This window comes from Amycolatopsis eburnea, from assembly GCF_003937945.1.
GTDB classification, from domain to species: Bacteria; Actinomycetota; Actinomycetes; order Mycobacteriales; family Pseudonocardiaceae; genus Amycolatopsis; species Amycolatopsis eburnea.
The window spans coordinates 114574-170385 of the sequence record NZ_RSEC01000035.1; the positions used below are offsets into that span (position 1 = coordinate 114574).

The 55812-nt window shown below is 72.2% G+C and carries 54 protein-coding genes (2 of these 54 cut by a window edge); 29 read left to right on the forward strand and 25 right to left on the reverse strand.

The window, feature by feature from the left end:
• On the forward strand, window positions 1–100 hold the end of the coding sequence (locus EIY87_RS12135; protein WP_225439838.1) for a S1 family peptidase. Its footprint begins 749 nt before the window's first position; 100 of the gene's 849 nt are visible here — the last part of the coding sequence; its start codon lies beyond the left edge, outside the window; the stop codon is at window positions 98–100.
• A gap of 37 nt (window positions 101–137) precedes the next feature.
• Here EIY87_RS12135 and EIY87_RS12140 read toward each other — a convergent pair whose 3' ends face one another.
• Both EIY87_RS12140 and EIY87_RS12145 read right to left on the reverse strand, forming a co-directional pair.
• Window positions 138–3779 (reverse strand): CARDB domain-containing protein, encoded by a 3642-nt coding sequence (locus tag EIY87_RS12140; protein WP_125307870.1) that lies wholly within the window; start codon window positions 3777–3779, stop codon window positions 138–140.
• Window positions 3780–3952: 173 nt separating this feature from the next.
• Window positions 3953–4582 (reverse strand): TetR/AcrR family transcriptional regulator, encoded by a 630-nt coding sequence (locus EIY87_RS12145; protein ID WP_125307807.1) that lies wholly within the window; start codon window positions 4580–4582, stop codon window positions 3953–3955.
• Window positions 4583–4675: 93 nt separating this feature from the next.
• Between EIY87_RS12145 and EIY87_RS12150 the strand changes: the two genes are divergently transcribed.
• The 3 genes from EIY87_RS12150 to EIY87_RS48905 all read left to right on the forward strand — a co-directional run bounded on the left by EIY87_RS12150 (window position 4676) and on the right by EIY87_RS48905 (window position 5946).
• Window positions 4676–5278 carry an SRPBCC family protein gene (locus tag EIY87_RS12150; protein WP_125307808.1) on the forward strand — a complete coding sequence of 201 codons (603 nt, stop codon included), beginning with the start codon at window positions 4676–4678 and terminating at the stop codon, window positions 5276–5278.
• A 17-nt stretch (window positions 5279–5295) separates the two neighbouring features.
• The gene (locus EIY87_RS12155) at window positions 5296–5631 is read left to right on the forward strand and encodes a hypothetical protein (RefSeq protein ID WP_125307809.1); all 336 of its coding nucleotides are present in this window, start codon (window positions 5296–5298) and stop codon (window positions 5629–5631) included.
• A gap of 189 nt (window positions 5632–5820) precedes the next feature.
• Window positions 5821–5946: a hypothetical protein gene (locus tag EIY87_RS48905; protein ID WP_255481994.1), complete on the forward strand. Its 126-nt coding sequence runs from the start codon at window positions 5821–5823 to the stop codon at window positions 5944–5946.
• Window positions 5947–5985: 39 nt separating this feature from the next.
• Here the strand turns inward: EIY87_RS48905 and EIY87_RS48040 are convergent, their stop codons facing one another.
• Complete coding sequence (locus tag EIY87_RS48040) at window positions 5986–6126, reverse strand: hypothetical protein (protein WP_191984064.1); 141 nt, start codon at window positions 6124–6126, stop codon at window positions 5986–5988.
• Window positions 6127–6167: 41 nt separating this feature from the next.
• Window positions 6168–7001: a phytanoyl-CoA dioxygenase family protein gene (locus EIY87_RS12160; RefSeq protein ID WP_125307810.1), complete on the reverse strand. Its 834-nt coding sequence runs from the start codon at window positions 6999–7001 to the stop codon at window positions 6168–6170.
• Between the two features lie 80 nt (window positions 7002–7081).
• Here EIY87_RS12160 and EIY87_RS12165 point away from each other — a divergent pair, with 80 nt between their 5' ends.
• Window positions 7082–8068, forward strand: coding sequence for a LacI family DNA-binding transcriptional regulator (locus EIY87_RS12165; protein WP_125307811.1), 987 nt, complete (start codon window positions 7082–7084; stop codon window positions 8066–8068).
• A 141-nt stretch (window positions 8069–8209) separates the two neighbouring features.
• Here the strand turns inward: EIY87_RS12165 and EIY87_RS12170 are convergent, their stop codons facing one another.
• The 6 genes from EIY87_RS12170 to EIY87_RS12195 all read right to left on the reverse strand — a co-directional run bounded on the left by EIY87_RS12170 (window position 8210) and on the right by EIY87_RS12195 (window position 14734).
• On the reverse strand, window positions 8210–9487 hold the full coding sequence (locus EIY87_RS12170) for a GGDEF domain-containing protein (protein WP_225439840.1): 1278 nt from the start codon (window positions 9485–9487) through the stop codon (window positions 8210–8212).
• 526 nt (window positions 9488–10013) lie between these two features.
• Complete coding sequence (locus tag EIY87_RS12175; RefSeq protein WP_125307812.1) at window positions 10014–11231, reverse strand: MFS transporter; 1218 nt, start codon at window positions 11229–11231, stop codon at window positions 10014–10016.
• A gap of 66 nt (window positions 11232–11297) precedes the next feature.
• Window positions 11298–12254, reverse strand: coding sequence for a catechol 2,3-dioxygenase (locus EIY87_RS12180; RefSeq protein WP_125307813.1), 957 nt, complete (start codon window positions 12252–12254; stop codon window positions 11298–11300).
• 10 nt (window positions 12255–12264) lie between these two features.
• The gene (locus tag EIY87_RS12185; RefSeq protein WP_125307814.1) at window positions 12265–13308 is read right to left on the reverse strand and encodes a 4-oxalomesaconate tautomerase; all 1044 of its coding nucleotides are present in this window, start codon (window positions 13306–13308) and stop codon (window positions 12265–12267) included.
• Window positions 13305–14009 (reverse strand): 4-carboxy-4-hydroxy-2-oxoadipate aldolase/oxaloacetate decarboxylase, encoded by a 705-nt coding sequence (locus tag EIY87_RS12190; protein WP_125307815.1) that lies wholly within the window; start codon window positions 14007–14009, stop codon window positions 13305–13307. Before EIY87_RS12190 ends, EIY87_RS12185 begins: the two co-directional genes overlap by 4 nt.
• A 53-nt stretch (window positions 14010–14062) precedes the next feature.
• Window positions 14063–14734, reverse strand: coding sequence for a GntR family transcriptional regulator (locus tag EIY87_RS12195; protein WP_125307816.1), 672 nt, complete (start codon window positions 14732–14734; stop codon window positions 14063–14065).
• Window positions 14735–14812: 78 nt separating this feature from the next.
• Here EIY87_RS12195 and EIY87_RS12200 point away from each other — a divergent pair, with 78 nt between their 5' ends.
• Window positions 14813–15592, forward strand: coding sequence for an NAD(P)-dependent oxidoreductase (locus EIY87_RS12200; protein ID WP_125307817.1), 780 nt, complete (start codon window positions 14813–14815; stop codon window positions 15590–15592).
• A gap of 84 nt (window positions 15593–15676) precedes the next feature.
• Window positions 15677–16966 carry an MFS transporter gene (locus tag EIY87_RS12205; RefSeq protein WP_125307818.1) on the forward strand — a complete coding sequence of 430 codons (1290 nt, stop codon included), beginning with the start codon at window positions 15677–15679 and terminating at the stop codon, window positions 16964–16966.
• A 3-nt stretch (window positions 16967–16969) separates the two neighbouring features.
• Here EIY87_RS12205 and EIY87_RS12210 read toward each other — a convergent pair whose 3' ends face one another.
• Window positions 16970–18178 carry a zinc-dependent alcohol dehydrogenase gene (locus tag EIY87_RS12210; protein WP_125307819.1) on the reverse strand — a complete coding sequence of 403 codons (1209 nt, stop codon included), beginning with the start codon at window positions 18176–18178 and terminating at the stop codon, window positions 16970–16972.
• 120 nt (window positions 18179–18298) lie between these two features.
• Between EIY87_RS12210 and EIY87_RS12215 the strand changes: the two genes are divergently transcribed.
• Window positions 18299–18658, forward strand: coding sequence for a hypothetical protein (locus tag EIY87_RS12215; RefSeq protein ID WP_125307820.1), 360 nt, complete (start codon window positions 18299–18301; stop codon window positions 18656–18658).
• A 144-nt stretch (window positions 18659–18802) separates the two neighbouring features.
• Here the strand turns inward: EIY87_RS12215 and EIY87_RS12220 are convergent, their stop codons facing one another.
• The 5 genes from EIY87_RS12220 to EIY87_RS12240 form a co-directional block, all read right to left on the reverse strand.
• On the reverse strand, window positions 18803–20155 hold the full coding sequence (locus EIY87_RS12220) for an MFS transporter (protein ID WP_125307821.1): 1353 nt from the start codon (window positions 20153–20155) through the stop codon (window positions 18803–18805).
• A gap of 20 nt (window positions 20156–20175) precedes the next feature.
• Window positions 20176–21090 carry an amidohydrolase family protein gene (locus tag EIY87_RS12225; RefSeq protein WP_125307822.1) on the reverse strand — a complete coding sequence of 305 codons (915 nt, stop codon included), beginning with the start codon at window positions 21088–21090 and terminating at the stop codon, window positions 20176–20178.
• Window positions 21087–22112: an amidohydrolase family protein gene (locus EIY87_RS12230; protein ID WP_125307823.1), complete on the reverse strand. Its 1026-nt coding sequence runs from the start codon at window positions 22110–22112 to the stop codon at window positions 21087–21089. The genes EIY87_RS12225 and EIY87_RS12230 overlap by 4 nt, the downstream gene beginning before the upstream one ends.
• A 120-nt stretch (window positions 22113–22232) precedes the next feature.
• Window positions 22233–23003 carry an FAS1-like dehydratase domain-containing protein gene (locus EIY87_RS12235; RefSeq protein ID WP_318531884.1) on the reverse strand — a complete coding sequence of 257 codons (771 nt, stop codon included), beginning with the start codon at window positions 23001–23003 and terminating at the stop codon, window positions 22233–22235.
• Entirely contained in the window at window positions 23000–24166 is a 1167-nt protein-coding gene (locus EIY87_RS12240) for an acyl-CoA dehydrogenase family protein (protein ID WP_125307824.1), read from the reverse strand. The genes EIY87_RS12235 and EIY87_RS12240 overlap by 4 nt, the downstream gene beginning before the upstream one ends.
• A 74-nt stretch (window positions 24167–24240) precedes the next feature.
• Between EIY87_RS12240 and EIY87_RS12245 the strand changes: the two genes are divergently transcribed.
• The 9 genes from EIY87_RS12245 (at window position 24241) to EIY87_RS12290 (ending at window position 34871) form a co-directional block, all read left to right on the forward strand.
• Window positions 24241–24972 carry an arsenate reductase/protein-tyrosine-phosphatase family protein gene (locus EIY87_RS12245; protein ID WP_125307825.1) on the forward strand — a complete coding sequence of 244 codons (732 nt, stop codon included), beginning with the start codon at window positions 24241–24243 and terminating at the stop codon, window positions 24970–24972.
• Window positions 24969–25346 (forward strand): VOC family protein, encoded by a 378-nt coding sequence (locus EIY87_RS12250; RefSeq protein ID WP_125307826.1) that lies wholly within the window; start codon window positions 24969–24971, stop codon window positions 25344–25346. The genes EIY87_RS12245 and EIY87_RS12250 overlap by 4 nt, the downstream gene beginning before the upstream one ends.
• A gap of 248 nt (window positions 25347–25594) precedes the next feature.
• Window positions 25595–26770, forward strand: coding sequence for a carbohydrate-binding protein (locus EIY87_RS12260; RefSeq protein WP_125307828.1), 1176 nt, complete (start codon window positions 25595–25597; stop codon window positions 26768–26770).
• 34 nt (window positions 26771–26804) lie between these two features.
• Entirely contained in the window at window positions 26805–28079 is a 1275-nt protein-coding gene (locus tag EIY87_RS12265; protein WP_125307829.1) for an extracellular solute-binding protein, read from the forward strand.
• Between the two features lie 69 nt (window positions 28080–28148).
• The gene (locus tag EIY87_RS12270; protein WP_225439841.1) at window positions 28149–29090 is read left to right on the forward strand and encodes a carbohydrate ABC transporter permease; all 942 of its coding nucleotides are present in this window, start codon (window positions 28149–28151) and stop codon (window positions 29088–29090) included.
• On the forward strand, window positions 29087–29905 hold the full coding sequence (locus EIY87_RS12275; protein WP_125307830.1) for a carbohydrate ABC transporter permease: 819 nt from the start codon (window positions 29087–29089) through the stop codon (window positions 29903–29905). Before EIY87_RS12270 ends, EIY87_RS12275 begins: the two co-directional genes overlap by 4 nt.
• The gene (locus EIY87_RS12280) at window positions 29905–31398 is read left to right on the forward strand and encodes a beta-N-acetylhexosaminidase (protein ID WP_125307831.1); all 1494 of its coding nucleotides are present in this window, start codon (window positions 29905–29907) and stop codon (window positions 31396–31398) included. The genes EIY87_RS12275 and EIY87_RS12280 overlap by 1 nt, the downstream gene beginning before the upstream one ends.
• Window positions 31395–32192, forward strand: coding sequence for a GntR family transcriptional regulator (locus EIY87_RS12285; protein WP_125307832.1), 798 nt, complete (start codon window positions 31395–31397; stop codon window positions 32190–32192). The genes EIY87_RS12280 and EIY87_RS12285 overlap by 4 nt, the downstream gene beginning before the upstream one ends.
• Window positions 32193–32477: 285 nt before the next feature.
• A complete protein-coding gene (locus tag EIY87_RS12290) occupies window positions 32478–34871 on the forward strand; it encodes a DUF7617 domain-containing protein (RefSeq protein ID WP_125307833.1) in 2394 nt (797 codons plus the stop codon).
• Here the strand turns inward: EIY87_RS12290 and EIY87_RS12295 are convergent.
• From EIY87_RS12295 to EIY87_RS12310, 4 genes are read right to left on the reverse strand one after another with little or no spacing between them, the layout of a single operon-like run.
• Entirely contained in the window at window positions 34851–35639 is a 789-nt protein-coding gene (locus tag EIY87_RS12295) for an MHYT domain-containing protein (RefSeq protein WP_225439842.1), read from the reverse strand. The genes EIY87_RS12290 and EIY87_RS12295 overlap by 21 nt on opposite strands.
• A 13-nt stretch (window positions 35640–35652) precedes the next feature.
• Window positions 35653–36033 (reverse strand): DUF742 domain-containing protein, encoded by a 381-nt coding sequence (locus EIY87_RS12300; protein WP_125307834.1) that lies wholly within the window; start codon window positions 36031–36033, stop codon window positions 35653–35655.
• Entirely contained in the window at window positions 36030–36494 is a 465-nt protein-coding gene (locus EIY87_RS12305) for a roadblock/LC7 domain-containing protein (RefSeq protein ID WP_125307835.1), read from the reverse strand. Before EIY87_RS12305 ends, EIY87_RS12300 begins: the two co-directional genes overlap by 4 nt.
• Complete coding sequence (locus tag EIY87_RS12310; protein ID WP_225439843.1) at window positions 36491–39442, reverse strand: ATP-binding protein; 2952 nt, start codon at window positions 39440–39442, stop codon at window positions 36491–36493. Before EIY87_RS12310 ends, EIY87_RS12305 begins: the two co-directional genes overlap by 4 nt.
• A 427-nt stretch (window positions 39443–39869) precedes the next feature.
• Here EIY87_RS12310 and EIY87_RS12315 point away from each other — a divergent pair, with 427 nt between their 5' ends.
• Complete coding sequence (locus EIY87_RS12315; protein ID WP_125307836.1) at window positions 39870–41117, forward strand: low temperature requirement protein A; 1248 nt, start codon at window positions 39870–39872, stop codon at window positions 41115–41117.
• Between the two features lie 82 nt (window positions 41118–41199).
• On the opposite strand, the gene EIY87_RS12320 is transcribed toward EIY87_RS12315, so the two are convergent.
• On the reverse strand, window positions 41200–41625 hold the full coding sequence (locus EIY87_RS12320; protein ID WP_125307837.1) for an STAS domain-containing protein: 426 nt from the start codon (window positions 41623–41625) through the stop codon (window positions 41200–41202).
• Between the two features lie 371 nt (window positions 41626–41996).
• Between EIY87_RS12320 and EIY87_RS12325 the strand changes: the two genes are divergently transcribed.
• The 6 genes from EIY87_RS12325 to EIY87_RS12350 all read left to right on the forward strand — a co-directional run bounded on the left by EIY87_RS12325 (window position 41997) and on the right by EIY87_RS12350 (window position 48254).
• A complete protein-coding gene (locus EIY87_RS12325) occupies window positions 41997–43568 on the forward strand; it encodes an acyl-CoA synthetase (protein ID WP_125307838.1) in 1572 nt (523 codons plus the stop codon).
• The gene (locus EIY87_RS12330; protein ID WP_125307839.1) at window positions 43565–44341 is read left to right on the forward strand and encodes a crotonase/enoyl-CoA hydratase family protein; all 777 of its coding nucleotides are present in this window, start codon (window positions 43565–43567) and stop codon (window positions 44339–44341) included. Before EIY87_RS12325 ends, EIY87_RS12330 begins: the two co-directional genes overlap by 4 nt.
• Complete coding sequence (locus tag EIY87_RS12335; RefSeq protein ID WP_125307840.1) at window positions 44338–46218, forward strand: acetoacetate--CoA ligase; 1881 nt, start codon at window positions 44338–44340, stop codon at window positions 46216–46218. Before EIY87_RS12330 ends, EIY87_RS12335 begins: the two co-directional genes overlap by 4 nt.
• Window positions 46215–47108 carry a 3-hydroxyacyl-CoA dehydrogenase NAD-binding domain-containing protein gene (locus EIY87_RS12340; RefSeq protein ID WP_125307841.1) on the forward strand — a complete coding sequence of 298 codons (894 nt, stop codon included), beginning with the start codon at window positions 46215–46217 and terminating at the stop codon, window positions 47106–47108. Before EIY87_RS12335 ends, EIY87_RS12340 begins: the two co-directional genes overlap by 4 nt.
• An 11-nt stretch (window positions 47109–47119) precedes the next feature.
• Window positions 47120–47986, forward strand: a complete 867-nt coding sequence (gene couO, locus EIY87_RS12345; RefSeq protein ID WP_125307842.1) for a 4-hydroxyphenyl-beta-ketoacyl-CoA hydrolase — start codon at window positions 47120–47122, stop codon at window positions 47984–47986.
• A gap of 61 nt (window positions 47987–48047) precedes the next feature.
• Window positions 48048–48254: a DUF2188 domain-containing protein gene (locus tag EIY87_RS12350; RefSeq protein WP_125307843.1), complete on the forward strand. Its 207-nt coding sequence runs from the start codon at window positions 48048–48050 to the stop codon at window positions 48252–48254.
• A gap of 16 nt (window positions 48255–48270) precedes the next feature.
• Here EIY87_RS12350 and EIY87_RS12355 read toward each other — a convergent pair whose 3' ends face one another.
• Entirely contained in the window at window positions 48271–48996 is a 726-nt protein-coding gene (locus EIY87_RS12355; RefSeq protein ID WP_125307844.1) for an ATP-binding protein, read from the reverse strand.
• A 135-nt stretch (window positions 48997–49131) separates the two neighbouring features.
• On the opposite strand from EIY87_RS12355, the gene EIY87_RS12360 reads away from it, so the two are divergent.
• From EIY87_RS12360 to EIY87_RS12370, 3 genes are read left to right on the forward strand one after another with little or no spacing between them, the layout of a single operon-like run.
• Window positions 49132–49776: an HAD family hydrolase gene (locus EIY87_RS12360; RefSeq protein ID WP_225439845.1), complete on the forward strand. Its 645-nt coding sequence runs from the start codon at window positions 49132–49134 to the stop codon at window positions 49774–49776.
• Window positions 49777–49780: 4 nt separating this feature from the next.
• A complete protein-coding gene (locus EIY87_RS12365) occupies window positions 49781–50167 on the forward strand; it encodes a hypothetical protein (RefSeq protein WP_125307846.1) in 387 nt (128 codons plus the stop codon).
• A 16-nt stretch (window positions 50168–50183) separates the two neighbouring features.
• Window positions 50184–52241, forward strand: coding sequence for a TIR domain-containing protein (locus EIY87_RS12370; protein WP_125307847.1), 2058 nt, complete (start codon window positions 50184–50186; stop codon window positions 52239–52241).
• On the opposite strand, the gene EIY87_RS12375 is transcribed toward EIY87_RS12370, so the two are convergent.
• Both EIY87_RS12375 and EIY87_RS12380 read right to left on the reverse strand, forming a co-directional pair.
• Window positions 52238–52849: a class I SAM-dependent methyltransferase gene (locus EIY87_RS12375; RefSeq protein WP_125307848.1), complete on the reverse strand. Its 612-nt coding sequence runs from the start codon at window positions 52847–52849 to the stop codon at window positions 52238–52240. The two genes, EIY87_RS12370 and EIY87_RS12375, sit on opposite strands and share 4 nt — an antisense overlap.
• A gap of 23 nt (window positions 52850–52872) precedes the next feature.
• On the reverse strand, window positions 52873–53346 hold the full coding sequence (locus tag EIY87_RS12380; RefSeq protein WP_125307849.1) for a carboxymuconolactone decarboxylase family protein: 474 nt from the start codon (window positions 53344–53346) through the stop codon (window positions 52873–52875).
• 134 nt (window positions 53347–53480) lie between these two features.
• Between EIY87_RS12380 and EIY87_RS12385 the strand changes: the two genes are divergently transcribed.
• Window positions 53481–54359 carry an RNA polymerase sigma-70 factor gene (locus EIY87_RS12385; RefSeq protein WP_125307850.1) on the forward strand — a complete coding sequence of 293 codons (879 nt, stop codon included), beginning with the start codon at window positions 53481–53483 and terminating at the stop codon, window positions 54357–54359.
• On the opposite strand, the gene EIY87_RS12390 is transcribed toward EIY87_RS12385, so the two are convergent.
• Window positions 54356–55696: an MFS transporter gene (locus EIY87_RS12390; protein ID WP_125307851.1), complete on the reverse strand. Its 1341-nt coding sequence runs from the start codon at window positions 55694–55696 to the stop codon at window positions 54356–54358. The genes EIY87_RS12385 and EIY87_RS12390 overlap by 4 nt on opposite strands.
• 100 nt (window positions 55697–55796) lie before the next feature.
• Here EIY87_RS12390 and EIY87_RS12395 point away from each other — a divergent pair, with 100 nt between their 5' ends.
• A protein-coding gene (locus tag EIY87_RS12395) for a MarR family winged helix-turn-helix transcriptional regulator (RefSeq protein ID WP_125307852.1) crosses the window boundary here: on the forward strand, window positions 55797–55812 show its beginning. 464 nt of this gene lie beyond the right edge of the window; the window shows 16 of its 480 coding nt (coding positions 1–16); its start codon is at window positions 55797–55799; its stop codon lies off the right edge, out of view.

Sequence of the window (55812 nt, forward strand, 5' to 3'; positions counted from 1 at the left end):
GGCCATCGTCAACACCGGCCCGCCGTGCCCGCAGCCCGGCGCGGAGACGATCGCCCGGGTGGACGTGGTCGCGGACTGGATCCGCGAGCGGACGGGCTGAGCGGCGGCGCCCGGGACACGGGCGCCGCCGCCCAGGCTCAGGGTGCGCCGGTGATGGTGAACTGCGAACCCGGCTCGACGACGACGTTGCCCGCCGACGAGTTCGTGATCGTCACGTCCGACAGCGCCGCGCTGCCGCGGGCGCCGCTCATCGCGAGGATGCCGGCCCCGTTGTTGGACTTGTCGATCTTGACGTTCGTGACCGCCACGTTCATGGTCCCGCCGCCGGTCTTGAACTGGATGCCGTCGTAGGTGGAGTCGTGGATCTCCGTGTCCCGCAGCGTCACCCCGGTGATGTCCTTGCCCTGCGCGAAGAACGTGATCGCGCCGAACTTCTGCTGCTCGCCCCAGAACACGCCGCCGCAGCGGTGCAGGGCGTTGTTCGCGATCAGCGTCTGCCCGGAGAACGGCAGCGGGTCGTGGTCGGTCGCCAGCATGATCCCCGGGTAGTTCATCGTGTCGGACACCAGGTTGTTCTCGATCTTGTTGCCGTAGCCGCCGTAGATCGCGATGCCGTTCGCGCGCCACGGGAGCTGGATGGTGTTGTTCGTGAAGGCGTTGTCGTGCGCGATGTCCACCGACGGGTCCTTCACGTACTGGTTGGCCCACACGGCGAGCGAGTCGTCTCCAGTGGTGCGGAACGACGAGTCGAACACCCGCGAGTTGCGCGTGCCGTTGGTGAAGTTGATGCCGTCGGCGTAGGTGTCGCGGATCCGCATGCCGCTGAACTGGAGGCCGTCGGCCGGCCCCCACAGCTCGGGCTTGTTGCTGTAGTCGCGGCCGACCCACACGCCGACGTTCGCGTGCTCGATCCAGACGTTGGAGATCTTGGTGCCGGTGCCGAAGCGGCCGTTGAGGCCGACGCCGCCCTCGGCGTTGCCGTCACCGCCGCGGATCCGGCCGGAGCCGAAGATGGCGATGTCGGAGATCTGCGTGTTCTTGTCGATGTCGAACCCGAAGTTGCCTTCGTGCGGGTGGTTGATGGTGCCCGCGTCCTGCGGCTGGATCAGCGAGTACAGCTGCGAGCGCCACATGCCGGCGCCGCGGATGGTCACGTTGGAGATGCCGACCTGGTTGTACTGGCCGCCGCCGTTGGGCACGGTCGGGTCGTCGGTCAGGATCTTCGCCTCCTGCCGCCACTGGCCTTCGGGGATCCAGACGCACGCGATGACGCCGTTCTGGTCGTCGGTGACCGCGCGCTGGATCGCCGGGGCGTCGTCGACGCCGTCGTCCGGCACGGCGCCGTATGCGGTGATGGACGTGCATTCGGCGGGCTTCGGCAGCGCCGGCGCGACCTGTTCGAGGTCGACCAGGTCGATGACGTAGTAGGCAGCGCTGTCGCCGTTGTCCCGCTGCAGCTTGAACTTCGTGCCCGCCGGGTACGACTGGCTCAGCAGCGCGTGCGACTCGTCGAACAGCCGGCGCGCGTTGGCCTGCGGCGTGTTCGTCAGGCCTTCGGGGTCGTCGGTGGTGCCGTAGAGCCAGCTGTGCTTGGACGACAGCGTCAGCTTCTGCGCGAAGGTGCCGTTGACGTACAGGCTGAGCGTGAAGTCCTGGCCTCCGCCGCCGGGCGCATCGGGCACGGAGTTGCGGACGACAATCGAGTTCGCCTGGTTCACCGACGTGATTTCGACGTACTGGCCCTGGTTGGCCAGCCGCACCGACCGGCGGCCGGAGGACTCGGTCGCGAAGTTGGTGTGCCCGAACGTGCGCAGCGGGTCGGTTTCGAGCAGCTGACCCTGGTACTGCGCGGCTTCCGCCTCGTATTCGGTGTACGGCAGGGCGGCGCCGCGGCCGACCACGATCGTGCGCGAGAGCCCGTTGTTGGACTCGTTGGTCTCCGCGACGGCGTTCGCCGCGTCCGCGGTCGCCGTCAGGGTGGCGCCGCCGCCGGTCGCGGTCCACGTGCCGGTGATGGCGACGTCCACTGTGGACCCGGCCGCGACGGCGGGCGTGCTGCCGCTCAGGGTGGTGGCCCCGGCGGTCAGGCGGGTCACCGAGGCGCCCGCGCCGCTGGTGCCGCGGTTGTGCACGGCCACGGTGAACGACACCGCCGCGCCGGCCGCCGGGTTCGGCGGGTTCGACGTGATGCCGGTGACCTCGAGGTCCGGCCCGGGTGCCTGGGCGACGACCAGTGGTGCGGGCGCGGTGAAGGTGTTGTTGGTGTCGTTCTGCTCCACCACGGTGTTGGCCGGATCGACGGTCGCGGTGACCGGGTAGCTGCCCTGCGGCCGGGTGCCCGCGGCGACGGTCACCGTCGTGGACGCGCCCGCGTCGAGCGCGCCGACGGCCGCGTTGCCGACGACCGTGCCGCCGAGGGCGACGTTGACCGTCGTGGCGGGCGCGGCCGCGGTGCCCGCGTTCTTCACCGTCGCCGAGACGGTGACCTGGCTGGTCTCGTCCGGGTTCGCCGGCGTCCAGGTGGTGCCGGTGACCACCAGGTCGGGGTTCGGCGCCGGCGTGCCGAGCACCTGGAACTCCGCGACCTGCGCGCCCGGGGCGCCGGAGTTGGCGAAGAACTGCAGCCGCACGTCGGCGGCCCGCCCGGTGACCGGGATGGTGACGGTGTTCTGGCCGGCGGCCGGGTCGAAGCGGTAGTCGGCGCGGGCCTTGAGCGTGCTGAACGCCGTGGCGCCCTGGTCGCGGCCGAGGACCTCGAAGTTCTGCGTTCGCGCGCCCCAGACCGCGTCCGGGTTGAGCTTCACGACGACGGCGTCGAGGTCGGCGCCGGCACCGAGCTTCACGGTCAGCGAGTTCGGGTAGCCCGCCGCGGATTCCCAGTACGTGCCGGTGTTGCCGTCGTTGGCGTTGGCCGCGACGAACGAGAAGACGCTCGAGGTCGCCTCGATCGGCTTGCCCGCGGCGAGGTTCTGCCCGGCCTGGGTGCCCTGCCGCACGACGTGGGCGCTGTCGGCGGACTCGTGCCCCGCGGCGTCCGTGGCCCGCACGAAGTACTCGACGCGCGTGCCCGCGGGCCGCGTCTCGGTGAACGTGGTGCCGGTGACGGTGGTGACCGGCGTGCCGTCGCGGTAGACGGTGTAGCCGGTGACGCCGACGTCGTCGGTCGAGGCCGACCAGGTCAGCCGGATCTGGCCGCCGCCGGGCTCGGTCAGGGCGAGGTTCGCGGGCGCGGTGGGCGCCTGGGTGTCGCCGGAGTCGGGGCCGTACAGCTCGAACTCCGAGAGCTGCGCGGCCGGCCACTGCGTGTTGGCGGTGATCTGCAGGCGCACGTACCGGGTCGTCGCGGTCACCGGGATGGTGACGGTGTTGGCGCTGGGTGCGAACGCGTACCCGCCGGAGGCGACGAGGTCGGTGAACGCGGTGCCGTCGGTGCTGCCGCGCACGGCGAGCGTCTGGGTGCGGGATTCCCAGGTGGCGGGCAGTTTCAGCACGATCCGCGAGAGCGGCTTGGCCGAGCCGAGGTCGGCCTGGAGCCACTGCGGGAACGCGTTGTTGGCGGATTCCCAGTAGCTGGCCTGGTTCCCGTCGACGGCGTTGGCGACCGGGTAGCCGGGCAGCGCGCTGCTCGCCGACACCGTGCGGGTCAGCGGCACGTCGGCGACGGCGGCGGCCGCGGCTTCGGTCCGGGGTGGCGGGCCGCCGGCGGCGGAGGCGAGGGAGAGCCCGGTGACGGACAGCCCCACGGCGAGGAATCCGGCCAGGAGCCGGGGCAAGCGCATGCGTGTCATGGCGTCTTCTCTTCGTCGAGAGCGGCAGGGGAGGGAGCGCGAGCCTCACGAGCATGCAACAACGAGGAGACAACATGCAAGAACTTGACATGATTCAGAAATTTGACGACTAGCCGTCCGGGCGTGCGGAATCGCCGCCCGATCTGTCCGGAACGCGAGGTGGGTCAGGAGAACGAAAGCGCGGTCAGCTCTTCGGCGATCAGCAGGTCGGGGTCGAACTTCATGCCCGCGAAGTGGCCGGCCAGCTCGAGGGACAGCACGCCGTGCAGCCGGGTCCAGAAGGCCAGCGCCCGGTGCAGCGCCCCGGCCGAAACGGTGCTGTCGCCCGCCCACTCGCGATGGGTCTCGAGGTGTTCGTCGAACGGCGACGGGACCTCCGCGTCCGGCATTTCCGCGCAGGCTTCGATCAGCACCGCCATCACCTCGTGCGAGAGCGCGGTCGTGTCGGCGGGCGCGTGGTAGCCGGGGACGGGCGTGCCGTAGATGAGGAAGTACCGCTGCGGATCGCTGCGCGCCCAGTTCCGGATGACGTGCGCCAGCATGGCGAAACCCTGGCCGCGGACGGACCGGACGGCGTCGGCGATGCTGCGGTAGGCGTCGCGGATGAGCGCGGTGAGCAGCTCGTCCCGGCTCGCGAAGTACCGGTACAGCGCCGGGCCGCTCATGCCCAGCTGCTTGGCGATGGCGTTGAGCGACAACGCCGGCACGCCGGCCGCGGCGATCTGCTCCCAGGCGTGCCGCTTGATCTCTTCACGCACTTGAGCGCGGTAGCGCTCCCGCGGGCTCTCCGTCACGGTTAGAGGCTATCACTTTTCCTATTGACACTCACTCCGCACTGGTTATAGCTTCTAACCATCACGACAAGGGCTAACAACCAGGAGAACCTCATGACTCGCTTGCGCACCGCCCTGCTCGCCCTCCCCCTGGCCGCCGGGCTGCTGGGCGTCGCGGCTCCGGCCGCTTCGGCTGCTTCCGCGTCCGTCACCTGCCGCGGCGAGGGGATCGATCCGGCCGCCCGGCTGCACTACCGGACCGAGACGCTGATCAAGGCGCCGCCGGGCGCGGTCTGGAAACTGCAGACCGACGTCGGAGGCTGGCCGTCGTGGCAGAGCGCCGTCAGCAGCGCGAAACGCCTCGATCCCGGCCCACTGCGGCCGGGCTCGCGGTTCCGGTGGACCACGCCGGTCCCGGCCACCCCCGCGACGCCGGCGACCACGCTGGTCATCACCTCGACCGTCCACCAGTCCCAGCCGGGCCGCTGCGTCCGCTGGAGCGGCCCGGCCATCGGCGCGGGCCTGCGCATCGACCGGGGCGTGCACGTCTGGACGTTCACCCCCGCCCGCGGTGGCGTCCTGGTCCGCACCGAGGAGAGCTGGACGGGCGACCAGATCGAAGCCGACCCGGCCACCGCCATGAAGTACCTGGCCCCCGGGCTCGACGCCTGGCTGGCCGACCTCAAGAAGACCGCCGAAGCCCCCTGCCACCGCTGAGCCACGAGGAGAACACGATGACCACCACCACAGCCCCCGCCCGCCGCACCTCGACCGCCGTCCTGATCGCGGCCTGGGCCGTGCCGGTCATGGTGCTCGGGCAGTTCGCCTTCCTGACCGTGCTCCCGATCGCCGTCGTCCTGGCCGGCGCCCTGCGCGCGGGGAATTCCTTGCGCTGGTGGGCTTCCGGGCTCGCCGCGGGTTACGCCGCGCTGATCGGGGCGTGGCTGCTGGGGCCGGGCGACGCGCCGAGCTTGTCGAAGTTCCTGAGTCCCGTCGCCACCGGGATCTTCGCCGCGGCCGGGGCCGCGGTGGCGATCGCCGCCGTCGTCAGCCGCCGGCGTGGCCGCTGACGAACGCCGTGAGGAAACACGGTGTCGGCGATCACCGCCAGGCCGATCCCGCCGCCGAGCAGGGACACCCCGAGCACCACGGACTCCCCTTCGACGGCTGGCGACATGTCGACTGTGGCGCGGGTCACGGAATGCTCGGCGATCTTCGGCGCTACACCCGAAGAGAACCGTTCGACCCGAGGGAGCGCCATGTCCACCACCACCCCGGAAGAAGCCACCGCGCCGGCCGTGCCCGCGCTGGACGACTTCGACTTCGAGCTCACCGACGGCGCCGCCTGCCGGATCGACGACCCGGACTGCGAAGCCTGCCAGTGAGCCCGCGGCGCCGGCCGGTCCACGCCGGCCGGCGCCCTCTCAGAGGTGCATGGCCAGCCACAACGCCAGCCAGGCGAGGCACGCCAGCGCGCCGCCGACGCCGAACGCCAGCAGCACGCGCCGCAACCCCGCGATGACGCCGGCCCGCCCCGTCACTTCGGTGATTCCCGCATCAGCCATGGCCACGTGATGCCCCCGTGCGGGCGCGGCAAACATCGGCGCTAGCCCGCGTCACCCATCACCAGGCCCTCGATCGTGTGCTTCTGGGTGATCGGCCGCAGCACGTCGACGACGGGGCAGTGCAGGTGCGCGCGCACGGAGTCCGGCAGTGCCGCCCAGAATTCGCGGGTCACGGCGGTGTCGTGGCGCGCGTCGTTGCCCGCGCCCGGCGCGTCGAGGCCGAGCACGAGCACCGGCCGGGACTTGGCCGAGTGGTTCGCCGTGCCGCGGTGGATCGTCAGCGCCGAGCGGATCGAGATGTCCCCCATCCGCGGGAACTTCCGCGCGGCGAGCTCCCGGTAGCGCGGGTACGCCGACCGCGGCGGGAACATGCCGTGGTCGAAGCCGGTGCCGTCGTCCCAGTGCGTGCCGGGCGCGATTTCGAACGGGCCCATGTCCGGCTCGGTGTCGACCGCGGTCACGTTGACCGCCAGCGACGTCAGCCTGCGCTCGCGCGCCGTTTCCTCCGGCATCGGGAAGTCGCGGTGCCACGGCTGGTCGACCGCGCCGGCCAGCGGGACGTCGAAGCCGACCTCGACGATCCGGTAGTCCGGCCCCAGCACCGCCTCGGCGACGGCCGTGATCCACGGGTGGCTCGCCAATTCGGCGAACCCGCGCAGCTGCTCCGGGTGGATCTCGACGTAGTAGCGGTTCGGCCCGCGGCCGACGGCGCCGTCCGGCCGGGCGCGCGCCTCGGCGAACGCCGTGTCGATGTCCTCGCCGAGGCGGCGGACCCAGTCGCGGTCGAACGCCCCGGGCAGGCCGATGATGCCGTCCCGGTGCAGGCGCTCGGTCAGGGTCGTGAGCTCGGTGACGGGCAGTGCGGGCGCGGTCATCCTGGCCTCCTCGGGGCACGACGGCGTGGCACCTCAGTTTGCAACGTGGCATGCCACGTTGCAAGAGGTACGCTGCGCGGGTGAACCCGAAACTGCGCGACGTGGCCGAGCACGCGGGCGTGTCCGTCCGGACGGTGTCCAACGTCGTCAACGGGTTCCGCTACGTGGCCCCGGCAACCCGTGAGCGGGTGCAGGCGAGCATCGACGCGCTCGGCTACCGCCCCAACCTCGCCGCCCGGACGCTGCGGCGCGGCCGGACCGGGCTGATCGCGCTGGTGATCCCCGAGATCGACTCGCCGTACTTCGCCGAGCTCGCCGCGCGGACAGTGCGCGTCGCCGAGGCCCGCGGCCTCACGGTGCTCATCGACCAGACCGACGGCGACGCCGAGCGCGAGAAACAGCTGCTGCACGGGCAGCGCAGCCAGCTGGTCGACGGCGTCCTGTTCAGCCCGTGGGCGGTGGCCCCCGCCGAGCTGGCCGCGCGCACCGACCCGGTCCCCTTGGTGCTGCTCGGCGAGCACGACGGCACCGGCGGCGTCGACCACGTCGCGATCGACAACGTCGCCGCGGCGCGCGAAGCCACCGCCCACCTGCTGGCGTCCGGCCGCCGCCGCGTCGCGGCACTGGGCATCCAGCCGCGCTCACTGAACGCGACGGCCCGCCAGCGCCTCACCGGCTACCGCCAGGCGCTTGCCGACGCCGGGTTGGCGGAGACGCCGGAGCTGGAGATCGCGGTGCGGCGCCTCCACCGCGCCGACGGCCACGCGGCGATGCTGACCCTGCTGGACCTGCCCGAGCCCCCGGACGCCGTCTTCTGCTTCACGGACGAGCTGGCCCTGGGCGCGCTGCGGGCGGCCGCCGACCGCGGGGTGACGGTGCCCGGCGAGCTGGCGCTGGCGGGCTTCGACGACATCGAAGACGGCCGCTACAGCGTCCCGGCGCTGACTACGGTGTCGCCGGACAAGGACCGCATCGCGGAACTGGCACTGGACCGCCTGACCCAGCCGGCGGCGGAGCCCCGATCGATCGTGGCACCGCACCGGCTGGTGGTGCGCGGCACCAGCTGAGCTACAGCGCGAGCGCCACGCCGGCTGGTCGAGCGGAACGGCCGCGGCCGGGTGCCCTGCCAACGCCCCGCACCCCGGAACGGCAGCCGCCCGCCGTCGCCGCACCGCCGCACCGGTTGGCCGTGCGCGGCACCAGCTGAGCTACAGCGCGAGTGCCACCCGGTCCCGGCCCGCCTTCTTGCCCGCGTACAACGCTTCGTCGGCCGCGCGGATGACGCCGTCCAGGCCCGCTTCGGCCACCGCCGGGTGCAGGGCCGCGCCGATGGTCGCCGACAGCGCCACCCGTTCGCCGGTGGGCGCGGTGATGCGCAGCGCCCGGATCCGGACGCGGATCCGCTCCGCGACCGCGCGCACCTCGGCTTCGTCGACGTCCGGCAGCAGGACGGCGAACTCCTCCCCGCCGTAGCGCCCGACGGTGTCCCCGCGCCGGACGGTCTTCGCGAGGACAGTGGCCACCTCGGCGAGGACGTCGTCGCCGACCGGGTGGCCGTGGGTGTCGTTGATGCGCTTGAACCAGTCGAGGTCGATCATCAGCACCCCGGTGCGGCCGCCGGTGGCGCGGGCGCGTTCGAGCGCGCGCTCGGCCTGCTGGTGCCATGCGATCGCGTTGAGCAGCCCGGTGCGCTGGTCGGTGCGCGCGGCGATCTTGAGCTGGTCGAGCTGGACGCACTGGTGCAGCGCGAACGTCGGGATGATCATCAGCAGCGCCGCGGGCGGCCACCACAGCAGCGCGAGCGCGACGAACACGCCGAGCGCCAGCTGGCTGACCTCCAGGAGGTTGTCCGAAGCGCTGCCCAGCAGCCGCCGGGGGTGCTCGACGGTGACCGTCCAGGCGATGACCGTGCCGACGAGCGCGGTGTTGACCGTCCACTGCACGGCACCGGCGGCGAGCACGGCGGCGAGGTCCGCCCAGCCGGGCCGGGCGCCGTCGCCGAGGTGCAGGAGGTGCTCGTGCGCGCCGGTCGCCCGGAGCACGGCGGCCGCGGCGGCCGCCGCCAGTGCGAGCGTGGCCGCGGTGAACACCGTGCGGTGCGGCGGGCGGACCGGGTCGAAGCGGTTGACCAGCAGCCAGCGGTGGCCGTAGATCACCGCGACCAGCGCCAGCTCCAGCACCAGCGGCAGGGCGAGCACCCCGGCGAAGATCCAGACGCTGCAGAGGTCGACGTACGGCGAGCCGGAGCGGTCACGCCGCCGTTGCTCGATCAGGTGCGACGCGTGCAGGTGCGGCAACGCGGCCGCGGCGAGCCAGCCCGCCGTCGCCCACTGCTGGGAAGTCGGTGCCGTCCGCGCCGCCGCCACCAGGACGGCGAGCGCCGCCAGATCGACCGCCAGGACGAAAAACAGCACCCGCCCGGGCAACGACCACAGCTTCCACCGCGGTGGTGCCCAATCCCCCGGAGTGCTCGTGTCTCCGCTCATCGCAGCGCCTCCCCGCCCTGCTCCGCGCCGGTGAACACCTGCTCGCCCAGGGTAGTCGCGTTGCGGTCGGGTGTCAGCCGTTTCCCCATGGCGCGACCCGACCGGGCGGCTGGGACCATTCCGGGTATCCGAGACCGGACGAACCGCACGGAAAGGCGAGCCGATGAGCGACAAGGGCTGGTGAACCCGCACGACCACCCTCGTTCCCCCGGACACCGAGAAGAGGAGCGCCCGATGGCCGACAAAGGCTGGTGAACCCGCAGCAACGACCCCACGTCCCCCGGCACCGACAAGGAGCACCCCGTGACCGACAAAGGCTGGTGAACCCCACGCCCGCACCCCCACCCCGCGACCACCGAGGAGCACGCCATGCGCGACAAGGGCTGGTGAACCCGCAGCGACCACCTCACGTCCCCCGGCCACCGAGAAGAGGAGCGCCCGATGAGCGACAAAGGCTGGTGAACCCCCACTCCCCCGGCCACCGACAAGGAGCACCCCATGACCGACAAAGGCTGGTGAACCCCCGTCACGCTTCGGCCGGCAGCGCGGCCGAGACCGCGTCCGGCCGCCGGCGTGACCACGCGGCGGCCGCGGCGAGCGCGACCAGCGCTCCCGCGGTGCCCGCCACGGCGATGGCCGTCGCCGCGCCGGCCAGTTGCGCGAGCACGCCGCCGAGCACGATGCCCAGGCCCTGGCCGGCGATCATGCCGGTGCGCGCGAAGCCGAGGGCCCGTCCCCGCAGCGGCGGCGGGGACAGCTGGACGAACGTCGCACCCGCCGTGACCTGGTACGCCGAGCACACGCCGGACACGAACAGCAGCGCCAGCGCCGTGCCCAGCGCGGGCTGGGTCCAGTAGGCCACGAGCGGCGCCGACGTCCCGACCGCGAGCACGCCCAGCGCGCGCACCCGCACCCGGCGCGCGACCAGCCGGAGCAGCAGCGCGCCGGCGACCGCGCCCGCCGGTTCCGCGGCGAGGAGCACGCCGATCCAGCCGCCGCCCGCGCCGACCTCCCTGGCGAACGGCACCGCGAGTCCCTCCGGCACCACGGTGAACAACGCCAGCCAGCCCAGCCAGACCAGGGTCGCGAGCGTCCGGTCGCGGCTGACGGCGACCGCGCCCCCGGCGACCTGCCGCCACCACGACGTCCCGTGCCGGGGCCTGCCGCCCGGTGGCGGGTGGCTGCCCAGTCCCGTGCGGATCAGCAGCGCGGAGACGGCGAAGGTGGCGGCGTCGATCGCCAGCGCGGTGTGCGCGCCGACGCCGGCCACCACGAACGCGGCCGCCGCGAACCCCAGCACCAGGCACAGCTGCGTGGTGACCTGCTGCACCGCCTGGCCCGCTTCGTACCGGGTGCCGAGCAGCTCCGGCAGCACCGCGCCCTGCGCCGCGGAGAACGGCGCTTCGGCGAGCTGGACGAGCACCAGCAGCGCGGCCATCAGCGGCAACGGCGTCGCGGGCACGGCCATCACCGCCACCAGCGCCGCACGGGCGACGTCGCACACCACCATGACCTGCCGCCGGGGGAAGCGGTCGGCCAGCCACGAAAGCAGCGCGCCCGAAACGAGCGCGGGCAGCATCGAAAGCGCGTACGTCGCCGCGCTCAGCGCCGCCGAGCCGGTGCGCTGGTACACGAGGATGGACAACGCGACGCGCGCGAGCTGGTCCCCGGCCACCGAAAGCAGGCCCGCGAGCCACACCACCCGGAACCCGCGCACTGCGAACGCCGACCACGTCCCGGCCATCCCCCACCCCCAGGCTGTCACGGAGAGCGCCGCCTGAAACGCTCAGCGTAGTGCCTGGGGCCGTCACTACGCCACCGGCGGGGTCCCGTGCGTGTGGAAGGACTCGATCGTCTTCAGCCCCCACGCCTGCCCCTTGGCCCGCTCGGCTTCGGTCCAGGTCACCGGCTCCCAGTCCGGCGCGAAGATCAGCCGGCCGGTCGGGTTGCACAGCTCGACGCGGTTGCCGCCCGGTTCGTAGACGTAGAGGAAGAACGTCTGCTGGATCGCGTGCTTGTGCGGCCCGGTCTCGATGTGGACGCCGTTGTCGAGCGCGATGTCGGCCGCGCGGAGGATGTCTTCCCGCGTGTCGGTCGCGAAGGCGATGTGGTGCAGGCGCCCGCTCGATCCCGTCCGGTCGTTGGTGTAGACGAGGTCGTAGGACTTCTGCGCGAAGTGCGTCCACTGCCCGGAAATCACGCCGCTGTCGAGCCGGATCTGTTCGGTGACGCGGCCGCCGAGCGCGTCGCAGACGAACCGCCCGTTGGCTTCCGCTTCCTTCGCCAGGTAGTTGACGTGGTCGAGGCGGCGGACGCCGACCCCGCGGCCGGGGTAGGCCTGCGCCTGGTTCTTCAGCGCGGGCCGCAGGTGCCCGGGCGGGGCGTAGCGCTCGGTTTCCCAGTAGAGCTCGAGTTCGTGGCCGTCCGGGTCGCGGAACAGGTACGTGGGGCCGATCCCGGTGTCGCCGTCGACCCAGCCGACGCCGAGGCCGCGTTCCTCCAGCGCCGCCACCCGGCGCTTGAGCGCGTCCTCACTGGACGCGCGCAGGGCCGTCCGCCCGACCCCGGACGTCTTCGCCGCGGTGAGCTTCAGGCTGTGGTGCTCGTAGTCGTCCCAGGTGCGCAGGTACACCGAGTCGCCGTCGGTGCCGTTCTCGGTGAGGCCGAGCACGCGGACGAAGAAGTCGAGGCTCTTCTCCGGCTCCGGCGTGAGCAGTTCGACGTGGCCGAGGTGCGCGATTTCGTGGCGCGGCGAGGGGTCGGGCATGGCTGGCTCCTCAGTAACGGGGGAAAACGGTGCCGTCGAACAACTTCCGCGCGGTCCGGATCACCGTCGACCGGCGGACGCGGGAGCCGTCGAATTCGATCGCCACGGCGAGCTTGCCGCTCGGGTGCTCGATTTCCACCGGCCCGGCGCCGGTTTCGAGCAGTTCGTGCCCGACGGCGCCGTCGAGCAGCACCGCCGTGACGACGCTGACGCCGCCGAGCACGCCGATCGACGGGTGCGGCTTGACCGGGATGAACGTCCGGGTGCAGAGGGCGCCGCCGTCGCGGGGCGCGGCGACCAGCGTGGTCTTCGGGACCGAGCTGCCGCGGACGTCGCCGAGGCCCATCAGCTTCCCGGCTTCGACGCGCAGCGCGTCGATCCGTTGGGCCAGTTCCGTTCCGGCGAGTTCTTCGACCGGCTCGTACCCGGTGATGCCGAAGTCTTCGGCGCGCGCGACGACGACCGGCATCCCGTTGTCCACACAGGACACGGCGATGCCCCCGATGTCGTCGCGGACGTGGCCGGTCGGCAGCAGGCTGCCGCAGACGGATCCTTCGGTCTCGGTGAAGTCCAGCTCGACCGGGGCGGCCGTCCCGGGGACGCCGGAAATCGCCGTGTCGCCGCGGTAATCGACTTCCCCGCCCGGGGTGGCGAACGTCGAAACGGCGATGGTGCCGGTGTTGAGCAGCCGCACGCGGACGGTGGTGCGCTCGTCGCCCGCCGGGACCAGCCCGCGCTCGACGGCGAACTGCCCGACGCCGGCGAGCAGGTTGCCGCAGGTCTGGCGGTCGGAAACGGTCGCTTCCTCGACGCCGAGCTGCAGGAACAGGTAGTCGACGTCGTGGCCGGGGTCCTCGGCGGCCGAGACGATCGCGACCTTGCTCGTCACCGGCTGGGCGCCGCCGAGGCCGTCGATCTGGCGCGGGTCGGGGGTGCCCATGATCCGCAGCAGCAGGTCGTCGCGGGCCGCGGGGTCGGCGGGCAGATCACCGGCGAGGAAGTAGGCGCCCTTCGACGTCCCGCCGCGCATGAGCATGCAGCGCACGCCGGTCATGCCTGCTCCTTCTCGTACTCCTCGGCGGTCAGGTACCGGACGCCGAGCGCTGCGAGTTTTTCGCGCAGCCCGTAGCGGTCCAGCCCGAGCTGGCCGGTGGCGAACGCCTCCCGCGCGGCGGCTTCCTTTTCCAGGCGCGCCTTCGCGGCTTCCAGTCCTTTTCGGACGTCTTCGCGGCGGACGCGCAGGACGCCGTCGTCGTCGGCCAGGATCGCGTCGCCGGGGCGGATCAGCTGCCCCCCGATGGCGACGGGGACGTTGACCGCGCCGGCGGTCGCCTTGACGGTGCCCTGCGCGCTGATCGCGGCCGACCACACGGGGAAGCCGAGCGCGCGCAGGTCGGTGACGTCGCGGACGCCGGTGGTGGTGACCAGGCCGCGCACCCCGCGGTGGCGCAGCGCGGTCGCGAAGAGTTCGCCGAAGAGCCCGTCGGTGCACGGCGAAGTCGTGGTGACGACCAGGACGTCGCCTTCGCGGCACTGCTCGACGGCCGCGTGGATCATCAGGTTGTCCCCGGGCCAGCAGAGCGCGGTGACGGCGGTGCCGCCGACGCGCGCGCCGTCCTGGATGGGCCGCAGGCCGGACCCGAGCAGCCCGGAGCGGCCGAGGGCCTCGTGCACGGTGGCGACGCCGTAGTCGGCCAGGCGCGTCACCTCCTCGAGGTCGGCGCGCGGCGGGTCGGTGACGATGACGGGCTTCATACCCGCCACCATACGGTTCCGTCGCCAAGATTGTCAACAATCTTGGCGACGGTTTACCTCAGAGGCGAGACGTCCGCGTCGGCCGCCTTGAGCGCCTCGATCACGCTGCCGAGGTGCACCCGGGCGGCTTCGGCGGCGCGCTCGGGGTGGTTCGCGCAGATGGCGTCGATGATCGCGAGGTGCTCCGGCAGCGAGACCTGCGGCCGGCCGGGCCGCATCGCCAGCCGGAACTGGTGCCGGACGCTCTGCCCGCGCAGCCGTTCGAGCACCTGCGCGGCGGTCCGCTGCCCGCTGATCTCGCGGATCCGCCGGTGCAGCCGCTGGTTGAGGCCGGAGTACCCGACGACGTCCCCGCTCGCGACGGCCTGCCGCATCAGCTCGCCGAGTTCGCGCAGCTCGCCGACCTCGGCGTCGGAAATGCGCTCGGCCGCCTTGGCCGCGCACAGCGATTCGAGCATCATCCGGACTTCGGAGATCTCGACGGCCTCTTCGAGCGAGACCGCGCGCACGCGGGCGCCGCGGTTCTGCACGCGTTCGACGAGCCCTTCGTTGGTCAGCTCGATCAGCGCGGCGCGCACGGTGGCGCGGCTCGCCGCGAACTGGGCGGACAGGTCCGCCTCGACCAGCCGCTGGTTGGGCACGAACTCACCGCGGACGATGGCGTCCCGGATGGCCGCCACCACCGAACGCTCCCCCGGCTGCCGGTCCGCAGCACTCTCGGTCATACCCTCGACTCCGATTTTGTTGACAATTTTGTCGAGCACATCGTGCACTCGATCGTAGCTGGCAAGGAGGATTCTGCTATGACCGGAACCATCGCGGTACTCGGATTGGGGGAAGCGGGCAGCGAACTGGCCCGTGACCTGGCCACGGCCGGAGCGGTGGTGCGCGCGTACGACCCGGCGGTCGCCGGCGCGGCGGCAGGCGTCGTCGTGACCGGCTCCGAGGCCGACGCGGCCGAGGGCGCCGATCTCGTGCTGAGCGTGAACAGCGCGGCCGCGGCGCTCGACGCGCTTCGCGCCGGACTCCCCGGCCTGCGCCCGGGCGCGGCCTGGGCCGACCTGAACACCGCCGCCCCCGGCACCAAGCGCAGGCTGGCCGCCCTCGCCGCCGAGCACGACGTGCCGTTCGCCGACGTCGCGATCATGGCGCCGGTCCCCGGACGCGGCCTGCGCGTCCCCATGCTGACCAGCGGAAAGGCCGCCGAAGCCGTCGCCGCCACCCTGAACGGCTTCGGCGCCGCCGTCGAGGTCATGCCCGGGGACGCCGGGCTTGCCGCCGAACGCAAGCTCCTGCGGAGCGTGTTCTTCAAGGGCATGTCCGCCGCCGTGGTCGAAGCCCTCACGGCCGCCCGCGCCGCCGGCTGCGAAGACTGGCTGCGCGAGGTCATCGTCGGCGAGCTGACCGCCGCCGGGGCGGCCACCGTGGACCGGCTGGTCAGCGGCTCCTACCGGCACGCCGTCCGCCGCACCGCCGAAATGGCGGCCGCCGCCGAGATGCTCGGCGACCTGGCCGTCCGCTCCGACGTCGCCGCGGCCGCCCGGGACCAGCTCCGACACATAGCTGACTCACAAGATTGTTAACAATCTTGAATTGAGTCTTGTGTTCAATATCTCACACGATGTAGCTTCGGACCGCTCCGCAGCCCCGGGACGAAAGGGACGAGGATGTCCGTACGAGAAACCGACGCGGCGACAGTCCGGCTCTCGCTCCGGGTGACCGCGCTGTGCTGGCTCCTGGTCCTGCTCGACGGGCTGGACCTCTTCGTCTACGGCGCGACCCTGCCGGGCGTGCTGGCGGACAAGGGCTTCGGCCTGACCGCCGTCACCGGCGGGACGATCGGCAGCCTGACGACGTTCGGGATGATGCTCGGCGCGCTGTCGGCCGGCATCCTCACCGACCGGATCGGGCGGCGGAAGATCATCATCACCGGCGTCGTCGTCTTCTCCCTGGCCGCGGCCGCCTGCGCCGCCGCGCCGACGCCGTCGTGGTTCGGCGCGGCGCGGTTCGTCGCCGGCGTCGGGCTCGGCGGGCTGCTGCCGTCGGCGATCGCGATGGTCATGGAGTACGCGCCGGCGTGGCGGAAGAACCTCGCCGTCACCACGGTGATGACCGCGCACCAGGCGGGCGGCGCGCTGGCCGGGGCGCTCGGGATGACGCTCGTCGGGTCGCTGGGCTGGCGTTCGGTGTACTGGCTGGGCGCGCTGCTGCTCGTTCCGGTCCTGCCGGCGATCGTCTTCCTGCTGCCCGAGTCGCTGACCTTCCTGCTGGCCAAGGGAAAGACCGACCGGGCGCGGGCGATCGCCGACCGGCACCGGGTCGCGCTGGAAGCGTTCGCCCCCGAACCGGCCGAGGACCGGCGCGGCGGCCTGCGGGGCCTGTTCACCCCGGCGGTCCGGCTGACGACGGTCCTGTTCTGGATCGCCTCCTTCGCCGGCCTGCTGCTGGTGTACGGCGTCAACACCTGGCTGCCGACCATGATGCGCGGCAACGGCTACAACCTCGGCTCCGCGATCAGCTTCCTGCTGGTGATCAACCTGGGCGGCATCGCGGGCATGCTCGTCGCCGGCCGGCTCGCCGACCGCTTCGGGGCCCGGCCCGTCGCGATCACCTGGTTCGCCCTCACCGCGGGCGGCGTCGGCCTGCTCGCGGTGCACCTGCCGCTCGCGCTCACCTACGTCGTCGTGTTCCTGACCGGCGCGTGGCTGTTCAGCGCGCAGACGCTCATCTACGCGGCGGTCGGCGCCCACTACCCCGCCGACAGCAGGGCGACCGCCCTCGGCTGGGTTTCCGGCGTCGGCCGGCTCGGCGCGGTGTTCGGTCCCTGGCTCGGCGGCGTCCTGGTCGCGAGCGGACTGTCCACAATGGGCTTCCTGGCCTTCGCGATCGCCGGCTTGCTCGGCGCGGCCATGGTTTCCCTGGTCCGGCGCCCGACGCTGGTCGCCCAGCCCGCTTGAGGGCTACGCCACGTCGAGCACCGTCTTCAGCCAGCCCGCTTCACGCCGGTCGAAGGCTTCGTACGCCTCGACGGCGGACGCGGTGTCGGTGCGCTGCGTGATGAACGCCGTGGGGTCGAAGCCCGCGGCGACCCGGTGCAGCAGCCCCGGCACGTACCGGCGGTGGTTGCAGTTGCCCAGCTTGACGGTGAGGTTCTTGTTCATCGCCGCGCCGAACGGGAAGCTGGAGAAGCCCGGCGGGTAGACGCCGATGACCCCGATGCTCCCCGCCTTGGCCACGGCCTCGACCGCCCACCGGGCGGCCTGGCTGGGCGCGTTGCCCGGCACCCACTGGTCCCCCGAGGGCGCGGCGTCCGGGGCCGCGGCGGCGCGTTCGGCCTCGAACTCTTCGGCGTGCTGCTCGGCCTGCTCCGCCGCGGGGCCGGCCGCCGGGCGCTGCGCGTCCACGCCGACGGCGTCGATCACGCGGTCCACGCCGATCCCGCCGGTGAGCTCCTTGACCAGCGCGACCGGGTCTTCGCGGTTGAAGTCCACCGTTTCCGCGTGCTGCCCGCGAGCCGCGTCCAGGCGCGACCCGATGCCGTCGACGGCGAAGACCCGGCCGGCGCCCTGCTGCTGCGCGGACGCGATCGCGAACTGGCCGACCACGCCGGCGCCCAGCACGAGCACGCTGTCCCCCGTGCCGATCTCGGCGAGGCGCGCGCCGAACCACGCGGTCGGGTAGATGTCGGACACCAGGATCGCCTGGTCGTCGGTCACCCCTTCGGGCACGGGGACGAGCGTGGTCATCGCGAACGGCACCCGCGCGTACTCGGCCTGCAGCCCGTCCACCGGGCCGGTCGTCTCCGGCCCGCCGAAGAAGCAGGTCCCGGCGCCCGGCCCGTTCGGGTTCGCGGTGTCGCACTGCGCGAAGTAACCCGCCCGGCAGTAGGAACACGTCCCGCACCCGACCGTGGAGCACACCACGACGCGGTCACCCGGCGCGAACCCGCGGACCGCGGGACCGACTTCCTCGACGACGCCGACGGCTTCGTGGCCGAGCACCGTGCCCGGTTGCATGCCCGGCATCGTGCCGCGCACCAGGTGCAGATCGGTCCCGCAGATCGCGCTGCGCGTGATGCGCACGATCGCGTCACTCGGTTCGAGGATCTTCGGATCCGGGACCTCGTCGACCCGGATGTCGCCGACCCCGTGCCACACCACTGCCTTCATCCGCTTTCTCCTCCCGGAACGACTTCCCAGGAGGCGTTCCCGGCCGGGCGGCGGACAAACGCGCCGGTTTGCCGGGCCCCCGGCCGGGTAGCCCGAGCCGACCCGGTGAAAGGACTTCCGATGCCCGCGATGACCCGTGTCCTGGGAGCGTTGACGGCCGCCTACAGCGCGACGATCATCGCCGCGCCCCGAGTGCTCGCCAAGCCGTGCGGCCTGACGACGGCGTCCGGCGAGGTCAGCCCCGGCGTGCGCACCCTGGTCGGCGGCATCGGTGCCCGCGACGCGGCGATCGGCCTCGCGATGGTGTTCGCGCCGCCGGGGCGGGCCCTGCAGGTCGCCCTCGCCGCGCGGGTGGCTTCCGACGCCGCCGACGCCCTCGTCTTCGGCACCACCCTCCCGGACCGGACCGCGCGGAAGAAGGTCGCCGCGTTCGCCGTGGCGTGGGCCGCGCTGTGCGCGGTTTCCGCGGCGGTCCGGTGACGCCTCGGCGGCTGTTCCCGTGACCAGGTGACGATTTCCTCCGGCCGCGCCAGGGCGGCAGGGGCGCCGCCGTCCTGCCGCTCCGGCATCGCCGCCGAAATGCCGGGAGGCCGCCGCTGTCCCAGCGCGCGGACCGGGCAGCCCTCAGACCCCGGCGGGCTCCGCCGCCGCCCGTTCGAGCCGCGCCCGACGGGTCCGCGGCCCGAACAGCGCCAGCACCACCGCGCCGACCAGCCAGGTGCCCGCGATGAAGAAGAACACACTCTGATAACCGCTGCCGTTGTACAGCGAGGCCACGATCAGCGGCCCCGCCGCGTTCGACAGGCGGCCGAGGCCGTACGACACGCCCGTGCCCAGTGAGCGGCCGCGGGTGTCGAACAGCTCGGGCGAGTACGCGTACCCGAGGGCCGTGTAGCCGCGCTCGAACATGTTGACCAGGAAGCCGAACACCACGATCAGGACCGGGTTGAACGTCAGCCCGTAGAACAGGCCGCACAACGCGATGACCGTGCCGAACGCGACCAGGCACCACTTGCGCTCGAACCGGTCGGTGACCAGGGCCGCCAGGTACGACCCGAGCGGCGCGCCGACCGTCGTCAGCGCCACGTAGAACACCGACTTCTCGACGCTGAAGCCTTCCTTGGCCAGCAACGTCGGCGCCCAGCTCGAGTACCCGAAGAACCCGATCGTCTGCGTCACCCACAGGACCGTGAGCAGCAGCGTGGGCAGCAGGTACTTCTTGCGCAGCAGCAGCCGCAGCGGCGCCTTGGCCACCGGGGCCTCCTCGATCGGCGGCGCCGGCTCCGGCAGCGGGCCCATCTGGGCCGCGACCCGCGCTTCGATCTCCCGCAGCACCGCGTCGGCCTTCGCGTGCTCGCCCCGGCTTTCGTACCAGCGCGGCGATTCCTTCAGCTGCCGGGTGAACAGCACCAGCAGGACGCCGAGCGCGCCCCACAGGTACACCAGCCGCCACTCCCAGTCGCCGAGCGGGACGACGATGCTCGCGATCAGGTTGGTCACCGGCGTGCCGCAGATGCCGATCACGATCGCGTACGCCTGGTACTTGCCGCGGTTGGCCGCCGGGTAGAGCTCGTTGACGTAGATGACCGCGACGACCGTCATCGCCGAGAGGCCGGCCGAGGTGAGGACGCGGAACACGCCCAGCGAAACGATGTCCCAGGAGAACACCGCCGCGAACGAGAAGACGCCGAACCAGACGGTCGTCCACAGGAGAGCGTTCTTGCGGCCGAAGCGGTCGGCGATCGTGCTCGCGACGACGGAGCCGAAGAACATCCCGACGAACGACAGCGAGGTCACGTACGCGACCTGGTCGACCGTCACGCCCCACAGCTTGATCAGCTTGGGCGCGGTGGTGGCGAAGCTGTTGATGTCCGCGAACTCGAAGAAGTAGGCGAACGAGACGGCGAGGATGGTCAGCTTGTGGAAGCGCGAGATCGGCAGGCGGTTCAGCCGGTTGAGCGCGTTGGCGTGCTGCATTGCATGCCCTTCAGGGGGTTTCAGGCGGTTTCGCCGGGCCAGTAGAGGCGCATCGGGTTGTCGACCAGCAGCTTCCGCTGTGCCTCCGCGGTTTCCGCGATCAGCGGCACGTGGTCGACGAGGAGCCCGTCGTCGGGCATGTGGCTCTTGAGGTTCGGGTGCGGCCAGTCGGTCCCCCACAGCACCCGGTCGGGGAACTCCGCGACGACGCGGCGCGCGAACGGCACGACGTCGGTGTAGGCGTGCCGTTCGCCGTCGAGCGCCGGCGGCCCGGTCACCGTGAGCCGTTCGGGGCAGCTCACCTTGACCCAGACGTCGTTGCGCCCGGCGAAGTCGAGGAACCGGCCGAATTCCGGCCCCGACACCGGTTTCGTGACGTCCGGCCGTCCCATGTGGTCGATCACCAGCGGCACCGGCAGCGTGCCGAAGAACCCTGCCAGCTCGGGCAGGTCGGCGGCTTCGAAGTAGAGCACGACGTGCCAGCCGAGCGGGGCGATCTTCTGGGCGATGGCGGCGAGGTCCTCGGTGGGCGCGGCGTCGACCAGCCGCTTGACGAAGTTGAACCGCACGCCCCGGACGCCGGCCGCGTCGAGCTCGCGCAGTTCCGCGTCCCCGATGTCCGGCCGCACGGTCGCGACGCCGCGGGCCCGCCCGCCTGCCGCCCGGACCGCGTCGAGCATCGCGGAGTTGTCGGCGCCGTGGCAGGTGGCCTGCACGACGACGTTCCGCGACACCCCGAGGTGGTCGCGCAGCGCGAAGAGCTGGTCCTTGCTCGCGTCGCACGGGGTGTACTTGCGCTCGGGCGCGAACGGGAACTCCTCCTGCGGTCCGAAGACGTGGCAGTGGGCGTCGACCGCGCCGGGCGGCAGTGGGAAGTCCGGTGTGGACGGACCGGCGTACCAGTCCAGCCAGCCCGGCGTCTTCGGCGCGGTCACCGGCCCTGCCCCTTCAGCAGGGCGTCCAAGCGCGGGTAGACGGCGCGGGCGTTGTGCTCCCGGATCGCCGCCCAGTCCGCTTCGGACAGTTTCGCGGCTTCGGCGTACCGGCGGGTGTCGTCGAAGTGGTGGCCGGTGCGCGGGTCGACGCTGCGGACCGCGCCGATCATCTCGGACGCGAACAGGATGTTGCGCGCCGGGACGACGTCGAAGAGCAGGTCCGAGCCCGGCTGGTGGTAGACGCAGGTGTCGAAGAAGACGTTGCCCAGCACGTGCTCCTCGAGCTCCGGCTTGCCCAGCGCCATCGCGAGGCCCCGGAACCGGCCCCAGTGGTAGGGCACCGCGCCACCGCCGTGCGGGATGATCAGCCGCAGCGTCGGGAAGTCCGTGAACAGGTCGCCCTGCACGAGCTGCATGAACGCGGTCGTGTCGGCGTTGAGGTAGTGCGCGCCGGTCGTGTGGAAGGCCGGGTTGACGCTGGTGGAGACGTGCACCATCGCCGGGATGTCGTACTCCACCATCTTTTCGTAGACCGGGTACCACGACCGGTCGGTCAGCGGCGGGGCCGTCCAGTGGCCGCCGCTGGGGTCGGGGTTGAGGTTCAGCGCGACGGCGCCGTACTCCTCGACGCAGCGGGTCAGCTCCGGCAGGCAGGTGGCCGGGTCGACGCCCGGGGACTGCGGGAGCATCGCCGCGGGGGCGAACCGGTCCGGGTAGAGCGTGCTGACGCGGTGGCAGAGCTCGTTGCAGATCGCGGCCCACTCCGACGAGGTCTCGAAGCCGCCGACGTGGTGGGCCATGAAGGACGCGCGCGGCGAGAAGATCGTCAGGTCGATCCCGCGTTCGTCCATCAGCCTCAGCTGGTTCGGCTCGATCGTCTCGCGCAGCTCGTCGTCGCTGATCCGCAGGTCGGCGCGCGCGGGCGCGGCAGCAGAGCCGTCCAGCGCGGCGATCTGCCGGTCACGCCACGCCGCGAGCGCGGGTGGTGCGGTGGTGTAGTGGCCGTGGCAGTCGATGATCAAGGTCAGTCCTCGTCGCTTCGCAGGCTTGATGGTCGCACCCTAATCGTCGATGAAATTGTTTACAATATCTGCGACGAGGTTGTGACCGTACGCTGAGCACTCCGAACCGCCCGTGACGACCTACCCCGGACGCAGGCTCCCGGTGGCCGTCCGCCGCCCCGACCGGTCGCGGACCGCCGTCGTCATCGCGCCCGCGTCCGGCCGGGCCGAGGCGATCAGCCCTTGGAAGTCGAAGAGCGGCGCGACGAGCCGGTACTCGAACGCCAGGGGCCCGGCGGCCCCGCGCGCCCGCGCGGCTTCGGCCATCGCGAGCGCCTGCAGCGGCCCGTGGGTGAGCAGCCCGGGGTAGCCCTCCACGTCGCGGCAGTAGTCGCGGTCGTAGTGGATGCGGTGGGCGTTGTAGGTCAGCGCCGAGAAGCGGAACAGCAGCGTCGGCGTCACGTCGAGAGCCCACTCCCCCGGCTCCGGCGGCACCTCCGGACCGCCGGCCGGGTACGTCTCACCACCGCTCGCGCGGTAGACGAGGTCCTGCTCCTCGTCGACGACGAGCCGGCCCGCCTGGTGGATCCGGTGGGCCACCGTCACGAAGGTGAGCGGCCCGGACCGGCCCTGCTTTTCGCGCGTGGCCAGGACTTCCGAGTGGCGGGTGGCTTCCTCGCCCCAGCGGAGCTCCCCGGTCGTGCGCACCCGGCCGCCGGCCCACATCCGGCGTCCGGGCGGCGTCCCTTCGCGGACCGGGTGCCCGTCCGGGCCCAGGTCGGCCTGCGCGGGCCGGTCGAGCAGGTACACCCAGTGCCACAGCAGCGGGAGGACGCCGTCTTCGGGCAGCGGGACGCCGAGCAGCGCGGCGAGGGCCGCCGCGGGTCCAGGGAGGATCGGTTCGGCGATCACGCGCGGTCGCCCCCGATCGGGTGGCGCTTGACCAGCTGCCGGGCGATGACCGTGCGCTGGATTTCGTTGGTGCCCTCGCCGACGATCATCAGCGGCGCGTCCCGGAAGTAGCGTTCGACGTCGAACTCCGTGGAGTAGCCGTAGCCGCCGTGGATGCGCACCGCGGCGAGCGCGATCTCCATCGCGGTCTCCGACGCGAACAGCTTCGCCATGCCGGCTTCGAGATCGGCGCGCTCGCCGGAGTCGTAGCGGCGGGCGGCGTGGTGGACGAGCTGGCGGGCCGCCTCCAGCTTGGTGGCCATGTCGGCCAGGTGGTTGCCGACCGACTGGTGCTGCCAGATCGGCTTCCCGAACGCCTCGCGTTCCTGGGCGTAGCGCAGGGAATCCTCCAACGCGGCCCGCCCGACGCCGAGCGCGCGCGAGGCGACCTGGATCCGGCCGATCTCCAGGCCGCGCATCATCTGCGCGAAACCCTTGCCCTCGACCCCGCCCAGCAAGGACGTCACCGGCGTCCGGAAGTCCACAAAGGACAGTTCGCAGCTCTCGACGCCCTTGTACCCCAGCTTCGGCAGGTCGCGGGAGACCTCGAAGCCCGGCCCGTGCTCGACGAGCAGGATGCTGATGCCCGCGTGCGCGGGTTCGGCGCGCGGATCGGTCTTGCACAGCAGCGCGACCAGCTGCGAGCGGCGCGCGTTGGTGATCCACGTCTTGGCGCCGTCGACGACGTAGCTGTCCCCTTCGCGGCGGGCGGTGGTCCGCAGCGCCTGCAGGTCGGAGCCACCGCCGGGCTCGGTCAGCGCCATCGTCGCGCGGACCTCGCCGGTGGCCAGCCGCGGCAGGTAGTGGTCCTGCTGCGCGCGCGTGCCGTGCTCGGCGATGAGCTTCGCGACCACGGTGTGCCCGCCCATCGCGCCGGCCAGGCTCATCCAGCCGCGCGCCAGCTCCTCGGTGATCACGGCGTAGCACTGCGCGGACACCCGCGCCTCGCCCCACGGCTCGGGCACGGCGAGGCCGAAGACGCCCAGGCGTTTCATCTGCTCGATGAGCGCTTCGGGGTAGGTGTCGGTGTGGTCCAGTTCCCGCGCCGACGGCCGGACGTCGCGGTCCACGAAGTCGCGCACGACCGCGACGATCGCGGCCTCCTCCTCGGTCAGCCCGTCCATCACCGGTCCTCTCGCTCGGGTCGTCCCATCATGACGCACTGTTCCATCAATCTCGTTTGATGTATTCTGCGGCGATGGCACCGGAGCCACCCGCGTTCGTCCGCCTCGCCGCGCACCCGCTGCGGTGGTCGCTCCTGACCGCGCTCGCCGGCCGCGACCTGCGGGTCCGGGAACTGGTGGAGCACGTCGGCCAGCCGCAGAACCTGGTCTCCTACCACCTGCGGCTGCTGCGCGACGGCGGGCTCGTCGCGGTCACGCGAAGCAGTTACGACGGCCGCGACAGCTACTACCACCTGGACCTCGACCGGTGTTCGGCCGCGCTGACGGCGACCGGCACGGCCCTGCACCCGGGTCTGCTCCGCGAGCCGGCGCCGGTCCGGCCGGGGATCACCGTGCTGTTCGTGTGCACCGGCAACAGCTCCCGCTCGCCCATCGCCGCGGCCCTCCTGCGGCAGCGGACCGGCGGCCGGGTGGCCGCGACGAGCGCGGGCAGCCACCCCAAGGCCGCGCTCCACCCGGAGGCGGTCCGGGTGCTGGCCGAGGAGTTCGGCATCGACGTCGCCGGGCAGCGGCCGCGGCACCTGGACACGGTCGCCGGGCAGCGGTTCGACCACGTGATCACGGTGTGCGACAAGGTCCGCGAAGTCTGCCCCGCGTTCCCGCACCGCCGCCACTGGAGCATCCCGGACCCGGCCGCAGCGCCCGGCCCCGGCGCGTTCCGGCGCACCGCGGCCGAACTCGACACGCGCGTCCGGCACCTGCTGCCGGAACTCGGTGCGGCACAAGACAAGGAGGTCCCGTCGTGACCGATCAGCTCGCCAGCGTCCGGTACGTCGTCGACGACGTCCCGGCGGCCATCGCCTTCTACACCACCCACCTCGGCTTCACGGTGCGCATGAGCGCGGCACCGGCGTTCGCCGACGTCGTCCGCGGCCCGCTGCGGCTGCTGCTTTCGGGCCCGGCCAGCTCGGGCGCGCGGGCCACGCCCGCGTCGTTGTCGGCGGCGGGACGGAACCGCATCCACCTGGTGGTCCCGGACCTGGACGCGGAGATCCGGCGGCTGGCGGACGCCGGGGTGGAGTTCCTCGGCGACGTCGTCGCGGGGCCGGGTGGGCGGCAGATCCTGCTCACCGACCCCGCGGGGAACCTGGTCGAGCTGTTCGAGGCCGCCGCCCGCTAGCCCCGTTCGCTCCCGGACCCCAGCGCCCCAATGTGGCCTTGGTTGCGTCTGACGCACCCAAGGCGGCCTTCGGTGCGTCAGACGCACCGAAGGCCACCTTCGGGCGCTTGGGCGCACTCAGGTGGAAATTACCAAAGGTAAGTTCTGCTGCCTTCTTGACATGACCAATGGTCAGGAGGAGGGTACTGGCCACCCGATTCGTCTAGACCAATCGGCCTCCCCGCGGACGGCATCCCAGGAGGAGACCCATGTCCCGTACCACCCGGACCACCACCGCAGCCCTCACGAGCCTCGCCACCGTCGCCGCCACCGCCCTGATCCTCTCCGGCGGGGCCGACGCCAGCCCGGCGGCCGCCGCCGATTGCGGGGTGCTCTTCGACGACTTCCACTACGCGTCGCCCACCGACTCCGCCTTCAGCGGCGCCGGCTGGACCACCCGCAACGACGTCGGCAGCCCGGGCGTGCCCGGGGCGCGCTGGCTGACCAGCAACGTCACCTTCCCGACCGTCAACGGCGAGCGCGTCGCGCAGCTGGCCGCGAGCACCGACGGCTCCGCGAACGGCACCACGCACGCCGAGCTGTACCAGAACCAGCTGCGGTTCTTCGAAGGCACGTACGCCAGCCGGGTCCGCTTCACCGACGCGCCGGACAGCGGGAGCGACGGCGACCACGTCAACGAAACCTACTTCACGATCTCGCCGCTGCGGTACGACCGCGACCCGCTCTACAGCGAACTGGACTTCTCCGAATACCTGCCCAACGGCGGCTGGGGCGGCCCACAGGCCAACTACCAGACCAGCTGGTACACCTACTGGAACAGCCCGACGTGGGACGGCCTGCGCACGTCCACCGCGCAGAACCGCAGCCTGGCCGGCTGGCACGACATCGTCACGCAGGTCTCCGGCGGGCACGTCAAGTACTACATCGACGGCGTCCTCACCGCCGACCACACCACCGACGCCCAGGGCAACCCGGTCTACCCGCGCACGCCGATGTCGATCAACTACAACATGTGGTTCATCGACACCGCGGGCCACACGAGCGGGAACAGCGTCTACACCGAGCAGGTGGACTGGACCTACTACGCGGGCAACCAGGTCGTCTCGCCCGCCGACGCCGTCGCGAAGGCCGGGCAGTACCGCACCGCCGGAACGTCCCATGTGGACACCGTGACCGGGTGCACCACGCCGACCAGCCCGCCGGCGACCACGACCACCCAGCCGACCACCCCGACCACGCCCACCACCCCGACCACGCCGTCCCAGCCCGCCGACTGCTCGAGCGCGCCGGAGTGGGACTGGGGCACGGTGTACCTCGGCGGCCAGCGCGTGAAGCACAACGCCCACCTCTGGCAGGCGAACTGGTGGACCCAGGGCTCCGAACCGGGCCTCACCGCCCAGTGGGCCGACCTCGGCCACTGCTGATCCCCGCATCCCCCTCACGCCTCCGGGAATCCCCATGCGCAGACGCATCCTCGCCGCCGCCTTGGCCGTCACCGCTCTGACCGCCAGCGCCTGCGGCACCGACACCCCCGCTCCCGCCGCCGGCGGGACCACCTTGACCGTCTGGCTGATGAACGGCGACCTGAGCGACAAGGCCACCGCGGCGATCAACGCCGCGTTCGAGCAGGCCACCGGCGCGAAGGTCACCGTCCAGATCCAGGAATGGGACAACATCAACACCAAGATCAGCACCGCACTGGCCCAGGACACCACACCGGACGTCATCGAGATCGGCAACACGAACGTCCCGCTGTTCGCCGCCAACGGCGCGCTGACCGACCTCACCCCGCACCGCGCCGAGCTGGCCGCGGGCCAGACCTGGCTGCCCGGTCTGATCGGACCGGCCACTGTGGACGACCACGTCTACGCGGCGCCGCTGTTCGCGGGCAACCGGTCGGTGATCTACGACAAGCAGGTCTGGGCCGACGCCGGTGTCACCGCTCCGCCCACGACCTACGCCGAGCTCACCGCCGCGCTCGACAAGATCAAGGCCAAGCACCCCGCGCCGGACTACTCGGTCTTCCACTTCCCCGGCCGCTACTGGTTCGGCGCGCTGCAGTTCGTCTGGGACGCCGGCGGCCAGATCGCCGTGCAACAGAACGGAAAGTGGTCCGGCGCCCTCGAAAGCCCCGAGGCGCAGAAGGGGTTGCAGGCCTGGAAGGACTTCCAGAACGCCTACTCCTCCCCCGCGTCCCGCAACGTCGACACGAAGGCACCCGACCAGGCCGCCATCTTCTCCGCCGGCGGCGCGGCGGCCATCCTCGACACGAGCGTCAACACCGTGGTCAAGAACAAGCCGGAGCTCAAGGACCGGCTGGGCACGTTCCCCTTCCCCAGCACCACACCCGGCAAGACGCAGCCGGTCTTCCTCGGCGGGTCCGACCTGGCGATCGCGGCCAAGAGCCGCAACCAGGACCTCGCGCTCGCCTACGTCAAGGCGGCGACCGACCCGGCGGTGCAACGCGACGCCATCGCCGGAATCGACGGCTGGACCCCGATCTCGACCGAGCTGATCGACCGGATCACGCCGTCGCTGCCGCCGCTCAACGCCGCGTTCGCCACGGCGGCCAAGACCAGCGTCGCGACTCCGGCCGCCCCCGGCTGGGCGACCATCGAGAGCGACAAGTCGATCAACACGTTCTTCGCCGACATCGCGACCGGGCGCAAGCCGATCGCCGAGGCGGCCAAGGACTTCGACGCCCACCTCACCGAAGCGCTCAACGCCCGCTGACCGGCGGGGCAGCCCGGCTGACCGCCGTCCCCGCCGGGCCGCCCCGCCCCTTTCCCCCGAGGAGTCCCCGTGTTGCTCGTGAAAGCGCGGCCGCACGCGCCGGAAAGACCGGTGGCGCCTCGGCGGCGCCGGTCGCTGCTGCCCTACGGCCTGCTCCTGCCCGCGGCCGCGCTGCTCGGGCTGGTGCTCGGCTACCCGCTGCTGCGCCTGGTCGTCATCTCGTTGCAGGAGTACGGCCTCCGCTCGCTGTTCACCGGCACGACGGGCTTCGCGGGCTGGGACAACTACGCCGAGGTGCTCGGGGACGGCCAATTGCTCCCGGTGCTGGCCCGCAGCGTCGGGTTCTGCGCCGCGCTGGTCCTCGGCACGCTCGTCATCGGCTTCGCGGTCGCGCTCATGCTGCGGCGGCTGGGCCGCGGGATGCGCACGGCGGTGACGCTGTGCCTGATCGCCGCCTGGGCGCTGCCGAACGTGGCGTCCACTTTGGTCTGGCAGTGGCTCTTCCAGCCCGGGTACGGCGTCGTGAACTGGCTGCTGACCCAGGCCGGTTTCGGGGATCTCACCCAGCGCGACTGGACGACGTCGCCCGCGTCGGCGTTCACCTTGGTGTGGCTGCTGGTCGTCTGGCAGTCGGTGCCGTTCGTCGCGCTCACGCTCTACGCCGGCCTTTCGCAGATCCCGCGGTCCTACTACGAAGCGGCCGCGCTCGACGGCGCCGGGCCGTGGCGGGCGCACCGCACCATCACCTTCCCGTTCCTGCAGCCGATCTTCGGCCTGGTCACGATCCTGTCGATCATCTGGGACTTCACCGTGTTCAACCAGATCTGGATCCTCACCCAGGGCGGCCCGGACGGCGGCACCACGACGCTCGGCATCTGGACGTTCACCCGCGCCTTCAGCCGCAACGACTTCGGCCAGGGCGCGGCGATCGCCGTGGTCTCGGTCGCGCTGCTCGTCGGGCTGACCGCGGTGTACGTGCGCAAGCTCGTCCGCTCCGGGGAGGATCTGTGATCCGCCGGGTGGGCCGGAACGCGGCCGCGACGCTGTTCTGTCTCGTGTGGATCTTCCCGGTGTACTGGATGGTGCTCACGGCGTTCAAGCCGGCGGGCAAGATCCTCAGCCCCACACCGGAGTTCCTGCCCTTCGACGTCACCTTCGACAACTTCGCCGGCGCCCTCGCGAAACCGGGCTTCCTCCAGGACCTGCTCAACAGCGTCGTGGTCGTCGTCGCGGTCGTCGCACTGTCCATCGTGGTCGCCTTCCTAGCCGCGACGGCGCTGACGCGCTTTCGGTTCTTCGGGCGCCGCGGCTTCCTCATCGGGGTGCTGGTGCTGCAGATGGTCCCGGTGCCCGCGCTGGTCATCCCGTTGTTCCTGAGCCTGAAGAGCGCGCACCTGCTCGACACGCTGTTCGGCCTGGTGCTGACCTACGTGGCGCTCGTGCTGCCGTTCACGATCTGGACGCTGCGCGGGTTCCTGCATGGCATCCCCGTCGAGCTGGAGGAAGCGGCGATGGTCGACGGCGCGACGCGCGGGCGCGTGATGCGCTCGGTCCTGCTGCCACTCGTGCTGCCCGGGCTCATCGCGACCAGCGTGTTCGCCTTCATCACCGCCTGGAACGACTTCCTGTTCGCCTACGTGATCATGAAGGACAGCTCGGGCTACACGCTGCCGGTCTGGCTGGTCTCGTTCAGCACCAGCACGGGCACCGACTACGGCGGCCTCATCGCGGCGTCGACGCTGTTCGCGCTGCCCGTCGTCGTCTTCTTCGCGCTGGTGCAGCGCCACCTGGTCGAGGGCATGACCGCGGGCGCGGTGAAGGGCTGATGGTCATCCCCCACCCCGCGCGGCTTGACCGCCGCGCCGGCTCCTTCACGCCCCTCGGCGTCCACTCCGGACCCGGCACGGACGGGCCGGCCCGGCTGCTCGCCGCGTACGCACATCTTCCGCTCGTCCACAGTGGACCGGCGGTCCGGCTCACGCTCGAACCGGGCTTCGCGGACGAGGAGTACGCCCTCGACGTCACGCCGGAGGACGCCGTGCTCACCGCGACCACGGAAGCGGGCCTGCTCGCCGGGGTGCAGACCGTCCGCCAGCTGCTGCCCCGCCTCGACTGCCTGGCGGTCCGCGACGCGCCCCGGCTGCCCTGGCGCGGGGTGCTGCTCGACGTCGCCCGGCACTTCCTCCCGCTCGCTTTCCTGCGCGAGTTCGTCGACCTCCTGGCACTGCACAAGTTCAACGTCCTGCACCTGCACCTCACCGACGACCAGGGCTGGCGGATCGAGGTCCACGGGTGGCCGCGGCTGACCGAGATCGGGGCGTGGCGCGCCGAGTCGATGGTCGGGGCCGCGGGCAGCGGTGTCTTCGACGGCGTACCCCACGGCGGTTTCTACACCCAGCGGGAGCTGCGGGACCTCGTCGCCTTCGCCGCCGCGCGCGGGGTGCGGATCGTGCCGGAGATCGACCTGCCCGGGCACGTCCGCGCGGCCCTGGCCGCCTACCCCGAGCTGGGCAACCGGCCGGACGTGCGGCTTCCCGTGTGGACGGAGTGGGGCATCAGCCCGGACATCCTCGGCGTCCACGACGGCGCGTTCGCCTTCTGCCGGGACGTCCTCACCCAGGTCGCGGACGTCTTCCCGGCCCGGCACCTGCACATCGGCGGCGACGAATGCCCGACGACGCAGTGGGAAACCAGCCCGGTCGCCCGCGCGAAGGCCGCCGCGCTCGGGCTGCGCAGCACCGCCGAACTCCACCCGTGGTTCCTCGGCGAGCTGCACCGCGTCGTCGCCGGGCTCGGCAGGCAGGCGGTGTGCTGGGACGAGACCGGGCACGCCGCGGGCGGGCTGCCCGCCGACCTGGTCGTCACCGCGTGGCGCGACGCCGCGCACGGCACGCAGGCCGTGGCCCGCGGCCACCAGGTCGTGATGGCCCCGCACACCTCGACGTACTTCGACTACCGGCAGACCGAAGAGCCGGGCGAGCCACCCCGCGAACCCGTGACGACGCTGGAAGACGTCTACCGCTTCGACCCGTTGGCCGGCGGGCTCCCCGTGAGCGACGGCACCCGGCCGGGCGTGCTCGGCACCCAGGCCCAGCTGTGGACCGAACACGCCCCGACCCCCGACCACGTGCGGCACCTGGCGTTCCCGCGGCTGTGCGCGCTGGCCGAACGCGCGTGGTCGTCACCGGACCGCGGTTATGCTGACTTCCACCAGCGGCTGGCAGGGCACCTCACCCGGCTGCGCGCGCTGGGCGCCCTGCCGAAGGAGCGCGTCCGGTTCGCCGGCGCGGTCCCCGTACCCGAAAAGACGCTGCCTTGACCGCTCAGCCATCCGGGGCTTCGCCCCAGGCCGGGGGCTCCGCCACCCGGAGCCCCCGAACCGAAGGTGGCGAGCAGGCGGACCGCCCGCCTACAGCAAAGCGCGACCGCGTCCGGCGGCACCTGCTGAAGGTGATCGAGAACGCCGGCCCCGGCACCGGCCTGGCCTCCGAGCGGGACCTGGCCGCGGAACTGGGCGTCTCGCGCCCGACGGTCCGGGCGGCCATCGACGAGCTGACCCGCACCGGGCTGCTGGTGCGCCAGCGCGGCCGCGGCACGTTCACCAGCCCGCAGAAGGTCACCCAGGAGCTGGCCACCGGGCTCGCCGTCCCGCCCGCGGAAGGGCACTGGACCAGCCGGGTCGTCGCGTTCACCACGGCACCGGCGGCCCGCTCGCTGGCCGGCGAGCTGGAGTGCGAGCCGGGCACGCCGGTCCTGCGCGTCACCCGGGTCCGGTACGTCGACGACGAGCCGATCGCGATCGAAAGCCTGGCGCTGCCCGCGTCGCTGGTGCCGGGCCTGCGGCCGGCCGAGCTCGAGACCGGCAACTTCTACCGGCTGCTGCGGGAGCGCTTCGGGATCGCCGTGCAGGACGCCGTGCAGACGATCGAGCCGGCGGTGACCAACCCGGACCAGGCCGAACTGCTGGAAATCGCGGTGTACGCGCCGATCCTGCACATCGAACGGCTGACCCGCGACACGACCGGCCGCGTGGTCGAGCTGACCCGCTCGGTCTACCGGGGCGACCGGTACCGCATCACGTCGAAACTCCGCTTCGACGCCGAATCCGGTTGATCGCGCATCCGGAAAATAAATCTTCACCGGACGCCGGAAACCGGGGTTTTTAGCGTCCCCTCGTTACCCGAACGAGTGACGCTAGGCCGACATCCGGGTGAGCGCACGGCGTGAAACCCGTTGTCACACCGGGTACACGCGATCGCGAGAGGGTCACGAACTGCGCTGTTGGCATCGCCTTTTCGGCGCCCGGGTGAGAGCGCTTCAACGCACCCGGAGTGCCGCATAGGCTTTTTCTCCGGCCGGGAAAACGATTCCCGGAACCGAAAGAATCGAGGACAGTCCATGCGAAGACGCATGCTGGGAACGTTCCTGCCGCTGGTGCTCGTCGCGGCGACCGCCGTCCCGCCACCCGCGGCCGCCGATCCCGCGCCCGCCGCGGTCTCCGGGCTGGTGAAGTCCGTGCAGGGCACCGGTTCGCCCGCCGACCACGGCGCGAGCGCGAACTGGGTCATCGGCTACGACGACCAGGCCACGACGGCCGGGGCCGCGACCATCACCGACGCCGTCGGGGCGGGCCAGGCGTTCCAGCCCGGTTCCCTGCACGCCCCGCCCGGCTGGACCCCGCAGTGGTCCACCGACGGCAGCACGTTCACCGGCACCGAACCGGCTTCCGGGGTCACGGCGGTCCGCGCCACGAACCCGGACGCCGGGCCGGACGCGACCCAGCTGTCCGGCGCCCTCACCCCGCCCGTGCAGGCGGTCACCACCGCGACCGGCGGCGACGGCTTCTCCCCGATCCTCTACCGCACGCAGGGCGGCGTGCTGCAGGCGTGGAACATCTACCACCACCTGGGCGCCACGTCCCCGAAGGTCGTGTGCACCGACCTCGCCACCGGGCAGCGGTGCCCGGGCGGCCCGTGGCCGAAGGTGCTCAACACCGCGCCCGGCCCGCTCGGCACCCTCGGCGCCGGCGACATCGCCAGCCCCATGGTCGAGCAGTACGTGCGCGACCCCGCCGCGCCCGCGAAGGTCTACTACCCCGCCATCACGGCGACGTCGGTCGGCATCGGCTGCCTCGACATGGCCGCCGCCGCCAACTGCGGCTACTCCGCGCTGGCGAACCTCGGCGGGTCGCCGCCGGTCAGCAGCATCACCGGGCTCGTCGAGAGCGGCGGCAACGTCTACGGCCTGATCAGCTCCGGCGCGGTCGTCTGCTGGACCATCGCGACGCAGAGCGCGTGCGGCGGCCAGCCGTACGCGCCGATCGTGCCGGCCGCCAACCAGCCGTACGTCTACGGCGCGCTGACCGTGGTGGCGGACAAGGTGTTCGCGTCCACGTCCAGCCCGAACACCACGCAGCAGCCGTCACTGGGCTGCTTCGACCCGGCGACCGCCACGGCGTGCGCCGGCTGGGCGTCGTCGCGGCCCACGGGACCGGCGGGCAACTACACCTACAACGCGTACACGGCCTTCAGCACGAGCGGCGCACCGGTGGGCGCGTGCTCGTCGACGAGCGTCGCCAGCACCGTCACGACGTGCTACGCGCTCGACGGCTCGGCACTGCCGGCACCGCCGATCACGGCGTTGCCCGCGGGCGCGATCTTCTTCCCGCCGGAGGTCGTCACGGATCCCGGCGGCCACGTGCGCAGCTACCTCCCGGCCTGGGGCGGCGGGTACGCGGGCGCGGCCCTCTGCCACGACTGGACGACGGGGTCGGCGTGCGCCGGCCTGCCCGGCCCGATCACGCACCCGACCGTGAACGGCGGGGCCACGCGGGACTACGGCTACGCCTACGACCCGCCGTCGGGCTGCCTGATCGGGCTCGGCGACGCGGGCGTGCTGTTCTCGATGGAACCGACGACCGGTGCCTCGCCGTGCGTCCGGTCCGGCGGGCAGGTGACGCTGAAACCGGGCGACTTCTCCTGCGACGGCGGCAATCACGTCCAGGGCTACACCGCGGCGCGGCTGACCGGCGTCGACCCGGCCAACGTCGACTTCGCGGCGTCGCAGGTGACGGTGACCGACCAGGACAACGCCGTCGTGCCGACGCCGGGCTTCGCCCCGGACGGTTCGGTGGACCTCACCGGCGTTTCCGTGGCGGCGCACCCGTCGATCACGGTGACCACGACGCTGGTGCTGCACAGCGCGGCGGGCTTCAGCGGCTCGCTGGTCGTCGACTACGCGGGTGACGCGCCGCAGCTGTGCTTCCGCACGACGATCGCGGCGGACTGCGCGGTGACGGCGGTGGCGAACACCGCCACCGGCACCGACTCGACGGGGTCGTTCACGTCGAACACCGTGACGCTGCCGGTCGCGCCGGGCGCGTCGTGCACGCCGAAGGTCAAGGTGGAGAAGGAGATCTGCACGGCGTCGACGGCCGCCAAGTGCGGGCCGGGTGGTGCCGGGCCGTGGGCCAAGCAGACCGGTGTCGGGCTGCTGGGCCTGCTGTTCGCGACCGCGTACTGGCGGATCACGGTGACGAACGAGGGTCCGGTCGGGATCACGTCGGCGCACGTGGTGGACAGCGTGGAGCCGTCGTGCCAGACGGGGCCGTTCGCGCTGGGCGCCGGGCAGACGCGGCAGGTGTACTGCTCGACGTACGCGTTGCTGAGCCTGTTCCCGATCACCAACCAGGCGAAGGTGAGCTACCTGCCGGTGAACGTCCCGCCGGGCACCCCGCCGTCGCACACGAACTGGTCGTCGGCGAAGGCCTGTTCACTGCTGTGCGTGCTCTAGCGTGACCGCCCGCGGGAGGCGTTCCGGCGCTTCCCGCGGGCCATCGGGCCCGGCCGCGGGGGCCAGCAGGACCGCGCAGAGCGGGACCGCCATCGCGATCGCGGCGAGCACGAACACCGGGAACAGGAAGGAGAACACCTCGACGCCGGCCGGGTCGGGGGCGGACACGTCCATGGTCATCCGGACCGCGGCCATGCCGGTGTAGTGCATGCCGGTGACCGCCGCGCCCATCACGAACCCGGCGAGCAGGCGCAGGGACAGCCGGTCCAGGAAGACCGCGAACCACAGCGCGGCCGTCGCCGCGACCACCGCGATCACCACCGACAGCGCGACCAGCAGGCCGTCGTACCCGAAGTCGCCCTTCACGCGCAGGGCCGACATCCCCGTGTAGTGCATGACGTTGACCGCGAGGCCGGTGATCACGCCGCCGAGCACGAGCCGCCACCAGCCGAACTTCGCGCGGCCGCCGACGACCAGCAGCCCGGCGAACACCGCGGCGACCGACAGCAGCGCCGACAGCGCGGTGCGGAAGACGTCGTAGCGCACCGGCATCCCCGGCGTGCTGAAGCCGAGCATGGCCACGAAGTGCATCAGCCAGATGCCGACGCCGCCGATCGAGACCGCCGCCAGCACCAGCCACCGCAGGCGGTGCCGGCTGCTCGCCGCGTGGCGGGCCTGCACCGCGCAGGCGAGGCCGAGCGCGCAGCCGACCACCGAAGTCAGGTAGGCGAGCACGAGCAGCCAGTGCCCGAGCGCGAAGTGTTCCATGGTCGGTCCTCTCTCACAGGTCGCGCAGGCCGTACAGCACGCGTTCCATCAAGTCGTGGCGCTCGTCCCAGCCGGTGTGCTCGCCGAGGGTGTCGCGGACGAGCACCAGGCCGTCCTCCATGAGGTCCGCGACGAGCACCCGGACCACCCCCAGCGGCAGCCGCAGCAGCGCGGCGACCTCCATCAGCGACCGCGGCCGCAGGCACAGCTCGAGGACCTGGTCGAGCGCGCTGGTCGACTGGTAGCCGGCCGACGCGCGGCCCGCCCCCGTGGTCTCGACGAGCGCTTCGACCGCGATGGTGACCGACGGCGCCGTCCGGCCTTCGGTCCAGGCGTAGGGGCGGGCCAGCGCCGGGCTCCGGCGCGGCTCCCCTTCGCCCGTGTACCCGGTCACCGCCGGTCCTGGCCCACCGGCATCTCGCGCGCGGGCACGTCGACCTGCCGCCCGACCCGCTCGACCAGCATCGTCATCTCGTAGCCGACGAGCCCGATGTCGCAGCCGGTGGACGCGAGGACCACGAGGTTCGAGCCGTCGCCGACGCTCATCAGCAGCAGGAACCCCTGCTCCATCTCGATGACCGACTGCACGACCCGCCCGGCGGTGAACAGCTCCGCGGTCCCGAGCGACAGGCTCGACAACCCGGCGGCGATGGCCGCGAGCTGATCGGCGCGTTCCCGCGGCAGGGAGTCGTCGGCCGCGACGAGCAACCCGTCGGCGGACACGAGCACCGCGTGCGCGACCCCGGACACGTCCTGGACGAAGCCGTTGACCAGCCAGTTCAGCGCGGCGGTCCGTTCGGGGGCCGGCGCGGGGCCTGGAGCGTGCCGCTGGTGCACGTCGGGGAGTTCGGTCATCGGGGTTCCACTCCGTCCTTTCCGGATTCGTCCGCACGGGCGGCGGTCTGCCGCCGGGCCGCGCGCATGCCCTGGTAGTGCCGGGACAAGCTGTTGCGCACGGCGGTGGCATCCCGGAACGCCGCGCCATCGGGCTCCCGCACCCGGGGAAGGGCGGCACCGGGGGCCAGCTGCGCCCCGGGCCGCCGGGTGGGGAGGCCGGCCGCGCTGAGGTTGTGCACGGTGGCGGGCTGGAGAGCGCTTTCCGCGGCCCGGCGGGCTTGGTCTGCGGGGGACGACCAGTCGGCTGGGGGTGCGGGTCGGTCGGGGTGCTCAGCGTGGGTGGCGTCGGGGCGGGCCGCGCTTTCGGGAGCCGAGGGCGGGGGCCACTCGCCGGAGCGGGCCGGGTGGCCGGGCTTGGCGCGATCCGCACCTTTCGGGGCTGCGGCCGCGGGGTGCTCGCCGGAGGCGGAACGGTCCGCGCGCCCGGCACCACCGCCCGCCGCGCCGAGCCGGTCGGCCGGATCGGAGCGATCCCCGCGCCCAGCACCACCGCCCGCCGCGCCGAGCCGCTCGGCCGGATCGGAGCGATCCCCGCGCCCAGCACCACCGCCCACCGCGCCGAGCCGCTCGGCCGGATCGGAGCGATCCGCGCCCTCCGCGGGCGGGACCACCGGCCACGCACCGGAACCGGAGCGATCCGCATGCCCGGCACCACCGGAGCCAGGTCGGTCCGCCGCCGGCACCGAAAGCCACTCGCCCGAGCCGGTGCGATCCGCGCGCCCGGCACCGCCGGACCCGGTGTGGTCCGCGGCCGGCACCACCGGCCACTCCCCCGTTCCCGACCGATCGGCCCGCGCGCCGGTCTCCCCGTCCGGGACCACCGGCCACTCGCCACTCCCGTTCACCGCCGTGCCGTTCGGCGGCCGGTCGGCCACGTCCGCCTCGGTCGGCCAGCCGGCCGGCTCCGCGCGCGGGCTCCGGCGGGTCAACGGCTTCGCCGCCGGCTCGGTGAACCAGCTCGTCACCACCTGCTCGAAGATCGGCGTCGACGCCTGCGCCGGAACCACCGCCACCGGGCGGGCGTGGCCGTTCTGCCGGGACGCCGCGCGGCCCGCGCCGATCGGGCGGGCCAGGTCCGCGATCACCAGTGCGCCCGGTACGTGGACGCTCGCCGTCACGCCCGCGTGGCGGACGCCCGGGGACGTCGCGCGGAGGCGGACCGTCACGTCGTGGAGCGCGGCCAGGCGGCCGACCACGAACAGGCCCATGCGGCGGGTGGTTTCCGGGCCGACCGCCGCCGCCGCGGCGAGGCGGGCGTTGGCCGTCGTCAGCTCGTCCGGGGTCATGCCGAGGCCCTGGTCGACCACCTCGATGAGGAGGCCGCCGTCGGCGCCGCGGTCCGCGGTCAGGGCGACCTTGTGCTCCGGCGGGGAAAACCGCGTCGCGTTCTCCAGCAGCTCGGCCAGGATGTGGACCACGTCCGCGGCCGCCTCGGGCTGGACCGAGCCGCGCGGGGCGTTGCCCAGCGCGACCCGGCGGTAGTCCTTGACCTCCGACGTCGCCGCGCGCAGCAGGTCGCGCGTCGGCACCGGCTCGCGGCCGTGGCGGACCGGGCGGCCGCCGGCCAGGACGTGCAGGTTCTCGCCGTTGCGGCGCAGCCGGGTGGCGATGTGGTCGATGCGGAACAGCTCGTCCAGCCGGCGCGGGTCCTGCTCGCCCGACTCGAGGTCCTCGATGATCGTCAGCTGCTGCTCCACCAGCGACTGGCTCCGCCGCGACAGCGTCATGAACATCTCGCTGACCTGCTTGCGGAGGTCGGCCTGCTCGACCGCCAGCCGCACCGCCTCGCGGTGCATGTCGTCGAACGCCCGCGCCAGCTGGCCGATCTCCTCGTTCGTCCGGACGCCGACCGCGGGCACCGCGCGCCAGTCGACTTCCGTGCCTTCGCGGACCTTCCGGACGGTTTCCGGGAGCGCCTCCTGAGCCGCGTGCAGCGCCGCCGCGCGCAGCCGGCGCACCGGCGTGACCAGCGAGCGCACCACCAGCAGGGCGATGGCGAGCGCGCCCAGCAACGCGCCGAGCACCAATGCGGCGTCGCGCAAGGAGTCCGACCGGGCTTCGTCGGCGGCCGCCGAGACGTCCGACGCCAGCTTCGCCGTGACGTCGTTCAGCACGGCCGTCACGCCCGCCGTCTCCGAGGCGATCGCCGGAAGGGACGCCGCGGTCGCGTCGAGCCGGTCTTCGGCGCCCTCCGTCGCGGCCTTGAACCGCGCCAGCAGCGCACCGGACAGCTGGTGTTCGGCCTGTTCGGCGAGCACTTCCTGCTCGGCGGCGGTCTGGATCGCGGCCGGGCGGAGCGAGGCGTCGGCGGGGCTGTTCACCGCGGCCCGCACGTAGGTCTCCTCGGTCGCCAGCTCGCCGCGCAGGTGCGCCAGCAGCCGGGCGACCTCCGCGGTGCCGGCGACGTCGGCCGGGACGATCTCGGGCACGAGGTCGCCGAGGGTGGCGATGATGTCGTTGTAGCCGGCGGCTTTCGTGCGGGTGTCGCCGTTCGCGGCGCCGGCCGCCCGGATGCCTGCGAGCTTGCCGAGCGCGGTGTTCAGCGCGCGGCCGCTGTCGCCGGGCAGCGGCGCGAAGCCGGTGTCGCGCTGGATCGCGGCCACCTTCGCGTCCACGGCGGCGGTGACCGCGCTCGGCGCCCCGGCCGGGACGGCCACCGCGGCGACCATCTCCTGCCCCAGCGCCTCCGTGAGGCCGATCGTGTCGTGCAGCACCGGCAGCCGGTCGCGGGCCGCGCTCAGCTGGGTGGCGCGGTCGAGCTCGCCCTGGATCCGGACCTCCGCCAGCGCCACCGCGACCAGGACCGGCAGCAGCAGCACGACGCTGATCTTCGTGCGCACGCTCCAGTGCGCCGGCCACCACGCGGAATCCGCCATCCGGCGGGGCGTGGGCGTTCTTTCGTGCATGGCGGAACCGCTCGATTCCCAGCCGCGCGCGGCCGACGTCGAACTCGGACAGGAGAAGACCCCAGGGCTGGTCACCGACGTCCCGGGCCACCGGAAAAACCGCGGGACGAACCTCGACGATGATCGAGCCGACCCGCAGCGAACATCACTTCCGGCTTCCGTGTCAACCCCGCGCACGGCGTTTCGCAGGGGTCGATGTCGAATTCTTTCGCGGCTCACGCTTGGTGTTTCACCGGTCGCTGCTTGTACACCGTACAAACGACATTCACGCAGCTCCAGCCGTTTCTGAGCATCGCGAAGCGCTGTCGGCAGATTTACCCACGCACTGCCGTCCGTGGCGAAATCGGCCATTGTTCGAATGGTTTGTTATTCATTCTCACCCGTGCCGGGTGGGCCGCCCGGCACGGGACCCGGCAGAATCGCCGCCGTGACCGAGGTGAAGGACGGCGAAGCGCCGGGGCAGGGCAAGCGGGTCGGCTGGGTGGAGCTGTACTTCGACCTGGTCTTCGTGTTCGCGGTGGGCCAGGTGGCGCACGGCATCGTGGCCGAGCCGCACTGGTCGCGGGCCGCCGCCGCGCTCGGCCTGTTCGCGACGCTGTGGTGGACGTGGATCGGCTTCGCGGTGCTCTACAACCGCCGCGGCGACGACAGCCGCGCCGCCGACCGGCTGTTCGTGCTCGCCGGCACCATCCCGTGCGCGATCGCCGCCACCCAGGCGCACCACGTCTTCGACGGGCACCCGGCGATCTTCGCGCTGGCCATGGCCGGCGTCCGCGTGATCCTCGCGGCCGCGCACCGGTGGCCGGCCCGCGAAGGGCTCGACCAGCGCCGGATCAGCTGGGGCTACACGGCTTCGGCGGTGTTGTTCGCGGTCTCGGCGTTCGTGTCGCACACGTGGGCGTTCTGGGTGTTCGCGCTGCTCCAGGAAGCGGGCTTCCTGCTGCTCGGCGACCGGCCCCGCCGCCGTCGCGGCGAACGCCCGTCGCGCGCGGCCCGGTGGCGCGAGCTGATCGCGGGCCCGCACGACCCTAGCCTGGCCGTGGACTCGGCCCACCTCGCCGAACGCTTCGGGCTCTTCATGATCCTGCTGCTCGGCGAGCTGGTGATCACGGTCGGCACGGCGGCGCTGGAGCGCCCGGCCGACGACGTCGCCTACTGGCTGGCCCTGATCGGCGGCCTGGTGCTGGCCGGTGCGCTGTGGTGGCTGTACTTCACGTCGGCGGCGCGGATCTACGAGCGGATGCTCGACCTCTCCGGCGGCAACCCGGCGCTCGCGTATTCGCTGTACGCGGGCGGTCACCTGCCCCCGGCGTTCGCGCTGGTCCTCATCGCGGCGGGCGTGAACCTGTCGCTGCACGAGTCGCCGCCGCACGCGGCCGCCTGGTTCACCACCGCGGGCCTGACGATCTACCTGCTCGGCACCCGCGTCTTCGCGGCAGGCTCACACCGCTGGTACCACGGCCTGGCCCGGATCGCGGCGCTGGCGGCCACGGCGTGCCTGGCCTTCCTGGACCGGATCGTCCCGGCACCGGCGGTGGTCCTGGTGATCGCGGGGTGGGGCGTCGGGGCGGCCGCGATCGCGTCGACGCTCAGGCGGCGGGCCCTGGACCGCATGGGTGACAACCCGCTGGAGTTCCTGCGGCGGCAAGGCTGGGAGGCGCGAGGACGCCCGTGACGAGACGTCTTGAATGAGTCATTCAGGTCTTCGGAGGTCCTGAATGAGTCATTCAAGACACCGGCAGCAGCGGGCGGCGGTGTCAGCTCTGGCCGTGGATCTCCGTGGCCCGCTCCCAACCCGACGGCAGGCGGCTGACGTTCAGCGCGTGGTCGAGGCCGCTGTCCGCCAACGCGCGCCGGACGATCCGGTTGTCGCCAGTGACGATCCTCAGGGTCGCGTTCTCGCGGACCGTTCTGGCCTGGATGCCGCCGAGGGCGGCGAGGCCCGCCGAGTCGAGGAGGTCGACCTCGGACAGGTCGAGCACGAGGACCGGGAACCGGCGGTGCGCCCACGTGCTCAGCGCCGAACGGAGCTGAGCGGCGCTGTCTTCGTCGAGGGCGCCGCGGATCTTCACCATGACCGCGCCGAAGTACGGGCGGACGACCTGGATGTCGAACGGGCTGCGCGGCTGGCGCGCCGACGGCACCACGGGGATCGCCGTCGCGGGGGGCTGGACGACTAACATTTTTCCACGCCTCATTCGAAGATGGCGTGACGAACGGGTCTCACCGGCCCGCTCGAACGCTGGCGACTCGGGGGGCGGCTGCTGCTTGCTGAACCGCACTTCGCAGCGTAGCCCTTGATCCAAACGGCGCAACCCCGCCAACGGCCGAACCGGGCGCCCCCGCATGCGAAGGGCATCTTCGCAGGTTAAACCACCCATCCGGGTGACGTTCCCGTCGCGGCACCCCGCCCTTGACACCGGCGCGCCCACTGCGCATCCTGGATGCATATCAGGTTTCCTTATATCCGACGCCGAGACCTTTCCGCAGAGCACCACACTTCGCCACCGTCCGTAGCAGGAACCCTGTCACCGGTGACAAGGAGACGAAAGCCGTGACCCGATCCCCCGGCCCGGCCGATTTCGGCCTGGGCAGCTGGCCCGCGCGGCGGGCCCGGATCTCGCCGGACCGCACCGCGCTCGTCGACGAAGGCGGCCAAGACCGCACGCTGACGTACGCCGCACTCGCCGAGCGCGTCGAGCGGCTGGCCGGCGCGCTGACCCGGCTCGGCGTGCGCCCCGGCGACCGGGTGGCCTACCTCGGCGTCAACGCCGTCTCCGTCTTCGAGGCGCTCTTCGCCACCGCCCGCTGCGGCGCGCTCTTCGTCCCGCTCAACTACCGGCTCGCGGGCGCGGAAATCCGGTACATGCTCGAAGACAGTGGCGCTTCGATCCTGGTGCACAGCCCCGACACCGACGCGCTCATCGCGGCGGCCGGCCCGCTGCCGGTGCGGCACGTGCTGGCGACCGACCCGGCGTCGTGCCCGGCCGGCGGGCTGGACTACGAGACCGAACTCGCCGCCGGTGGTCCGCCGCCGGAGACCGGGGTCCGGCTCGAAGACCCGGGCCTGCTGCTCTACACCTCCGGCACCACCGGACGTCCGAAGGCCGCGGTCCTCACCCACGGCAACCTGACCTGGAACACCGTCAACCAGCTGGCCCACCTCGACGTCCTGGGCACCGACAAGGCGTTGTGCATCGCGCCGCTGTTCCACTGCGTGGGGCTGGGCCAGGTCACGCTGCCGACGTTGTTCAAGGGCGGCAGCGTGGAACCGGTCGCGAAGTTCGACGCGGGCGCGATCCTCGGCCGGATCGGCGCGGCCGGGATCACCAGCTTCTCCGCCGTCCCGACGATGCTGGACATGCTGAGCCGCCACGAAAACTGGGACAGCACGGACCTGAGCTCGCTCACCTGCGTCCTCTACGGCGGCTCGCCGGTGGCCGAGCGCGTCGCCCGCGCCTGGCTCGACCGCGGCGTGCAGCTGCTGCAGGGTTACGGCATGACCGAAGCCGCGCCGGGCGTCTCGATGGCCACCCACGAGGGCACGCCGGCCCACCCGGTCGCGGCCGGCGTGCCGCACTTCTTCACCGACGTCGCCGCGCTCGGCGCGGACCTCGTCCCGGCGCCGCTCGGGGCGACGCCCGCCGAGCTGCTGGTGCGCGGCCCGCACGTCTTCGCGGGTTACTGGAACCGGCCCGAGGAATCGCGAGCGAGTTTCGTCGCGGACGACTGGTTCCGCACCGGGGACGTGGTCCGCGTCGACGACGACGGCTGGGCCCACGTCGTCGACCGGGTCAAGGACGTGATCATCTCCGGCGGGGAGAACGTCTACCCCGCCGAGGTCGAGGCGGTCGCGACGCAGCTCGACGACGTCGACGCGTGCGCGGTCGTCGGCGTGCCCGACGCGCGCTGGGGCGAGGTCGGCGCCGCCTTCGTCGTCCCGCGGCCCGGGTCCCGGCTCGACGAAGCGGGCTTCCGCGCCCACCTCGAACAGCACCTCGCCCGCTACAAGGTTCCCCAGCACATCCAGTTCACCGATGCCCTGCCCCGCAACGCCACCGGCAAGATCCGCCGCGTCGAACTCCGCGCGCGGGCCGCCGACGCCTTCCCGAACGGACCCGCATGACCGCCCCTCTCCTGCCCAATTCCCTTCGCCTCGAGCTGCACGACGAGATCGCCGTGCTGCGGCTGGCCCGTCCCGAGAAGCGCAACGCCCTCGACGACGCCACCGTGCTCGGCCTCGAAACGTTCTTCGGCGCCCCGCCCGCCGGGGTCAAGGCCGTCGTGCTCGACGCCGTGGGCGAGCACTTCTCGGCCGGACTCGACCTGGCCGAGCTCACCGAGCGCGACGCGTTCGAGGGCCTGACGCACTCGATGATGTGGCACCGCGCCTTCGAGCGGCTCGAACGCGGGCGCGTCCCGGTGGTCGCGGTGCTCAAGGGCGCGGTCGTCGGCGGCGGCCTGGAACTGGCGGCCGCCGCGCACATCCGCGTCGCCGAGGCCTCGGCGTTCTACGCGCTGCCGGAGGGCCAGCGCGGCCTGTTCGTCGGCGGTGGGGCGTCGGTGCGGGTGCCGCGGCTGATCGGCGCGCACCGGATGACCGACATGATGCTCACCGGCCGGGTGCTCGACGCCGACGAAGGCCACGCCGCCGGGCTCTCGCACTACCGCGCGGACAACGGCTTCGAGCACGCCATGGACCTGGCCCGCAAGATCGCCGCGAACTCGCCGATCACGAACTTCGCCGTCCTGCAGGCGCTTCCCCGCATCGCCGAGGCCAACCCGGCCGAGGGGTACCTGATGGAAGCGCTGATGGCGGCGATCGCGAGCGGCAGCGCCGAGGCGAAGGAGCGGATGCAGGCGTTCCTGGAGAAGCGGGCGGGGAAGGTCGGCCGATGACCGAGATCGACCGCTACCTGGCCTGGCTCGCCGACCGCGGTCACGCGTTCGACGGCTACGCGGCGCTGCACCGCTGGTCCGTCACCGACCTCGACGGCTTCTGGTCGTCGATCAAGGACTTCTTCGGCGTCCGCTTCCACTCCCCCGCGACGGCCGTCGTCCCGGACCCCCGGATGCCCGGCACCGAGTGGTTCCCCGGCGCGACCCTCAACTACGCCGAGCACGCGCTCGGCGGCCCGGCGGACGAAGTCGCCGTCATCGCGTACTCCCAGACGCGCGAACGCGCCGAGCTGACCTGGGGTGAGCTGCGCGACCAGGTCGCCCGCGCCCGCGCCGGGCTGCGCCGGCTCGGGGTCCGGCGCGGTGACCGGGTGGTCGCGTACCTGCCGAACATCCCGGAGACCGTGGTCGCCTACCTCGCCGTCGCGAGCCTCGGCGCGATCTGGGCGTCCTGCGCCCCGGAGTTCGGCGCCCGTTCGGTGGTCGACCGGTTCGGCCAGATCGAGCCGCGGGTGCTGCTCACCGTGTCCGGCTACCGCTACGGCGCCAAGGACGTCGACCGCCGCGCCGAGGTCGCCGCCATCCGCGCCGGCCTGCCGACGGTCGAGCACGTCGTCCACGTTCCCTACGGCGAGCACGACCTCCCCGGCACCACGGCGTGGCGCGAGCTGCTCGCCGAGGGCGCGCCCGGGTTCGAGCCGGTCGGGTTCGCGCACCCGCTGTGCGTGCTGTTCTCCTCCGGCACCACCGGGAAACCGAAGGCGATCGTGCACGGCCACGGCGGCCTGCTGCTGGAGCACCTCAAGAACCACGGCCTCAGCTGGGACCTGCGCCCGGGCGACCGGATGCTGTGGTTCTCCACCACCGCCTGGATGATGTGGAACGCGCTCGTCTCGGGCCTGCTCACCGGCGCGTCGATCGTGCTCGTCGACGGCAACCCGCTGCACCCGGACCTGGCGTGGCAGTGGCGGCTGGCCGCCGAAACCCGCGCGACGCTCATGGGCGCGAGCCCGGGTTTCCTGATGGCGTGCCGCAAAGCGGGTCTCGATCCGGCCGCGTCGTTCGACCTGAGCGCGCTGCGGCAGCTCGGCGCGGCGGGCAGCCCGTTGCCCGCCGAGGGCTACCACTGGGTGCGGGACGTCTTCGGGCCGGACGTCCTGCTCAACGTCGGCAGCGGCGGGACCGACGTCTGCAGCGGGATCGTCCAGGGCGGCCCGCTGCAGCCCGTCGTCGCCGGCGAGATCTCCGGGCCGTGCCTCGGCGTCGACGCGAAGGCGTTCGACGAAGCCGGGAACCCGGTGGTCGGCGAGCTGGGCGAGCTGGTCATCACCGCGCCGATGCCGTCCATGCCGGTCGGGTTCTGGGGCGACGACACCGGCGAGCGCTACCGCGAGACGTACTTCGACACCTACCCCGGGGTCTGGCGCCACGGCGACTGGATCCGGTTCTCCCCCGAGGGCAGCTGCGTCATCGCGGGCCGCTCGGACGCGACGTTGAACCGCGGCGGGGTCCGGCTCGGCACCGCCGAGTTCTACGCCGTCGTCGAGGAGCTGCCGGAGGTCGAGGACTCGCTCGTCGTGCACCTCGAAGACCCCGCGGGCGGCAACGGCGACCTCCGGCTGTTCGTCGTGCTCCGCGACGGCGCCTTGGACGCGGCGCTGCGCACGAAGATCGCGACGGCGTTGAAGAGCGCGCTGTCGCCGCGGCACGTACCGGACACGATCACCGCCGTCCCGGCGATCCCGCGCAACCGCACCGGGAAGAAACTGGAGCTACCCGTGAAGAAACTCCTGCTCGGCGCCCGGCGCGAGGACGTCGTCGGCGCGGACGTGCTGGCCGATCCCACGGCGCTGGACCACTTCGGGGCGCGCGCATGACCACCGTCGCCGTCGTCGGCACCGGCGTGATCGGCGCGAGCTGGGCGAAGCTCTTCCTCGCCCACGGCCTCGACGTCGTCGCCACCGATCCCGCGCCCGGCGCCGAAGAGCAGTTGCGCACCGCCCTGGAAGGCACGGCGCTCGACCGGCTGCGGTTCGTCCCCGACGCCGGCGAAGCCGCGGCCGCGGCCGACTTCGTGCAGGAGAACGGCCCGGAGCGCGAAGACGTCAAGCACGCGCTGTTCGCCGTCCTCGACGAAGCCGCGCGACCGGACGTGGTCCTGGCGAGCAGCTCGTCCGGGCTGCTGCCCAGCGTCATCGCGCGCGGCTGCCCGCGCCACCCCGAGCGGGTCGTCATCGGGCACCCGTTCAACCCGCCGCACCTGATCCCGCTCGTGGAGGTCGTGCCCGGCCGCGACACCGCGCCCGAGGTGGTCGACCGGGCCGTGGCGTTCTACACCTCGGTCGGGAAACGGCCGATCCGGCTGGCGCGCGAGGTGCCCGGCCACATCGCGAACCGGCTGCAGGCCGCGCTCTGGCAGGAGGCGTACTCCCTCGTCGAACGCGGAGTCGCGACCGTCGCGGACATCGACACGGCGATCGCGTACGGGCCCGGGCTGCGCTGGGCGGTGCTCGGGCCGTTCGCCAACCAGCACCTCTCCGGCGGCGCGGGCGGCCTCGCGCACGTCCTGGCGCACCTCGGGCCGCCCACCGAAGAGTGGTGGCGCGACCTCGGCCGCGTCCACCTCACGCCGGAGCTCGCCGAGACGCTCGTCGCCGGCGTCGACGCCGAGCTGGCCGGCACCGACCAGCAGTCCCTCGTCGCCGCGCGCGACGCCGTCCTCGGCGGCCTGCTCGCCGCCAAGGCCGCCCAGCCCGACCTGCCCTGACTGGAGTTCCCGTGGACCTTTCCGCACTGACCGCCATCGACGTGCACACCCACGTCGAGCAAGACGGCCACGGCTGCTTCGCCCTCGACCAGGAGCTCCTGGACGCGTCGGCGAAGTACTTCCGCGCCGACCAGGACCGCACCCCGACGGTGGGCTCGATCGCCGAGCACTACCGGGCGCGGAACATGGCCGCCGTCGTCTTCACCGTCGAAGCGCCGTCCGCCACCGGGCACCCCGCGCTGTCGAGCGAGGAGATCGCCGACGCCGCCGCCGAGCACGCCGACGTGCTCATCCCGTTCGGCTCGGTCGACCCGCACGCGGGCAAGGCCGCGGTCGCCCGCGCGCGGCGGCTGGCCGGCGAGCACGGGGTGCGCGGGTTCAAGTTCCACCCGAGCCTGCAGGCGTTCGAACCGAACGACGTGCGCTTCTACCCGCTGTACGAGGCGATCCAGGAGCTGGGCGTGCCGGCGCTGTTCCACACCGGCCAGACCGGGATCGGCGCCGGGCTGCCCGGCGGGCACGGCATCAAGCTGCGCTACTCGAACCCGATGCTGCTCGACGACGTCGCGGCCGACTTCCCGGGCCTGACGATCATCCTGGCCCACCCGTCGGTGCCGTGGCAGGACGAGGCGATCTCGGTCGCGACGCACAAGGCGAACGTGTACATCGACCTGTCGGGCTGGTCGCCGAAGTACTTCCCGCCCCAGCTGGTCCGCGCGGCGAACTCGCTGCTGAAGCGGAAGGTCCTGTTCGGCTCGGACTTCCCGGTCATCACCCCGGACCGCTGGCTCGCCGACTTCGCCGCGCTCGACCTCAAGGACGAGGTCCGGCCGTTGATCCTGAAGGACAACGCGATCCGGGTGCTCGGCCTGGCTTGAGCAGGTTTGTCCGTACTCCCGCCGGGCACCCGATGCGTTCGGGCTCGTGACGGGAGGCATCGTGGCGGACGGGGACGTGCACACCTATTTCGAGGACGGGCTGTGGAAGAACCGGCTCGAAGGCGGGACCCGGGCGTCCAACACGTCCCCGCGCCGCGTCGACGCCGTGCTCGCGGGACGGCAGCTCGCGAAGAAACGCCGCGTCTGCCACGTGGTCCACACCCCGCAGGGCGAGGTCGAAGCCGAACGGGACTACCGGCGCCGATAGTCCACAGTAGACGCTCTCACGGCCGGGCCAGCACCGCCCACACGACCTTGCCGCCGGACCGCACCCGGCTGCTCCCCCACGACTTCGCGACCTTGGCCACCATCCGCAGCCCGAGCCCCGCGTCGAGGGCGTCCAGCTCCTCGCGCAGGACCGCGGGCCGCGCGTTGCCGTCGGCGACCGCGATCCCCAGCCCGTCACGACGCAGCTCCACCTGCAGCCGGGGCTCGGAATCGGTGTGGCGGAGCGTGTTTTCCACGAATTCCGTGGCGATCAGGGCGGCGTTCTCGGCCAGCCCGGGGACCAGCCACTCCGCGCACACGCCCTCGACGAACCCGCGGGCCCGGACCGAGGTCCGCGCCGTCCGGCTGAGCACCTGCTCGGCCCGCCGCCGCACCGGCCGCCTCAGCGAGGCTTCCGCGGCGGCGAAGTCGCGGTAAACGGCTACGCCCGCGCGCGCGGCGAGCGCCCGCTGTCCCGGCCGGTCGGTCACCAGCGCGAACGGGACCGCCGGCCAGTCGGCGACCCGCAGCGCGGTCAGCGCGAACACGCGAACCAGCGCCGGGTCGCGGAGTTCGAGCCCGCCGATGTCGATCACGACCGCGTCCCCGGCGTCCGCCGCGAATTCGAGCAGCCGGTCGCGCAGCCGCGGGTAGGTCGTGCGGTCGAGCACCCCGCCGACCGACGCCCGCGCGATCGCCCCCTGCCGCGGGACGAGCCACACCGAAGGGTGCCGGGCGAGCATCGCCACCACCTCCTGGGGTTCAGCCGGTCGGATAACCGCCGCGGGACCGGACAAACGCGACGATGTGTGATCCGGCGCGCCCGTGGGTAGCCGGGGTACAGCCGACGTGAGGAGCCTGCCATCGCCACCGCGGTCCTGTTCGACGTCGACGGCACGCTCGTCGACTCCAACTACCTGCACGTCCACGCGTGGCACCGCGCGTTCGCCGAGCTCGGCCGCGCGGTCGACTCGTGGCGCGTGCACCGGGCGATCGGCAAGGGCTCGGGCAAGCTGCTGAGCACGGTGCTCGGCGAGGACGACGCCGGCCGCGTCGGCGACGAGGCGAAGGAGCTGCACAGCCGGTTCTACCTGGAGACGGCCGACCTGCTGCGCCCGTTCGACCGCGCCCCCGACCTGGTCCGCGCCCTGGCCGCCCGTGGCGTCCGCGTGGTGCTGGCGACGTCGGCGGGCCCGGACGAGCTGAAGGCCCTGCGCAAGGTCCTCGACGTCGACGATGTGGTCACGGCCATCGTGTCCGGCGCCGACGTCGACGCGACCAAACCCGACCCGGAGCCGGTGTACGCGGCCCTCGAGCGAGCGGGGACGGCACCGGAGGAGACGGTGTTCGTCGGCGACGCGGTGTGGGACGTCCACGCGGCGGCGAAGGCGGGTGTCCGGACGGTCGCGGTGCGCTCGGGCGGGGTGAGCGAGGCGGAGCTGACCGAGGCGGGGGCGGTCGCGGTGTACGACGATGCGGCGGCGTTGCTGGAGGGGCTCGAGGAGAGCGTGCTGCTCGGCTGATCTCGTGGTGCGTTACGACCCGGCGGTCCGCGCACCTGACGGCAGCATTTTTCTGCCCATTTTCCGCCGGGTGAGTCCGGCGATTTCGTCGTGCCCGGAGATCCCCTTGCCGACGCTGCTGATCTATCTGTCACCGATGCCGCTGCTCATCTCGATCTTCGGCGTGGTCTCGATCGTCGCCCTGGAGCAGCTCAAGTCGATCTTGGCCACGTTGCCGCCCGCGGAGGCCGAAGTCATCGTCCTGCGGTTCGGGTTGCGCGACAGTATCCCGCGCTCCCGTGCTCGATGTGGCCGCCGCCGGGTCGGGGATCTCGCGGCCGCGTGCCGCTTCACGGGCCGCATTGTTCGCGGTCTGCTAGGGTCAACGGCCTCGGCTCACTGCCTCTGCTGAACCAGGATCGAGGGCAATGGAGAACCTGAGCTACGACGTCGCGATCTCCTTTGCCGACGAAGACCGGGCGCACGCCGAGAATCTGGCGGAAATGCTGCAGATCGCCAACGTCCGCGTTTTCTACGATCGCCACGAAGAAAGTCGTTTGTGGGGCGAGGACCTGCCCGCGCACCTGGGCGAGGTGTACAGCACAAAAGCTCGGTACTGCGTGATGATCATCTCACGGCACTACGCCGAAAAGAATTGGACGCGACACGAACGCCGCTTCGCGCAGGCGCGCGCCCTTCAGGACGAATCCGCCTACATCCTCCCCGTGCGCCTGGACGACACCGAAGTGCCCGGCCTGCCGTCGACCGTGGGGCACGTCGATCTTCGCCGGACCACGATGGACCACGTGGTCCGCCTCATCCTCGAAAAACTCGCGGAGACACCCGACCGGCCGCGCACCACCGGGAAATCCCTCACCGGGCTCCAGGCCTACGCCGCGGCGACCATAGCCGCCCACCGGAAGCCGGCGCGGGGACCGTACATCCCCCTGCGCGCCGCGTCCGCGTCCAGGACCGAACCCGTACCCGCCGACGAGCTGGCGGACGCGCTGATCGCGGACAAGGGTTCGAACTTCCTCGCCGTACTCGGGGGATACGGAACGGGCAAAACCACGCTGTGCAAGCACCTGCGGCTGAAGTACTGCCAAAAGATCGTCGACGACAGTGGTTTCAGCGTCGTTCCGGTGTACGTCGATCTCCGGCGCTCCGCACACCTCCTGCGCTCCCCCGATCCGCTTGCCGCGATCCTCGCCGCCTGCCGGCCGCCGGTACCCGACTCCGGCAGCGCCACCTACCTCCTCCTGCTCGACGGGTTCGACGAGATCCTCCACGACCGCCATGAAACAAACATCGGCACCCTGCTCGAAAACGAGTTTTCCGGCCGACAGGTGAAGATCATCCTGACCAGCCGGACGCATTTCTTCCGAACCGAACTCGACGCCGCGACGCGGATGGCGGCCGCGTCGACGACCAGCACCGGCCTGGTCGACCTGGAAGAAACCGTCCGGGCGGTGCAGCGAAACGCCGTGGAACTGATGCCGTTCAAACCGGAAGACGTGAAGACGTACCTGGAAGGGGTCTTCCCCGAAAATTCGGCGGAGTACTACGAAAAACTGCTTCGGATCTACGATCTCGACGATCTCGCCCGCCGGCCGATCCTGCTGGAGCTGATCGTTTCCGTGCTGCCGCGCCTGGACGAATCCGAGGTCTTCACCGAGGCCGACGTGTACGAGACCGCGGTCCGGCTGTGGTTCGACCGGGAGATCTGGCGCGGCATCGACCCCGCCCGCCTGCTGGAATTCATGAAGGCGTTGTCGGTGCAGATGTTCTACCTGAACCGGCTCGAACTCAACATCGACGAGCTGACCGGGCACATCCAGCGCGAGTTCGCCCAGTACATCCTGTCCAGGATCGACCTGGACCGGTTCGACGAAATCATCCGGACCAGTGGCTTCATTTCCCGCGACGCCGCCGGAAACTTCTCCTTCATGCACCGGTCGATCATGGAGTACTTCTTCGCGAAGTCCATGGAGGATCGAATCCGACGCGGCGAGCTCGGACTCATGCGGCGAGACGGGGTGGCACCGGTCAGTCCCTGGCTGTTCGACCGTGACGAGAACGAGCGGGAATCGATGCTCGACGACGCACGCGGGATCCTCGGCATCGAGTTCGGCAAATACCTGTTCCTGAGCGACGGGATCATCGAGCTGCTGGCCGGCAGTCTCAAGCACCGCTACCCGGACAACCCGGTGACGGTGGACGTCGCCAAGTTCGTTGCGGCGCGCAGCTCTTTCCGGGAGAAGGAGCGGCGCCTCGAGCGGATCGCGAACGCCATCCGAAGCGGAGAACCCGAACCCGCTCCCGTGCCGGATCAGGACGATCTTCCGGAGATCACCATGATCGGCGGGGGCGGGCGGATCTACTACAACACCGAGGTGTACGAGTTCTCCCTTCTGGTCGGCGACGGAGACGACCCCGACCGGTGGACGTTCCTCCTGAACAAATCGGTGAGCTGGCGCCACACCTAGCCGCCCTTGCGGGCCACCAGCCGCTCCACCAGACCGAGCTTGAACCGCTCCCGCCGCTCCACCGCCAGCCCCACCGCTTCCACCAGCCGCAACGGCCGCCGCCGGAAGTGCTCGCCCGCCAGCGGCACGCTCGCCAGCTCCAGCAGCCACTGCGCCACCCGCACCGGCCACGACGTCGACACCACGTGATCGGCCAGGATCAGCCGCCCACCCGGGCGCAGGACCCGCGCCATCTCCGCCACCGCCGTCGCGGGGTCGGGGATCGCGCAGAGGCCGAAGGTGCAGACCACCGTGTCGAAGGAGGCGTCTTCGAACGGCAGGGCCTGGGCGTCGCCCTGGCGCAGCGTCACCGGGCGGGCCGGCTCGCGGGTGCGGGCCACCTCGAGCATGCCTTCGCTGAGGTCGAGGCCGGTGAGCGTCACGCCGGCCGGGTAGCGCGGGAGGTTGAGGCCGGTGCCGACGGCGACCTCCAGCACGTCGCCGCCGGCCTGGCCGCAGGCCCAGTCCCGTGAGTCGCCGAAGAGGCGCCGGTCCCAGAAGTCCATCTCCGCGTCGTACGTCGCCGACTTCCGGTCCCAGTACCGCCGCCACCGCTGCGCCTTCGTCATCCCCTCAGCGAAGCACGAACCCGTCAGCCGAACATGCCGGGCGCGTACGAGCCGCCCTTCTGGTGCACGATCACGGCCAGCCGGTTGGCCGAGTTCATCTGCGCGACCAGTGCGACCAGCGCGGCCGTCCGGTCGTCGTCGTAGTGCTTGCGCACCCGCTCCCAGGTGTCGTCGGAGACGCCGGGGTGCGCGTCGGCGATCCGGGTGCCCTCCTCGGCCAGCGCCAGCGCCGCCTGCTCGGCCTCGGTGAACACGGTGGCTTCGCGCCAGGCGGCGACCAGGTTGATCCGCACCGAATCCTCGCCCGCGGCGGCGAGCTCCTTCGTGTGGATGTCGACGCACCAGCCGCAGCCGTTGATCTGGCTGACGCGCAGCGACACCAGCTCCTGGGTGATCTTCGGCAGCGGCGACTGGATGATCGCCAGGCTCGCGGTGCCGAACCGCTTGGCGAACTTGGCGCCGATCTCGTTGTCGGTCAGGGTGAAACGGGGTTCCATGATCTCGTCCTTCCGTCGGAACCGGACGGCCAGGAGATGCCGGGCCACCCCGGACTCGTGACAGTGACGACCGTCACGGTCACAGCGCGGGCCCGCCGAGCATCGGGTGGGAAAGCGGACGAAAGGAGGAGCCGATGGCCGACCCCGCCACCGAGGCGTTCCTCGCCCACCGGAACCTGCTGTTCACCGTCGCCTACCAGCTGCTGGGGTCGGCGGCCGACGCCGAAGACGTGCTGCAGGAGACGTGGCTGCGCTGGACGGGTGTGGACCTGGCCGAGGTGCGCGACCGGCGCGCCTACCTGGTGCGCGTCACGACCCGCCAGGCCCTGATGCGGCTGCGGACGCAGGCCCGGCGCAAGGAGTCCTACGTCGGCCCGTGGCTGCCGGAGCCGCTGCTGACCGCGCCCGACGTCGCCGAAGACGTCGAACTCGCCGACAGCGTCTCGATGGCGATGCTGCTGGTCCTCGAAACGCTGACGCCGGCCGAGCGCGCGGTGTTCGTGCTGCGCGAGGTGTTCGACGTCGGCTACGACGAGATCGCCGAAGCCGTCGGCAAGAGCGCGCCGGCGGTCCGCCAGATCGCGCACCGCGCCCGTTCGCACGTCGCCGCCCGCCGGCCGCGCGGCCGGGTCTCCGCCACGACGTCCCGGGACGCGCTCGAGGCGTTCCGGCACGCGGTCGAGACCGGCGACCTCCGGCAGCTGCTGGACATCCTGGCCCCGGACGTGGTGTTCCTCGGCGACGGCGGCGGCGTCGTCCAGGCGGTGACGGCCCCGGTGACGGGCGCGGCCGCGGTGGCCCGCCTGCTCACCGCGGGGATCGGCACCTTCGCGACCGGGACGCTGACCCCGGCGCAGGTCAACGGCCACCCGGCCCTGATCCTGCGCCGGGGCGGCGAGGTCGACACGGTGCTCGCGCTGCGCGTGGACGACGGCCTCGTCACGGGCCTGTACGCGGTGCGGAACCCGGCGAAACTGTCCCGCCTGGACGACGAGACCCCGCTGCGCCGCTAGCGGTGCTGCTCCTTGAGGTCCCCCGCCTTCACCCCGACGAGCAGCACGCCGACCGCCACCAGCACGATGCCCGCGCTGATCACCAGGCCCAGTGACAGGCTGCCGGTCGCCGACTGGATGAAGCCCAGCAGGGACGGCGAAGCCGCGGCCGCGAACGAGCCCATCGACGTCACCACCGCGATGCCGGTCGCCGCGGCGCGGTCGCTCAGGTAGATCGACGGGATCGAGTAGAACACCGTCAGGCCCGAGTAGTGCGCCGCCGCCATCACCGCGAGCAGGACGACCACCACCAGGACGCTGCCGCCGGAGAACGCGAGCGCGAGCATCGCCGCGGCCGCCACCAGCCAGCTGACCGCCGCGTGCCAGCGGCGCTCCAGTGTCCGGTCGGAGTGGCGGCCGACCAGCAGCATCACCGCGATGCCGAGCAGCGGCGGGATCGCCGAGAAGAAGCCGAGGTTCAGCACGTCGCCGACGCCGGCCTCGGCGATGATCCGCGGCGTCCAGTACGAGACGGCGTTGGCCAGCGTGTAGGCCCCGCAGGCGCACAGGCCGAGGATCCAGACCTTCGGGTCGCGCAACGCCGAGAGCATGCCGCCGCGGTGGGACGCCGAGTCCTGCTTCGCGGTCCGCTCGGCCGCCAGGTCGGCCTCGACGAGCGTCTTCTGCGCCGGCGTCAGCCACTTCGCCTGCTGCGGCCCGTCGGCGAGGAAGAACGCGACCGCGACGGCGAGCAGGATCGGCGGGATGCCTTCGATGAGGAACAGCCACTGCCAGTCGGCCAGGCCGGCGACGCCGCCGAGCGCGTGCATGATCCAGCCGGAGACGAGCGAGCCGAGCACCCCGGAGACCGGGACGCCGATGAAGAACACCGCGGTCATCCGCGTCCGGCGCGCAGACGGGAACCACCGCGACAGCAGGTAGAGCGCGCCCGGGAAGAAGCCCGCTTCGGCCACGCCGAGCAGGAACCGCGCGAGGTAGAACGTCAGCTCGTCCTGGACGAACAGGGTCGCGATCGTGACCACGCCCCAGGTCGCCATGATCCGGACCAGCGTCTTGCGGGCACCGATCCTGGCCAGCAGCGCGTTGCTCGGGACCTCGAAGAGGATGAACCCGACGAAGAACAGCGTGACGCCGAGGCCGTAGACCGCCGAGCCGAAGCCGAGGTCGCGCTTGAGGCCCTGCTGCGCGATGCCGATGTTCGTCCGGTCGATGAAGCTGACCACGTAGCAGACCACGAGCAGCGGCATGACCCGCAGGGCGATGGTCCGGTAGGTCGACGCGCGTCCGGCGTCACCCACCGCGGGGGGCCGTCCGGTGACGGCGGGCTGTTCGGCCATCGCTACTCGACTCCTTCGTCAGGCGGGGCGTGCGGCAGCAGTGTCGGCATCCAGTGTTGAGTTTGTCAACACTCGGTCGGTAACGGCTACGATGACCGGCATGGCGGAACGCGTGG

Excerpts from the sequence above, each read along its gene's own strand:
- EIY87_RS12140 (WP_125307870.1), bottom strand. The coding sequence starts at position 3,779 with ATGCGCTTGCCCCGGCTCCTGGCCGGATTCCTCGCCGTGGGGCTGTCC.
- EIY87_RS12150 (WP_125307808.1), top strand. The coding sequence starts at position 4,676 with ATGACTCGCTTGCGCACCGCCCTGCTCGCCCTCCCCCTGGCCGCCGGG.
- EIY87_RS12155 (WP_125307809.1), top strand. The coding sequence starts at position 5,296 with ATGACCACCACCACAGCCCCCGCCCGCCGCACCTCGACCGCCGTCCTG.
- EIY87_RS48905 (WP_255481994.1), top strand. The coding sequence starts at position 5,821 with ATGTCCACCACCACCCCGGAAGAAGCCACCGCGCCGGCCGTGCCCGCG.
- EIY87_RS48040 (WP_191984064.1), bottom strand. The coding sequence starts at position 6,126 with ATGGCTGATGCGGGAATCACCGAAGTGACGGGGCGGGCCGGCGTCATC.
- EIY87_RS12160 (WP_125307810.1), bottom strand. The coding sequence starts at position 7,001 with ATGACCGCGCCCGCACTGCCCGTCACCGAGCTCACGACCCTGACCGAG.
- EIY87_RS12170 (WP_225439840.1), bottom strand. The coding sequence starts at position 9,487 with ATGAGCGGAGACACGAGCACTCCGGGGGATTGGGCACCACCGCGGTGG.
- EIY87_RS12175 (WP_125307812.1), bottom strand. The coding sequence starts at position 11,231 with ATGGCCGGGACGTGGTCGGCGTTCGCAGTGCGCGGGTTCCGGGTGGTG.
- EIY87_RS12180 (WP_125307813.1), bottom strand. The coding sequence starts at position 12,254 with ATGCCCGACCCCTCGCCGCGCCACGAAATCGCGCACCTCGGCCACGTC.
- EIY87_RS12185 (WP_125307814.1), bottom strand. The coding sequence starts at position 13,308 with ATGACCGGCGTGCGCTGCATGCTCATGCGCGGCGGGACGTCGAAGGGC.
- EIY87_RS12190 (WP_125307815.1), bottom strand. The coding sequence starts at position 14,009 with ATGAAGCCCGTCATCGTCACCGACCCGCCGCGCGCCGACCTCGAGGAG.
- EIY87_RS12195 (WP_125307816.1), bottom strand. The coding sequence starts at position 14,734 with ATGACCGAGAGTGCTGCGGACCGGCAGCCGGGGGAGCGTTCGGTGGTG.
- EIY87_RS12200 (WP_125307817.1), top strand. The coding sequence starts at position 14,813 with ATGACCGGAACCATCGCGGTACTCGGATTGGGGGAAGCGGGCAGCGAA.
- EIY87_RS12205 (WP_125307818.1), top strand. The coding sequence starts at position 15,677 with ATGTCCGTACGAGAAACCGACGCGGCGACAGTCCGGCTCTCGCTCCGG.
- EIY87_RS12210 (WP_125307819.1), bottom strand. The coding sequence starts at position 18,178 with ATGAAGGCAGTGGTGTGGCACGGGGTCGGCGACATCCGGGTCGACGAG.
- EIY87_RS12215 (WP_125307820.1), top strand. The coding sequence starts at position 18,299 with ATGCCCGCGATGACCCGTGTCCTGGGAGCGTTGACGGCCGCCTACAGC.
- EIY87_RS12220 (WP_125307821.1), bottom strand. The coding sequence starts at position 20,155 with ATGCAGCACGCCAACGCGCTCAACCGGCTGAACCGCCTGCCGATCTCG.
- EIY87_RS12240 (WP_125307824.1), bottom strand. The coding sequence starts at position 24,166 with ATGGACGGGCTGACCGAGGAGGAGGCCGCGATCGTCGCGGTCGTGCGC.
- EIY87_RS12245 (WP_125307825.1), top strand. The coding sequence starts at position 24,241 with ATGGCACCGGAGCCACCCGCGTTCGTCCGCCTCGCCGCGCACCCGCTG.
- EIY87_RS12260 (WP_125307828.1), top strand. The coding sequence starts at position 25,595 with ATGTCCCGTACCACCCGGACCACCACCGCAGCCCTCACGAGCCTCGCC.
- EIY87_RS12265 (WP_125307829.1), top strand. The coding sequence starts at position 26,805 with ATGCGCAGACGCATCCTCGCCGCCGCCTTGGCCGTCACCGCTCTGACC.
- EIY87_RS12280 (WP_125307831.1), top strand. The coding sequence starts at position 29,905 with ATGGTCATCCCCCACCCCGCGCGGCTTGACCGCCGCGCCGGCTCCTTC.
- EIY87_RS12290 (WP_125307833.1), top strand. The coding sequence starts at position 32,478 with ATGCGAAGACGCATGCTGGGAACGTTCCTGCCGCTGGTGCTCGTCGCG.
- EIY87_RS12295 (WP_225439842.1), bottom strand. The coding sequence starts at position 35,639 with ATGGAACACTTCGCGCTCGGGCACTGGCTGCTCGTGCTCGCCTACCTG.
- EIY87_RS12305 (WP_125307835.1), bottom strand. The coding sequence starts at position 36,494 with ATGACCGAACTCCCCGACGTGCACCAGCGGCACGCTCCAGGCCCCGCG.
- EIY87_RS12310 (WP_225439843.1), bottom strand. The coding sequence starts at position 39,442 with ATGCACGAAAGAACGCCCACGCCCCGCCGGATGGCGGATTCCGCGTGG.
- EIY87_RS12320 (WP_125307837.1), bottom strand. The coding sequence starts at position 41,625 with ATGTTAGTCGTCCAGCCCCCCGCGACGGCGATCCCCGTGGTGCCGTCG.
- EIY87_RS12330 (WP_125307839.1), top strand. The coding sequence starts at position 43,565 with ATGACCGCCCCTCTCCTGCCCAATTCCCTTCGCCTCGAGCTGCACGAC.
- EIY87_RS12335 (WP_125307840.1), top strand. The coding sequence starts at position 44,338 with ATGACCGAGATCGACCGCTACCTGGCCTGGCTCGCCGACCGCGGTCAC.
- EIY87_RS12340 (WP_125307841.1), top strand. The coding sequence starts at position 46,215 with ATGACCACCGTCGCCGTCGTCGGCACCGGCGTGATCGGCGCGAGCTGG.
- EIY87_RS12355 (WP_125307844.1), bottom strand. The coding sequence starts at position 48,996 with ATGCTCGCCCGGCACCCTTCGGTGTGGCTCGTCCCGCGGCAGGGGGCG.
- EIY87_RS12370 (WP_125307847.1), top strand. The coding sequence starts at position 50,184 with ATGGAGAACCTGAGCTACGACGTCGCGATCTCCTTTGCCGACGAAGAC.
- EIY87_RS12375 (WP_125307848.1), bottom strand. The coding sequence starts at position 52,849 with ATGACGAAGGCGCAGCGGTGGCGGCGGTACTGGGACCGGAAGTCGGCG.
- EIY87_RS12380 (WP_125307849.1), bottom strand. The coding sequence starts at position 53,346 with ATGGAACCCCGTTTCACCCTGACCGACAACGAGATCGGCGCCAAGTTC.
- EIY87_RS12385 (WP_125307850.1), top strand. The coding sequence starts at position 53,481 with ATGGCCGACCCCGCCACCGAGGCGTTCCTCGCCCACCGGAACCTGCTG.
- EIY87_RS12390 (WP_125307851.1), bottom strand. The coding sequence starts at position 55,696 with ATGGCCGAACAGCCCGCCGTCACCGGACGGCCCCCCGCGGTGGGTGAC.